Below are 57671 nucleotides of genomic sequence, written 5' to 3'. Positions count from 1 at the left end.
ATGGGCTAACTGGCGCATTACTTCAGCCGCTGCGGTGAGTTCATGTACCGTCTCACCTTTCATGCGCATCAAGGCTAAAAAAGTAGCGATTTGTAAATCATTGAATTGTCCAGTCATGCAGGCATGAATGACTTCCTGCATTTGCGCAGGACTTAAATCCTTTTTATCAATGAGATGTTCAAATAATTGTTTGGGTATCATAATTTAAGAAGTTCTCTAATAAGTGCAAACCATGTTGGCTTAATATGGCCTCTGGATGAAATTGTAGACCAAAAAGCGGGTATTGACGATGCGAAATTGCCATGATGGTTTTATCCGCCCAGGCATCTATTGAAAAGCAGTCAGGCAAAGTGGCTGCATCAACTGCTAATGAATGATAACGGGTTGCTTTGAAGTAATTAGGTATGTCTTTAAATATCCCCTGACGATGATGAAGAATATCTGATGTTTTGCCATGAATGATTTCGGGGGCGGGGATAATTGTACCGCCAAAAGCCTGAGCCAGACATTGATGCCCAAGGCAAATACCCAATACAGGTATCTCCTGATGAAACTCCTTAATTGCTGCCATGGAAATACCCGCTTTATCCGGAGCATTGGGTCCTGGGGATATGACCAGATATTGGGGGGAGAGTTTTCTTATCTGTTCCAAATCAATTTTGTCATGTTCATAGATAAGAACCTCTTGTTGCAGACATTGAAAATAGTGCACCAGATTGTAAGTAAAGGAATCGTAATTATCGATGAGTAAAAGCATGGCTATAAAGTAAACTCTTCCCCAAGATAAACCGCTCTGACTTGCTGGTTTGCCAGGATCAGTTCCGGAGTTCCTTCACAAAGTATTTTCCCCTGGCTGACAATATAGGCGCGTTCGCAAATGTCCAGGGTTTCCCTGACATTGTGATCGGTAATCAAGACACCAATGCCTTTATTACACAGATGCTGGATAATTTTTTTGATGTCTATAACAGAAATCGGATCCACACCGGCAAAGGGTTCATCAAGTAAAATGAAAGAGGGCTCTATAGCCAATGCCCGGGCTATTTCAACCCGGCGGCGTTCTCCACCTGATAAGGACATCCCCATGCTTTTTTCTATATGGCTAATGTGAAATTCCTGCAGCAGGAGATCCAGCTTTTCTTCCCGGGCTTGTTCATCCAAATCGGGCCTGAGTTGCAATATGGCCATGATGTTGTCAGCAACTGTCAGTTTACGGAATACAGAGGCTTCCTGAGGCAAATAACTGATCCCTAAACGTGCTCTTTGATGCATGGCATCCTGGGTGATGTCCTGCCCGTTCAGAATGATTTGCCCTTCATCACAAGACTGCAGGCCTACTATCATATAAAAGCAGGTGGTTTTACCCGCACCATTAGGGCCTAACAAACCGACACATTCACCCTGTTTCACATGGATGCTTACCCCATTAACTACCGTTCGGGTTTTGAATGACTTTTTTAAATTTACGGCTTCCAATCGACTCATGATGTTTTCTTTTCAGGATACAGAATTATAGTGGTTCTGCTTTTTCCGTTATTTTGGGTTACTACATGCTGCTTTAAGGTATCATAGATTATTTTAGGTGCTGACATGGAATTTGGCCCTTGCTCTATGCGCGCATTACCGCTTAATTCAATGATATGCTTCAATGGATAATACTTTATAGTATCCGCATATGCATGAAAAGCAGGCTTATTAGGTCCGGTTTCAGTCCAATAGTGGGCTTGTTTACCCTTAGTGCCATTGGCAATGGCCAGGGTCAACTGGTTTTTAGCATCCCCCTGAGTGATTGCCTTTGCTGCATGCAGGTTAGTTGTTCCCTGGGTAAATTCAACATTACCGGTATAAACACCCTTATGATTTTGCTGGCTTAAATCTGCAGAGTCGGAAACCACATGCATGATTTGTTCTTTATCAGTAGGCAGGGCGTAACCCATGACCCAGGCCATCATTAACAGCAGAGCAAGACAGAACTTAACCTTTAGCTGGGTCATAGCTTCCTCGGGCTCTATGGAGTAATTCGACTCGCTTTTCATCAAGATAGGCATTCATGCCGTGGGACTGGATTATATTTCCGGGTTGTTCGAAGGTAACGAACAGGTTAGTGGTTGCCTTTTTTTCCTTGGGAAAATAGGTGACTTCCTCTGTTTTTAAAGTGCTTTCCGAGGTTTTATCACCAGGTTTTTGATGAACTACCACTTGTTCCATAAAGGTAATGCGTTGACCGCCTTCGAATGATTTGGCTTTTACAGAGTTAATTTCCCAGGCTGGCTGATCTTCCTGTTTGATAACGATATGAGGATTTTGCAACAAATGAATGTCTTCCTTGGGAATGTGCTCCATCAGCGGCGTTGTCAGCAGGTTGACCAATACTCCATCGGTATTAAACTGGCGGACAGTAAGTCCGGTTATTGTGGTATCAACAGTTGATGACAGCGTGTCATTGTCCAGTTGTTCTACTTTTTCCATACCGGAAAAATACCACCCTGAGCCCGCCAGGATGATTAAAGTGAACAACAGTACAAGGGTTTGTTTCGCACTATTCATTGTTTCAGATAACCTTCCAGAGCTGCCTCTGCCTTATTTTGTGCATTAAGGATTAAATCACAGAGTTCACGGACAGCACCTCGGCCACCGGTTTTCTCTGTTTGCCAGTCAGCAAATTCTTTCACCTGAGGCACAGCATTACGCACGGCAACGCCTAATCCCACTTGTTGAATCAGGGGTAAATCAGGTAAATCATCACCAATATAGGCAAATTGATCATCCTGTAAATTCAGGGTTTTCTTAAGTTGCTGATAGGCGTCACGCTTATCAACCTGACCTTTAAAATAATGGACAACACCAAGCTGCTGCATGCGGTGATCTACAACAGCATTACGTGCTGTGGTGATTACGGCAACTTCAATATCGGCAGCCATCAGCAGCTTTAAACCCATGCCATCCTGCACATGAAATGACTTTAATTCATTGCCATGATTATCGATATGCAGCAGGCCGTCACTTAGAACTCCGTCAACATCACAAACAAGGCATTTTACTCTTTTCGCTTTTTCCAATAATTCGTTCATTTTATCCTCTGATTAAAAAACACCGGCTCGTAACAAATCATGTAAATGGAGCACTGCGTGAGGTCTGTTTTCTTCGGTTACTACTAATGAAGTGATGCTGTGCTTTTGCATGATTGCCAAAGCTTCTGCAGCAAGCATCCCTTTCTGGATGGTTCTGCAATTTCGCGTCATGACTTCAGTCAACTGGGTGGTATTGATGTCATACTCACGGGTTAAGGTACGGCGAATATCTCCATCCGTGTAGATGCCTACCAGGGTACCCTGATTATTCACTACACAGGTCATGCCCAGTTTTTTATCGGTTACTTCAATCAAGGCTTCACTGATGGTTGCTTTTTCATTAATTATCGGCAACTGTTCACCCGTGTGACATAACTCGTCAATGCGTAGTAACAGTCTTTTACCGAGGCTGCCGCCAGGATGGGACAGGGCAAAGTCTTCAGCGCTAAAGCCTCTTGCCTGCAACAGGGCAATGGCCAATGCATCCCCCATAACCAATGATACTGTTGTACTTGTAGTTGGCGCTAACCCGAGAGGGCAGGCTTCCTGTTTAATACTGACATCAAGATTCACATCTGCTGATTTGGCCAAAATGGATTCGGTATTACCTGTCAAGGTAATCAGCGGTACTTCAAGGCGTTTTAACAATGGCAACAAGGTAACAATTTCTGCAGTGTTCCCTGAATGCGAAATAGCAATTACTGTATCCTGGCGGGTGATCATACCCAGATCACCATGGCTTGCTTCACCTGGATGCATAAAAAAGGAGGGGCTTCCGGTGCTGGACAAAGTAGCCGCCAGTTTGTTTGCTATGTGGCCTGATTTCCCCATTCCTGTTACTACTATGCGTCCTTTACACGCGAGCAATAGTTCACAAGCCTTTTCAAAGCGCTCGTCAATACGTTGGGTTAGCTCGAAGACAGCTTGTGCTTCAGTTTCAATAACTGCCAGACCAAGTGTGCAAAAATTCATAGGCTATTTTGTCTGTTTTTTGTTTATTTTTCATTCTAACACAATGCTTTTCAATGATGTATCCCTATTTATTTTAATAATCCAACTTTTTTTGATTTAAACTTGCTTAAAAAGCAATTTTTTTTCCATAACCTGGTATATACTTCTAAGTTCAGACCAAAATTGGAAATGAAAAGCATGCCTGAAAATTGGGTTGAAATAAAAAATCTGACCTTTACACGGGATGAGCGCTGCATTTTTGATGGCATTGATATGGTTGTGAAACAAGGAAAAATCACTGCAATCATGGGACCCAGCGGCTCAGGTAAAACTACTTTGCTGCGTTTGATCGGTGCTCAATTGACGCCAGATCACGGGGCAGTCTATGTACAAGGAAAGAACATTCATCAATTATCACGCAAGGCTTTGTACGAAACACGGCGAAATATGGGTTTGCTTTTTCAAAGCAGCGCCTTATTTACCCATCTCTCAGTTTTTGAAAACGTGGCTTTTCCTCTGAGAGAACACACCAGACTGAACGCATCCATGTTGCGTGATATAGTCCTAATGAAACTTGAAGCAGTTGGCTTACGGGGTGCGGCCGACCTGATGCCTGCCCAGTTATCCGGGGGTATGGCCAGACGAGTGGCTTTGGCAAGAACCATAGCACTGGATCCGGAATTAATGATGTACGATGAGCCTTTTACAGGACAAGATCCAATTTCCATGGGGGTTTTGGTGCGTTTGATTCGCCGTTTGAATCAACTGTTACATACAACAACGATTATAGTATCTCACGATGTAGAGGAAACCTGCTCTATTGCGGACTATGTGTATCTGATTTCCGGTGGAACAATAATAGGCCAGGGTACTCCTGAAGAGTTAATCCATTCTTCAGAACCTCAGGTAAAACAATTTATGCATGGGGAAGCAGATGGGGCTGTGCCTTTTCATTATCCTGCCAGACCCTATACAGAGGAGTTATTAGATGCTTGATACTATCGCGCGTCTTGGTAATCGTGGTGTACATGTATTACAGAGCATAGGAAATTCCGGCTTATTTTTGTTTACCATGCTGTTTAGAAAGCCCAATATTGCTAAACTATGGCCATTATTACGCCACCAGATTTTTTTTATTGGTGTTTTATCTTGCCTAATCATTGTAGTATCTGCTTTATTTATAGGTATGGTTGTTGGATTGCAAGGATATAATACCTTGCAAAAATTTGGAGCAGCAAGCCAGCTTGGCCAGTTATTGGCATTAACTATTGCCAGAGAACTGGGGCCAGTGGTAAGTGCCTTGCTGTTTGCGGGACGTGCCGGTTCTGCACTGACAGCCGAAATTGGCCTGATGAAAGCAACAGAACAATTGTCCAGTATGGATATGATGGGGGTTGACCCCTTGGGCAGAGTGATTTATCCCCGTTTTATCGGCGGATTTATTGCCTTGCCAGTATTGGCTCTGATCTTTTCTGCGGTAGCAATCTACGGCGGATATTTTATTGGAGTGCATTGGTTAGGAGTAGATGCTGGAAGTTTTTGGTCCAACATGCAGGCAGCAGTAAATTTTCGCCTTGATGTATTCAGTGGAATTATCAAGAGTTTGGTTTTTGCTTTTGTAGTGACCTGGATTGCTGTATTCCAGGGATTTGAGTGTGTGCCAACAGCGGAGGGCATCAGCCAGGCGACGACTAAAACAGTAGTTTACTCATCGCTTGCAGTTCTGGGGCTTGATTTTTTGTTGACTGCAATGATGATTGGAGATTGGTAAATGAATAAGCAACGTTATGTAGACATAAGTGTAGGAATATTTATGTTGCTTGGCCTTTTGGCTTTATGTGTCATGGTAATGAAAGTCAGTGGGATTAACAGTTTTCTGTCTCATAAGGATTATCATGTGACAGCAAATTTTACTGACATAGGCGGATTAAAGGTGAGGGCTCCCGTCACAGTTGCCGGGGTACGTATTGGTGAGGTAAGCAAGATTGAATTACAACCAGGCGAACTGAATGCCCGTGTTACTATGACCTTGAGAAGCGATAAACGGATTCCTTATGAAGATTCTTCTGCACGAATTTTGACAGAAGGCTTGATTGGTTCCAATTATATTAGTATTGTTCCCGGTTTTGAAGATGAAGAGAGCAAGGATCATCCCTATTTACGTGATGGCGATGAAATTGCAAAGACTCAGGAAGCTATTATTCTTGAGAATCTTATAGGCCAATTATTATTTAATATTAAAAAATAGGTGAAATATGAGAGCATTAAAAAGCATTTTATTCGTTGCCTGTCTTGGAGTAACGCAAATTATATTTGCTCAATCATCACCCGTTCCCATGCTGGAAAATGCTGCAAATCAAATTATTGCCACCTTAAAGGCAAATAAAGCCAATTTGCAAAGTAATCCTGCCATTATTTATAAAGCAGTTGAATCGCATCTGTTGCCAAATGTGGACGTAGCTGGAATGTCACGTTCTGTTTTGGGACGTCAGGCATGGACTAAAGCCACACCAGCTGAGCGTGCCCAGTTTTCCCAGGCCTTTACCCGTCTGGTGATTCGCACTTACGCGAGTCCTCTGGCTCAATACTCAGATGAAACCGTGCAATTTTTACCCTTGCGTGGATCATTGAGCAGTCGTTTCATCCGTGTGAACAGTGTGATCGTTCGTACACAAGGACAAAATATTCCTCTGACGTACAGCCTCGTTGCCAAAAATGGACAATGGAAAATTTATGACATCAGCGTTGAAGGTGTCAGTTTACTGCAAAGTTTCAAATCGCAGTTCGCTCAGGCATTACAACATTCCAGCATCAATGATTTAATTGCTGAAATGCAAAAGAAACAAGTTAAAAAGGCTTCATAATTGTGGATAACATTAATTTCAAGCCTGATACAGAACTCACTTTTAAATCGGTGGTGTCTGTTCGCGCCAAGCTTTCTAAAGCTTTAACGAATAACACCAGCAATAAATTTTGCCTCGATTTAAGTGATGTAACTCATTGCGACAGTGCTGGTCTGGCACTGTTAATTGAAGCAAGAAAATTGTGTAAACAAAATAACAAGATTTTTGAGGTGATAGGGATGTCTCCTGAAACCCAATCCCTCGCGGAGTTTTGTGGAGTAAAGAATATATTAGAAACAGCATAAGATGTAATCACCCGATATCAAAGTTTTTGGAATGACTGTATCTCCCTCGTTTAAATTTTTTTTAGCAACTAGCGTAAAAAAATTGTATTTATTTCAATTAGTGAGCTAACTTTATGTTAAGTAATGAAGAAATTGCGCAAAGGCTTCGAGACATTGATGATGTGTTTCATGTCGAAGTTGATGGTGACGGTTATCAATACAAACTAATAATAGTAACCGACATCTTTATAAATAAATCGAAAGTAGCCAGGCAACAATGGGTCTATGCACAACTTAACGATTTAATTACCACCGGCAGGCTTCATGCTTTAAGTATGAAGACATGGACAAAAGAAGAATGGGGGAAGCAACATGGATAAATTATTGATAAATGGTGGTAAGGCATTGCATGGAGAAGTGGTCATATCGGGAGCAAAAAATGCAGCGTTACCGATTATGGCTGCAACCTTGCTCGCCAGCGATCATGTCACTGTTTCTAATGTGCCTCACCTCAAAGACATAACCACAATGATGGAATTATTAGGCCAGCTTGGCGCTCATTTGATTGTTGATGAAAAAATGAATGTCCAGGTTGATGCAAGTCAGGTGAATGAGTTTGTCGCACCTTATGATCTGGTTAAAACCATGCGTGCCTCAATTCTTGTGTTAGGGCCCATGCTGGCGCGATTTGGTAAAGCAGATGTTTCCCTTCCAGGCGGTTGCGCTATAGGCACCAGACCGGTTGATTTGCATTTAAAAGCCTTAAAAGCAATGGGTGCTGATATTACAGTTAAAAATGGCTATATCAATGCACGTTGCAAAAAAGGACGTTTGCAGGGACGCCGTTTGATGTTTGATACCGTGACAGTAACCGGTACAGAAAATATATTGATGGCTGCTGTTCTTGCAGAAGGTACTACGGTTATTAAAAATGCTGCACGTGAACCAGAGGTAGTTGATCTGGCTCATTTCCTGACTCAAATGGGAGCAAAAATTTCTGGAGCAGGTACTTCAACTATTGAAGTTGAAGGAGTGGAAGCACTGTCTGGAGGTACTTATTCAGTAATGTCTGACCGAATCGAGGCTGGAACTTATCTGGCAGCCGGAGCGCTGACTCGAGGCCATGTAACCGTTAAGAGAGTACGCCCTGATACTTTGTTATCTCAATTATGCAAATTTGAAGAAGCTGGCGCTGAATTAACCATAGGTGAAGATTGGGTGAGTCTGAATATGAATGGCAAGCGCCCTGAAGCGGTGAACATTGCTACGGCTCCTTATCCTGCTTTTGCTACTGACATGCAAGCCCAGTTTATGGCGATGAACTCTGTAGCTGAAGGCCAGTCTACTATAGTAGAAACCATTTTCGAAAACCGTTTTATGCACGTTCAGGAATTGCAGCGTATGGGTGCTCAGATTCAATTGAATGGCAATACTGCCATCATCAATGGAGTTGAAAAACTGACCGGTGCTCCTGTAATGGCGACTGATTTACGTGCATCAGCGAGCTTGATTTTAGCGGGATTGGTTGCTGATGGTGAGACCACTGTTGAGCGGATTTATCATGTTGACAGAGGTTATGAGCGTATCGAAGAAAAGTTATCCTTATTGGGTGCTGATATTAAGCGAGTTTCTGAAAGGTGATTACCCGTAATAAATTAGCCCTTTACCTGAATGAGTTTTTAAGTTGTAGCCAGTTTAATGACTATGCTCCGAATGGAATTCAGGTAGAAGGTAAAGAACAGATCAAGCGAATCTGTACCGCCGTTACGGCATCAGATGATGTCATCAGCAAAGCAATTGATTGGAAGGCCGATGCACTTTTAGTGCATCACGGCTATTTCTGGCGTGGTGAAGATCCTGTCATCACCGGGATTAAACGGCAAAGAATCAGTAAATTGCTTCATGCCGACCTTAATTTATTTGCCTATCATTTGCCTTTGGATTGTCATGTAGAATTGGGTAATAATGCCTGCATTGCCAAATTGTTATCTCTTGAATCCATCAAGATGCATAAAGCAGGCAATACCAACAACATCCTTTGGTCGGGCACTTTAGCCAAAGCTATTGATGCTGAGCAGTTTTCTGCTGTACTGGAACAAAAGCTTGGACGCAAACCCTTGCATATATCAGGTGGTGGCAAACTCATTCATTCAGTGGCTTTATGTACGGGTGCAGCCCAGGATTATATCGATAATGCCCATCAGCTAGGTGTTGATGCCTATCTAAGCGGCGAAGTCTCTGAGCGAACTTATTATCAAGCCAAAGAATCAGGCATCCATTATTATTCCTGTGGTCATCACGCAACAGAGCGATATGGAATTCAGTCTCTGGGAAATCATCTTGCCTCTGAATATGGCCTGGAACATCAATTTATCGACAGCGATAATCCAGTCTAGCACTGACTTGTAGCCTGGTCTGCTCGCAGCCGGGATCGAAGTGGCAATGAGCTTCAAGATAATTCCCAGAGTTTCGAGTCCTGTGCAAGAAACCCCTTAACCTCGCTTGTCTTTCAGGGAAACCTGCATCCATGCGGTCGGTGTGCGCGTCCCTGCGCACAACGCCCTGAAAGCCAAGCGAGGTCAAGGTGTTTCCGAGAGATTGTGCCAGAGTTGTAGCGATACGGCTACGAAAAATCTTTGTCATTCCCCGAACCCCGTCGTCCTGAGCGCGTCTTTTTGCGCGAAGGATCTCCAAATATTGGCACCATGCCGCTGGAATGAGATCCTTCGCGCAAAAAGACGCGCTCAGGACGACGTAGATCGGGATGTGTAGAAGAGACAGCGCCTGTAGCCCGTATTAGGCGCCAGCCGTAATACGGGAATGAGTTCATTGCTACTTCGATCCCGTATTACGGCTGGCGCCTAATACGGGCTACACTCCATACAATAAAAAAAATAACAACCCCGTTTTACCCCAAACTCTTGTGCCTGCACAGTATACTAAGCTAACATGTGAGAATAGTTGCTAACAGGTTGTTATAATGATCAATTTTCGCAAATTTATGGTATTTATATTTTTAATTTGCTCCTTTTTAGGTCATTCCTACGCTGCAGGTGTAAAAAACAAAGCATTTAGAACCATTTGGCACCCAACCTTTTTAGGAGAGCGTCTCGATTACTGTACGCTTGATGGTAAAGCCTGTGGTAAAGAGGTGGCAAAGCGCTATTGTCAAATGCTGGGTTATGATTATTCCACCCAGAATGTTATTGCTTATAATGTGGGTTTAACTAACTATTTAGCAAGCAGGGCTCAATGTAAAGGTTGGCGTTGCAATGGGTTTATGAGTATTAGCTGTGCCGTTGGCCTATCTCATAATCCACCAAAATCTTACCACTATCGGGAAAAAAGATTTGTTGTGCCCCGTTACAATGATTATCGCGTTGACTGGTGTTACAACAAAAATCAGGGTTGTGGACGCCGGGCAGCTAATTCTTTCTGCAGCCGTATGGGCTTCATGCAGGCAAAGCGTTTTGAAAGAGAAAACCATATCAGTGCAACCAAAGCGATAGGCAGTCAGGAATTATGCTTTGGAAATCAATGTAATGCGTTTAAATCGATAGTGTGTTACCGATAAATCTGATACTTTAATAGCATGTGGTTTTGCATAAAACATGGCAGATGCTAAAAGGTTTTTTGCGGATTTGTAGCCAGTATTAGCGATGCTCCGCCGTCCCGCGGCTTGACCGCGGGATCCAGAGATCTCACCTCGAGCCTAGATCCTGGATCCTGGGGGCAAGCCGCGGGACGGCGGAACCAGAATTTAATTTTTAGTAGGTTTTATGACAGATAAGTAAAGTTAATGCCATATATTTGACAGTTGTCTGGTGAGTGTCCGATACTTAAAAGTAAATAACTCAAGCTTAAGGATAGGTTTATGAGTGGCAATGACAAGATTTATATCATTGATGATAACGAAGATCGTTGTGCCAAGCTCCGTACTATATTTGATTTTATTGGCCAATCCACTGAAGTGACGAAATTTACGTCCTGGCAAATAATATCCGATCCTGACCCCAGCATAATCATTCTTGGTGCCGCTTCTTCATTCGAGCACACCATGGATGAACTTGATGCTTTAGTCAAGCAGTTTTCAAAAGTACCCGTTTTGGTTATTGGCGAACAGCTTAACTCAGCTCAATGTGCTGATCGCAATGTTGTTGCCTGTTTACCTTTCCCCTTTAGTTATGCCCAAATGCTTGAATCATTGCACCGTTGCCAGATTGCCAGAGAAGCCGTTAAATTTATTACAGCCAGCACTCATAAAACCCCTTTATTCCGCAGCCTGGTAGGAAATAGCGATGGAATACGCCAGGTTCGTAAACTCATAGAGCAAGTTGCCAATACTGAGGCGAGCGTTTTAATTTTAGGAGAGTCAGGAACCGGTAAAGAAGTGGTTGCACGTAACATACACTCACTATCATCCCGATCAAACAAACCTTTCATTCCTATTAATTGCGGCGCTATTCCTGGTGAGCTTTTGGAAAGTGAATTATTTGGCCATGAGAAAGGTGCATTCACAGGAGCTATTACTTCGCGGCAAGGTCGTTTTGAGTTAGCAAATGGTGGAACTTTATTCCTGGACGAAATAGGCGATATGCCACTGGCCATGCAGGTTAAACTATTACGCGTGTTACAGGAGCGTTGCTTTGAACGCGTAGGCTCTAATAAAAGCATTGAAGTGAATGTACGTATTATTGCGGCGACACACCGCAATCTTGAGATGGCTATTGAAGAAGGCAAATTCAGAGAAGATTTATTTTACAGACTTAATGTATTTCCTATAGAGATGCCGCCTTTACGAAACAGAAACGGCGATGTTTCCCTTTTATTTAACGAATTAATTTCGCGTATTGAAGGAGAGGGCAGACCCACTGTAAGGCTTATGGCGGATGCAATGGATGCCTTAAGTTGCTACAGCTGGCCAGGAAATGTCAGGGAACTGGCGAATCTGGTAGAGCGATTGTCTATCCTTTATCCCAATGGCATAGTATGTAAAACAGATTTACCACAGCGTTTTCAGGGCGAATACAAACCATCATATGTTGAGTTTTCACCCTCAGGAACTGAGCGTGAAACGTTAATGCAAATCATTAGTCAGGAGCAAATGCCTAATACCGATGGCATTGACTTAAAAGAGCATCTGGTAAAAACAGAATTGGCGTTAATCAGCCAGGCTCTTGATGAGTCGGACTGGGTTGTAGCCCATGCCGCCAGTTACCTCAACATGAGAAGAACGACCTTGGTTGAGAAAATGCGAAAATACGGGCTAACCCGCCCGGAACGAGCAGAACGTTAAGCAGTGAATTGATTTATAGCCCGGCCTGTTTGCAGCCGGGAATTGTGCCACTTCGATCCCGGCTGCAAGCAGACCGGGCTACGCACTAAATCATGCTCTGTGCCGCAACAAAAATTCCGCTTCCTGACGGTCGCGGCTCGGTTTCCGGTGCACGATGAAGTCAATACGAACACACGAAAACCGAGCCGCGACCGTCAGGAAGCGGAACAGTTATACTGGCAAGGACAGTGTTTCTGCTCTGAACCAATGGATCACTCGGACAATACGAGGGAGGTCGGAGTCAATTCCGGATGGTGTTCTCAGAGATGTGTAGACGACTCAGCGCTTGCAGCCGGGATCGAAATGGCAATGAATTCGTTCCCATATTACGGCTACGGTCAAAGTATAAGCCGATTATACTTCGTCTTTTTTACTCTCGGTTTCTGCAACATCCACAGGTTTAGCTTCTTCCTTTTTCACTTCTTCAGCAGGAGCTTCCTGAGTTTCATCCTCAGCCCTTTTTTTCTTGTAATCCTCAATGATCTCACCCACACTGTCTTTTAGCCCCTTAAATAATTTACTGGTCATAGAAGTCAATTCTTGAAAATCGGGTAATTTGGATTTGAAATCACTCATTTCGTTCATCCTTAAAAAAATTACATTTATTAATAATTATATACCTTTCCTGAGTTTTGTGTGAAATGTAACCCAGCTCCACGTTGTCCTGAGCGCAAAAAGACGTGCTCAGGACAACGTGGATCGAGATACAATCAAGCCCAAGGATGCATTAAACGCATGGCGGGTTTTAACAACTTGCTCACTAAGGATGATTTTGGCTGTATTGCTAATTTAAAGGCTTTGAATTTATCCATTTTTTCAATGAGATAATCATCACTTGTTAATAATTTATCAACAAGTTTCAGCTCATAAGCATCCTTTGCCAACCAGTGTTCACCAGTTGACACTTTATCTATATCCAATTGATTGCGATTGGCAAAAACATAATCTCTGAACACAATATGAATTTTTTCCAGATCTTCCTGGAATTTCTGTCTGCCTTTCTCCGTGTTTTCACCAAACAAAGTTAATGTCCGTTTGTATTCGCCAGCAGTTAACAATTCAACATCAATATTATTCTTTTTCAGCCAGCGATGAAAATTAGGAATTTGCGCGACCACACCTATAGAGCCGATTATGGCAAAAGGGGCTGCAATAATCTGATTGGCTACGCAGGCCATCAGATAGCCCCCACTTGCCGCTACTTTATCAATACAGACTGTTAAAGGGATATTTTTATCACGAATCCTTTGTAATTGTGAGGCAGCAAGGCCATAGCCATTTACAGCCCCACCAGGGCTATCCAGACGCACCATGATTTCGTCTTCAGGTTTCGCTATAGACAAGATAGAAGTAATTTCATCCCTCAATTGCTCAACCTGAGAGGCTTTAATATCCCCGTTAAAATCAATAACAAAAAGAGTAGGCTTTTTTTCCTTTTTCTCTTTTTTCTTTTTACTGGTTTTATTACCCAGAACTTCTTTATTCATGAATGAATGAATTTCTTCATATTGTTCATTGAGCGACGTAATTTCCATTTTAGGTTTGGGTTTTCGTCCTATTGCAAAAATACCGGCTAGAAGAACTAAAAATGCGACAACCAATGTTACGCATTTTAATAAAAACATACCGTATTCACTTAAAAATTCCATGGTTTACCTTTTAGAATAAATAAAAAAAGATTATCCCTCATCATTAGATGATTTCGCAAGAAATAGATTTTGTAGCCGGGATGGTGCCACTTCGATCCCGGCTGCAAGCAGACCGGGCTACGAGCCTGTGCCATTCCCTGAACCACGTCGTCCTGAGCGCGTCTTTTTGCGCGAAGGATCTCCTGAAAGCGGCATGGTGCCAATATTTGGAGATCCTTCGCGCAAAAAGACGCGCCCAGGACGACGTAAATCGGGTTACTACAACAAAACTTATTTGATATCTTTAATTTTTTGATAATCACAAAGCATTGTTTCCTGATTAAAACCAGAAAGAGAGCTATCGGTTTGATAATGATGACCTGAAACAATCAAACGCTGGCTTTCTAATGACATAGTTACTTTACTAAAAAAGACATTTAAACGTTCTTCAGGATTGGTAAACATAGTACTATTAATAAAAATTAAAGCCGTTTTATCATCACTCCAACGTACGGTTGTATTATTATGTTCGGAAACATTAGCGGCCATTCGTACTTCTGATTTAACTTCTCCTAAAACATAATGCTCTTCCATAAATCCATAAGAAATATCAAGTGTGTTATTGTGATGCTTAATCCTGAGATCAACTGCTGGCTTGTTGTCGCATTGGCCTGCCCAGACTCCGGAGAAATTAACTGGATCCATTTGAACAGGCAGGGGCTTTGATATGGATTGTTTTATTAACTCCGTATGAAACCAAGGGAGGGCAAAAGCATCATGAATAAAACCGGATAGAATTAATGCAACGGCGGCAGTATAACGTTTCATTGGGAACCTCCTTGTAAGTCCAATTCTGAATTCAGTCTAACTGAACTGCATTCAATGAAACAAGATCCGGAATTAATTTAAAATAGGCGCCTTGATGCAGCGATAGCGTAATCAAGGTTTTCCTATGGTCTTTAAGACTTACTGTATGAAAACATTGATTACGCTATCGCTCTGAGTGATCCTCTCATATTGAGTACCACTCAGACCTATGCAGGATCGCCTTCCCCTCTCCGGGGGAAGGTGCCCGACAGGGCGGATGGGGGGATCAAAAAAGGAGTTTCTATTAAATAGACCATTTTGTTTTAGACCTTTCTACCTTAAATAAGTTCTCTTTTTGATCCCCCCACCCGCCCTGTCGGGCACCCTCCCCCGGAGGTGGAGGGGCTACTTGCGCTGATCATCCTGCTTATTTGCATCTTTTTACAGGTTAAAATTATGAGAGGATCACTCAGCGCTATCGCTGCATCAAGGCTACAGTTTTTTATATATTTTAATCAATCTTCTTATCCATAACCTACGCTAATTTAGAAGAACCTATACGATGTTTCTTCTTCACATTCATTTTGCTCTTCTTCAATCACTGTATTGTCAGCTTTTAACGCTGCGTCTTCTACAAACTCATCAAGATCGAAGGGCTTATCAAATTTTTTTACCAGTTGTGGGGGAAACATATAAAAGTATTTTTCTTTATTAGATTCTGAAAATAATCTCTCATATCGTGGATCAACGAATGTACATCTCAATAGATCTTGAAATAGCACCAAGTGAGGTGTTGCTACAGGAGAGCCTGTTTTTGCATATATACCTGATAACGCCCTTTGGAATACTAATCTGTTCATTCTTGTATCTGGCAAAGACAATAAATCATTCAATAATTTTTCTAAGGCATCTGATGTAATTTTGTAGTACGTTAACAGTTCTTCACGGGTCATTTGTTTTTCCTTAAGCTAGTGTGGATAATAGAATCTTCCTGTGTTCAAATAACAGGCATAATTCTATTCTAATTGATTCGTTTAATTGTGGTCTTTTAGGGACAATTTATAGTTATTGAGGGACAATATTACTCTCGATCGTAAGAGAGTGATGCATGATTTATTTTCAATTCTCGTACATTTCCTGCCATTTTTTAATGGGCTCTAAATCAGCCATAAGAAAGTACTTGTTTTGTCTTATATTTCTGGTTAGTCTCGCTTTTTTAAGTTAAGTAACCATTCCTGAGTTTATGCTTGAAGTAATTAACCTTGATTTTGATTATCACGATCAACCTTTGTTAAACAATGTATCCTTTCATTTGCCAGCCGGTGGGCTATTGCATTTAAAAGGAGCTAATGGCGCTGGAAAAACGACTTTGTTGAAATTAATTGCGGGGTTACATCATCCTTCACAGGGGCAAATTAATTATCAGGGACAGCCAGTTCATCAGGATTTGTCAGCATATCAACGGCAATTATGTTTTGTCGGCCATAAAACAGGGATCAATCCGTATCTGACCATCAGGGAAAACTGCTTGTTTGATTTGCACTGCACTGAATCAAATGAAACCATTGAGGCACTTACGGCAGTTTTTAAACTGGAAACGCATCTGGATCAGCCTTGTGGTTTGCTCTCAGCAGGGCAAAGAAGACAGGTAGGGTTATTACGATTATGGATGTCTGATGCCAAATTATGGCTGTTAGATGAACCTTTAGTAGCGTTAGATAATAAAGCTCTTGAGGTGATTATGGACAAAATTGAGATGCACAGGTCACATGGCGGGGCTGTATTACTTACGTCACATCAGAGTTTACCCGGAAATACAGCATCTTATCAGGAGTATCGTTTGTGACCTCCAGTTTTGCTCTATTTATCAAACAGTTCAAACGTGAACTTTTAATTCAAATGCGCCAAATTCGTTACTTGGTCAATTCATGCCTGTTTTTTTTAATGTTGTTGTTCCTGTTTCCTCTGACCCTTAGGCCTGAGTTGGCATTAATGCGGACCATAGCTCCAGGATTAATCTGGATGGCAATTTTATTGTCCATGCTTTTATCATCAGAACGCTTGTTTCAACAAGATTATGAACAAGGTGTTACTGAACAATGGCTGGTTTCTGGCCAATCATTAAGTCTTATTGTGGGCGCCAAAATGATTGCCAACTGGTTTTTTAATGTAATTCCGTTTCTGGTTTTAGCGCCAATAATTGCCGTATTCTTTTCTTTTAGCCCCTGGGAAACCTGGATATTAGTGCTCAGCCTTCTGTGCGGCACTCCAGCCTTGCTGGCTTTATGCGCCTTGGCTTCGGCATTTGGTGTGGGGGTTAATCAGCGTGGTGCCTTGATGGCATTGATTTTATTACCTTTAACCTTGCCCTTGCTTATCTTTGGCAGTGGCACGCTGGCCATTGCAATGCAGGGCTTGCCAGTTAATGGTTATTTGGCTTTGTTACTGGCCATGTCCGTTTTGGCAATGGGATTCATTCCGTATGCTATAGCGGGAGTTGTTCGCATTAGTCATGTTGATTAGGGTGGGGTAGGTATCAAGTTCGGGTTTGTAGCCCGTTTACCATTCCCCGATCTACGTCGTCCTGAGCGCGTCTTTTTGCGCGAAGGATCTCCAAATATTGGCACTATGCTGCTTTCAGGAGATCCTTCGCGCAAAAAGACGCGCTCAGGACGACGTAGATCGGAGTAATACAACGATTTGTAGAAGAGACAGCTTCTACGACCCGCTCGAAATCTTGTGGATGCGACCCTTTGGCTTTATTTTACGAAAACCTTCAAGCATGTTAAAATTCCCCTCTTTTTCTGATTTGATTGTTTCCTATGTGGAAGTTTTTGTATCAACTGGCATCGCCCAGAACTTTTTATGCTCTGTCGGGTCGCATGATTCCATGGCTTATGGCCTTTGCTCTGCTGACTTTAGCGGTTGGAATTACCTGGGGTTTAGTTTTTGCACCACCAGATTACCAACAGGGTGATGCATATCGCATTATCTTTATTCATGTGCCCAGCGCCTTTTTATCAATGGCTCTTTATGGCTGGATGGGNTTTTTGGCTGTGTTGCTGCTGGTCTGGCGAATAAAAATTGCGGGTCTCTTGATTAACCTGGTTGCCCAATTAGGGGCTTGCATGGCTTTTCTGGCCTTACTGACAGGCAGCATCTGGGGTAAACCCATGTGGGGTGCCTGGTGGGTTTGGGATGCACGTCTGACTTCCGAGCTGGTCTTGCTGTTACTCTATGCAGCCATTCTGGCAACTTATCAAGCGGTAAAGAATAAAGAAGATGGTGATAAGATCATTGCTATTTTAACTCTGGTTGGCTTAATTGACTTACCCATTATTCATTATTCCGTGTACTGGTGGAATACTTTGCACCAGGGGAGTACCTTGTCCGTTTTTGCGAAACCTAAAATTGATGTCAGTATGCTTTATCCCTTGCTCCTGACTTTGTCAGGATTTGGTTTCTATTGCCTGTGGGTGATTTTGGCAAAAGCACGTAACGAAATATTAATACGTGAACGAAAACAAGCATGGGTTAAAGTCGCGTTTGAAGGAGAATTCAAATGAATCAATTTTGGGAATGGTTAGATATGGGGGGATACTCTCTGTACGTATGGCCAGCCTATGGTGCTGTCTGTGTGGTTTTGGTAATGAACCTCCTTGGTATTAAATGGCAAAAGACACGTACCCGCCAAAAACTGCAACGCTGGTTTAAGAGATAAATTATATGGTTCCTGCAAGAAAGCGTAAACTTTGGATGATCCTCTTTGTCATGAGCATTTTGTCTTTGGCAGTCGCTCTGGTTTTGTATGCTTTAAGACAAAACATTAGCCTGTTTTATACTCCAACTCAAGTTGCTGCTGGCGAAGCACCACTTAAGCATTCAATCCGTGTCGGTGGAATGGTTGAAAAAAACAGTATTGTCCGTGCCAGTGAAGGTTTGGAAGTACAATTTAAAATTACCGATTATGAAAAAACCATTACTGTAACTTATAAAGGAATATTGCCCGACTTGTTCAGAGAAGAGCAGGGGATAGTTGCTGAAGGAGAAGCCATTGATTCACAACACTTTAGAGCCACGCAAGTATTGGCGAAACATGATGCCAATTATATGCCCCCCGAAGTTAAAGCCGCACTGGCTAAAAAGGTGAATTCATGATTGCTGAACTAGGCCTGTTTTCTTTAATTCTGGCGCTCATTGTTTCCATAATGCTAGCTCTGATTCCTCTGGCAGGTTTGCAGTTAAAGCACATTGACTGGATGGATTCGGCTAAAACCTATGCAGCCTTGCAGTTTTTCTTTATTGCACTTTCCTATCTATGCCTGACTTTTTGCTTTTTGAGTGATGACTTTTCAGTAATTTACGTAGTAAGTAATTCGAGTATACAGTTACCCTGGTTTTATAAAATGTGCGCCGTCTGGGGCGGACATGAAGGTTCAATGCTGCTTTGGGTGGCCATTCTCAGCTTCTGGATGATTTTGGTAGGCTTTTTAAGTTCCAGTCTGGAAAAAGAAATGCGTACCCGGGTATTGGTAGTGTTAGGCTGGCTAAGTATAGGGTTCATACTGTTTCTACTCACTACATCGAATCCTTTCCTGCGTCAATTTGAAGTATTAAATACTCATGGCCGTGATTTGAATCCACTCTTACAAGATCCCGGCTTTTTATTTCATCCCCCTATGCTTTACATGGGCTATGTTGGCTTTTCTGTAGCCTTTGCTTTCGCAATCGCCGCATTATGGGCTGGTAAAGTAGAAGCCAGTTGGTCTAAATGGACCAGACCATGGACTTTAGCTGCCTGGTGCTGTTTAACCGCAGGAATTACCCTGGGAAGCTGGTGGGCATACAGGGAGTTAGGCTGGGGCGGCTGGTGGTTTTGGGATCCCGTAGAAAATGCGTCGTTTATGCCTTGGCTTGTTGGTACAGCACTTATTCATTCCCTTGCTGTTACTGAACAGCGCCAGCAATTTAAAGCCTGGACTATGTTACTTGCTATAGCTGCTTTTTCGTTAAGCCTTATCGGAACTTTTCTTGTTCGTTCCGGGGTTTTAACTTCAGTTCATGCTTTTGCTGTAGACCCGCAACGAGGGTTGTTTATTTTAGGATTCCTCCTGTTTGTGATTGGTGGTTCTCTCTTGTTGTTTTTATTCAGGGCGCAAACCCTGCAAACTGGAAGTAGCCCAAGTCCTGTTTCCAGAGAAAGCGCTTTACTGTTAAACAATGTCTTTTTAGTCGTCATCATGTTGACCGTGTTAATGGGAACAGTCTATCCCTTATTAGTTGAAGGTTTAGGCTTAGGCAAATTATCAGTTGGCGCCCCTTATTTTAATGCGGTATTTGTACCTTTAATGGTTCCAATGCTTATTCTCATGGGGATTGGCATTCATTTAAGATGGAATAGTGATCATTGGATATCGGTATTTAAAAAACTGAATTTGACTGCTCTGGCAAGCATCATACTGCCAGCAATTTTATTATGGGCAACCACTAATGAGTTTGATGTATCCGCCTTTGTTGGACTGGTGCTGGCTAGCTGGGTAATTTTAAGTACGCTAAGCGCTGTGTTTAAACGAATTTCAGAAAGGGGACTGATGGGTGTTGGGCAAACCTACTGGGGTATGGTTATCGCTCATTGCGGTGTTGCTGCCTCCGTAATTGGTATAGCCGTTTCCACCGCTTATGGCATACAGGATGATGTTCAGATGTTTCCAGGTAAAAAAGTGGATTTAGCCGGATATCAAATCGAATTTATCAGCCAATCTGCTTTGAAAGGCCCTAATTATAAAGGCACTCGAACTCGCTTTGAAATCAGCCATGATGGTAAAAGTAAAGTGATTTATCCTGAAAAGAGAGTATATAACATTGGTCAAATGGCCATGACTGAATCGGCAATTGATGTGACCCCGTTTCGTGATATTTATGTGGCTTTAGGTGAACCTTTATCCACTGATTCTTGGTCAGTCCGTGTGTATTTCAAGCCTTTTGTCCGCTGGATTTGGGCTGGCGGCTTCATGATACTGGCTGGTGGCTTTTTGGCTCTGACTGACAGGCGTTATTACCAGAAAAGGCGAGTAGTTGCTGTGCAGGCTAAGGAGTTAACTGCATGAAAAGAATAGGGTGGCGCATTATTCCGGTTGTTCTTTTTTTGTTGCTGAGTTTTTTTCTCTGGCGCGGCTTGTCTTTAGACCCACACCATTTGCCTTCGGTGCAGGTAGGTAAGCCTTTACCTGTTTTTGCCTTACCTGAATTGCAGAACCCTGACACACTGTTTGACTCAAGCACACTTCGTGGTCAGGTGGTATTACTTAACGTATGGGCGAGCTGGTGTCAGGCCTGTGTTGAAGAGCAGGTATTTATGCTGCAGCTGGCACGAGAAGGTGTACCTCTTTACGGTTTGAATTATAAAGATAAGGCCGATGATGCCTTGCAATGGTTGAATCAGTGGGGTAATCCTTACAAAATGGTGGTGCAGGATATTAATGGCAAAGCTGCAATTGATTTGGGTGTTTATGGTGCTCCGGAAACTTTTGTTATTGATAAAAAAGGGATAATTCAATATCGCCATGTGGGGGTTATGAATCAGAAAACCTGGTTAAACGATGTTTTGCCTTTGATGAAGAAACTGGAACAGGCCTCATGAGAATAGTTTATCTGCTTTTGTGTTTTTTGTTTGCATCGATGGGTCATACCAACAGTATTTATCCTTTAGATTCGGCCAAACAGGAAGCGCAGTTTAACCATTTATTAAAAGATTTACGCTGTCTCGTTTGTCAGAATCAGGATTTGGCGGATTCCAATGCCGAGTTGGCCAAAGACCTGCGTTTACAGGTTTATCAGTTAGTCAAAGAGGGTAAAAGTGATAGTGAAATTACAGGCTATCTGACTTCTCGTTATGGTGACTTTATTCTCTTTAAGCCTCCGGTTAAGGGCGCGACTTTATTGTTATGGTTTGGTCCTTTTCTGTTTTTATTGCTGGGATTTTTAATTTTCTGGCGTACCTGTTTTAAGCGGATTTCTCATGAATGAATGGTGGTTGATTGGTTTACTGATAGCCTTGGTTTTTATCGCGGGCATTTTTATTGTTTACCCTCTAAGATGCAATAGGGGCTTTAGTGTCCTGCTTATGCCACTTGTTATGGTATTGGCTTTTACCGGGTATTATTTCTGGGGTGGTTTTGCGCAATGGCAAGAATATCTGCACAAGAAGGAAACTCAGGCACTTGCGCAAGAGATGCTTAAATCCATAAAAAGCCCTCAGGAACTTATAGAAAAACTCAAGGCAAAATTGGACGATAGCCCTGGAAGTGCCAAAGGTTGGTATCTTTTGGGAAGGTTATATACCAGCCAAAGTGAAAACAAGCTTGCGGCGGAGGCCTTTGCCAAGGCTCATCATTTCAAGCCGGACGATGAGCAGTATGCGGTTAATTACGCTCACAGCTTGTGGTTGCTGAATAATCAGCAATTTAACCCAGAGATTTTGGCTATTTTCCAGACTTTGTTGAATAAGAATCCCAATCAACCTGATGCTTTAGCCATGCTTGCCATGAACGCATTCATGAGCCATGCTTATGAGGATGCAATAAGTTATTGGCAAAGGCTATTGAAAATGACCCCAGAGCAATCGGAGGAATCACTAGCCATACGTAAGGCTATTGCCAAAGCTCAGGAACAAATGAATTCAGGGAGTGAACATCATGAATGATAAGGTATATCAGATAATTGAATTGGTAGGGACTTCGCAAGAGGGTATAGAGCAGGCTATTGATAATGCAATAAGCCAGGCCTCCAAAACCCATGGCAAGCTGGACTGGTTTGAGGTATTGGAAACCCGTGGATTTATTGATGATAACAAAGTCAAATATTATCAGGTTCATGTGAAAATCGGGTGTAATAAGTAATTGATCATTTCGCGTTGACCTGAGGCTAAGAAATACCATCGGTGTGTAACCCGATCTCCGTCGTCCTGAGCGCGTCTTTTTGCGCGAAGGATCTCCAAATATTGGCACCATGCCGCTTTCAGGAGATCCTTCGCGCAAAAAGACGCGCTCAGGACGACGTAGATCGGGGAATGGCAAAGATGTGTAGAAGGAGCAGAAGTGGCACCATCCCGGCTGCGAGCAGACCGGGCTACGGCTTCCTGCCACCAGGTCCCTTAAAAATTCCTGCGATGTCTCATCGCTTTGAAACATAGGCATTTCCCATTATATAAAAGCGTAATAATTCATCAGCCCACTCTTTGGCATAATGAACCCCTATCCTTGGTTTTTCTATGATGGAAAAGGGTTGTTCGTCACACCCTTCGGCAATATAAAAGATATTCCCGGTTAAATCATGCTGGTTTAGTTGCTTGTCGATGTGCATGGCTTTGGATAAGAGTCCCGGGCCCTGGGTTCGTCCCTCAATATGCTGGACTGGTTCCAGCGCGCGGATTAAAACAGCAGAGCCTGTCCCCGCAGTTTCTGTGACTACATTAGTGCAATAATACATGCCGTAGATTAAATAAACATAAGCAAAACCTGCAGGGCCAAACATCACTTCAGTTCTTTTGGTTAAACCTTTGGACGAATGGCAAGCCAGATCATGTTGTCCGAGATAAGCTTCAACCTCTACAATTTTTCCTATACGTTCTGTAAGCCCATCATGATGAACCAGATATTTGCCTAACAAATCTTTAGCAACACAAATGGTGTCTCGCGCATAAAAAGAACGTAACAGTTTTTGCATTATTTACCCAAACCTCTGACTTGGTTTCAAAAGCAGTTTGCCCGAGATTATAGCTAAATTCAGCTTACAGTGGTATCTGGTAAAAGGCCCTGCAATATTTGATGCAGTGACAGCGTGCTACAGTCCCCTCGAGATCCAAAAATAGAATTGATCAAAATTAGATCAAGTGGTACAATCATATTTCCTTCCTACAGGAGACTAATATGTTTTTTGAACTCAATAAAGTTTTACTGTCAAATTCTGGTGCAAGTGGTAGTTTATTAGCAATCACTGAACGTTCTGAGGAGTCTGATCTCGAATTGAATGGTTTTTTTACCCCGTTCGAATCCTCAGCAGATTTTTTTCACAGAGCAATATGTGTTTTTACTGCACCATTGTGTTTAAGCATTCTCTTTGTGGAAAAATTAATAGCCTCAGTTGTATTTGGTGCATTTGTCGCGGCTAATTTGGTGCTATTGGAGCCTGAAGCTGCATTTGATTCTTTCTTATCCGCAGCAACGTGTGTGATGGAAAGTCCTTTAGTACTTCTTGTTGCTGCTGTGAGTCCTGTATTAAATGCTGTAGATCTTGCAGTCAGTACCGCATTTTCCTGTGTGTGAGTACATTGAAACCTTAATCTTAATAAGGGTGTAGCCTTGATTACGCTGTCGTGTCGCTGCATCAAGGCTACGGTTTTTATATTTTAGTACTCTTGGTTCTATTCAAGGCCATCAATTTCGACATATTCATTTAAGGTTTTGAGAAAATCATTGCCGTAGTGGGTCAGTTTGTGTTGGCCAACTCCTGATACGTCAAGCAACTCATCGATGGTTTTGGGTCTTTTTTGTGCCATTTCATGCAGGGTGGCATCACTGAAAATCATAAAGGGTGGTTTGTTTTCTTCATCAGCAAGCTTGCGCCTTAAAGTACGCAATACCTCAAATAAGGGACTGCTGACGGGTTTAATCGAGTTTCGTTCTTTGGTTTTCTTTTTTGTTCCTTTAAGGTCATTATTAGGAATAGTAAGCGATATTTTCTCTTCGCCTTTAAGCAGGGGAATAGCTTTCTGAGTTAATTTCAGGACATTGAAATGATTGATGTCCTGAAGGCAATAGTCCCTATGAATAAGTTGCCAGGCTAATTGCTTCCAATAGTTGGTGGATTTGTCTTTACCTATGCCAAAAGTACTTAAGGTATCATGTCCAAATTGTTTGATTTTATCTGTTTGAGCACCGCGCAACACATCAATAGTATGGGTCATACCAAAACTTTGTTTTAACCTGTAAATACAGGAAAGAAGTTTTTGCGCTTCTTCTGTTGCATCAGCCATTACTGGCGGGTTATCGCATACATCACAATATTTGCATTCGCTATCGCATGGTTCATCAAAATAGCGTAAGAGAATCTGGCGGCGGCAGTGGGTTGCCTCTGCAAAAGCCAGCATATGATTCAGTTTATTGGTTTCAACCCGCCTTTGTTCATCAAGGGGAGTATTAATAATCCAGGAACGCAGTCTGGCACTGTCTGCTGCATCATAAAGCAACAAGGCTCGAGCAGGCAAACCATCGCGTCCGGCACGGCCGGTTTCCTGGTAATACCCTTCAATATTTTTGGGTAAGTCATGATGAATCACAAAACGGACATTGGGTTTATCTATGCCCATACCAAAGGCAAGAGTAGCAACTACAATATCAATGCGATCGTGGCGAAACAGCGTTTGCACTTCACGCCGTTCACTATGGGCAAGCCCCGCATGATAAGCCCTGGCTTTAAAACCCAGTTCCTGCAATTTTTCCGCAAGGCGTTCCACGCTGTTACGCGTACCGCAATAAATAATTCCTGACTGTTGCTCTTCTGACTCTAAAAATTGATTTAACTGTTTGACTGCATTGGTTTTGGGAACAACCTTATAATGAATATTCGGCCGATTAAACGATGCAATATACCTTTTCGGACGATAATTCAGCTTTACAACAATATCTTCACGGGTTTGCTTGTCTGCGGTTGCCGTCAAGGCAATGATGGGAACTGCAGGAAAATGTTCTTTCAGTAATCCCAGAGCCGAATATTCCGGACGAAAATCATGTCCCCATTGAGAAATACAATGCGCTTCATCAATTGCAAACAAGGAAATCTCACATTCGCTCAATCGCTCTAAAAAAGAATGGCTGATGAGACGCTCCGGAGCAATGTACAATAAATCCAGTTCATTATTATGCAATTGGGCCAACACTCTACGCGCTTCTTCACTGGATAGAGATGAGTTATAGTATGCAGCACTTATGCCTTGTAATTTAAGGGCAGCGACCTGATCTTCCATCAGGGCAATCAGAGGCGATACAACAATGCCAACTCCTGACCTGACTATCGATGGAATTTGATAGCATAATGATTTACCCCCACCTGTTGGCATGAGGACGAGCACATCCATCCCGAAAATAACATCGTTTATTATGTCTTCCTGGGGCGAACGGAACGAATCAAAGCCAAAGTAGTTTTTTAAAACAGTCAGGGCATTTTTATTTATTATTGTAGGTTGCGCTAAAGTTTCCATGTGACTATTCTTATTATTATCTTTCACGGGCGCTGAAAATTCGCAATAATATCACCTTTTTAACTCAGCGTCATAAACAAACTTTCTAAGGACGGTCTATGGATTTTGAATTTTCTGATGAACATCTGGCTTTTCGCGAGATGGCGGCTGATTTTGCACGTGATAAATTGGCTCCTATGGCAGACAGTTGGGATGAGCACAGCCATTTTCCTGTTGATGTATTACGTGAAGCGGCACAATTAGGCATGGCCGGTATGGTTGCAAAAGAGGATATTGGTGGTGCGCAACTGACTCGCCTTGATGCGGCTTTGATATTTGAACAATTAGCCACGGGATGTATTCCTACCAGCGCTTATCTTTCTATCCATAACATGGTTACGGCACTTATTGACCGCTATGCCGATCAAAAACTGCGTGCTCACTGGGGGCCTAAATTAACCAGTATGGAACTTATTGCCAGTTATTGTCTGACGGAACCTGAAGCAGGCTCTGATGCCGCGTCATTAAAGACACGTGCCGTGAAAGATGGGGAACATTATGTTCTTAACGGCTGTAAAGCCTTCATCTCTGGGGGTAGTGTCAGCGATCTTTATTTATGTATGGTAAGAACAGGTGATGATACCCATCATGGGATTAGTTGTCTGTTAATAGAAAAAGACACCCCAGGATTAACTTTTGGCAAACTGGAAAAGAAAATGGGCTGGCGTAATCAGCCAACCTGTATGCTGTACTTCGAAAACTGCAGGGTGCCTGTAACGAACCTTGTGGGTGACGAAGGCATGGGTTTTAAAATTGCTTTGAATGCGTTGAACGGCGGACGGATTAACATTGCCTCATGTTCTCTGGGCGGGGCACTTGCATGTCTGCGTCTGACACAGGCTTATTTGAATGAACGTAAACAGTTCGGCAGGCCACTGAGTAAAATGCAGGCTTTACGCTTTTATTTTTCAGATATGCTGACGGATTATGAAGCTGCACGGCTCATGGTGTACAGAGCTGCTGCTGCAATGGATAAAGAGGATGTGGATGCTCCTATGTATTGTGCCATGGCCAAACGTCTGGCAACTGATGTAGCCTTTCGTATCAGTGATAAAGCCATGCAATTGCACGGAGGTTACGGGTATTTACGTGATTACCATATAGAGCGAATATTCAGAGATTTGCGCGTGCATCAAATTCTCGAAGGAACTAATGAAATCATGCGGGAAATTGTAGCCAAAGCCAGTTTGGATGAAGAGTTTTTTATCGATTAGGACAGGCTCGAAGGGCACGGCTTTTGTAGCCCGTATTAGCGGAGCGTAATACGGGATCGATGTGGTAATGAACCAATCTTTCCCGCATTACGCTGACGCTAATGCGGGCTACGAATCTGGATCCCGCGGACAAGGGGTAGGGGAACAGTTAAGCCGAATGGTACAGAATTATTTAACAGGAGTCATGAATGAATATAATAGAACAAGAATTGGATGCACATGGAATTTTAACCCTGACCTTAAACAGGCCTGAAAAACTTAATGCCTTAAGCACGGAAGTTCTTCATGCTTTGGAAGAGTTATTTCATTCTGCAAAAACCAATCCCAAAGTTAAAGCCTTGCTGATTACAGGCAATGGTAAAGCCTTTTGTGCAGGAGCTGATATTAATCGCCTTGCTGAGTGCACAGCCCAATCAGGTTATGAATTTGCCTGTCAGGGCCAGGAAGTATTCCGTCTGCTGGAAACTATGGGTAAACCTTCTCTTTCTGCCGTAAATGGTTTTGCCTTTGGCGGCGGATGTGAATTAGCTATTTCAACGACTTTAAGAATCGCCTCAAACAAAGCCATGTTTGGCCAGCCAGAAGTGAAATTGGGCGTTATTCCCGGTTATGGCGGTACGCAACGCCTGGCGCGCCTTGTGGGTAAAGGACGAGCTATGGATTTATGCCTGACCGGTCGTTTTATTGATGCTGCAACTGCTTTGAACTGGGGTTTGGTTTCTGAGGTAGTCGAGCCAGAGCAGTTAATAGAGCAGGGCAAAAATATATTAAAAGGCATACTGAGTATGGCACCTTTAGCGGTTGCCGGAGTGATGGAAGTTATTGATCATGGTTATGATTTATCCTTGACCGAAGCTCTGCATCTGGAAGCAATTCACTTTGCAAAAGTATGTGCTTCTGAAGACAAAAAGGAAGGGGTCTCTGCGTTTCTTAACAAACGGACAGCTGAATTTAAAGGGGTTTAAGTATGTTTGAGGACGTTCTTTTTTCTCAGGAAAATCAGTTGGGTGTTATTACTCTGAACAGGCCTGCCGCGCTTAATGCGCTTTCCTTGCCGATGATATTGGCAATGCAAAAGCAATTGGAGACCTGGAAAGGGGATAGCAGTATTCACGCGGTGGTTATCAAGGCAGTTCCTGGAAATGCATTTTGTGCTGGTGGTGATGTGCGTTGGTTGTATAATTCCGGACGCAGCAAAGAATCGGAACAAATGCAGTTTTTCTGGCATGAATACAGGCTTAACCATTTTATCCATCATTTAGGGAAGCCTTATATTGCGTTGATGGATGGCATTACCATGGGGGGCGGTGTTGGTGTTTCTCTGCATGGCAGCCATCCCATTGCCAGTGAGCGTTTTGTTTTTGCCATGCCTGAAACGGGAATTGGTTTTTTCCCTGATATAGGGGCCAGCCACCTTTTAACCCGTTGCCCTGGTGCCTTGGGTATTTATTTAGGGTTGACGGGTAATCGATTGGGACCTCAGGATGCAATGAAAGCTGGTTTGGTCAGGCATATAGTCTCTTCGGAAAGGATGGAGCAACTGTTTGATGCCTTGAAAAATGAAGATTTGTCTGAAGATGCTCATGCGCGAGTCGATCAATGCGTGCGCGCTTATGCCAGAGAACACAGTGACGCTGAAATCAGCCAGATTAAACCTTTAATTGATGTTTGTTTTGCCCAACCTACCATTGAAAAAATAAGGGCAGCCCTGCAAAAAGCGGAAGGAGTCTGGGCTACGGGGGTGGATAATACCTTGGGGCAAAAATCTCCCTTGAGTTTGAAAGTGACTTTGGCTCAATTACAAAAGGCAAAAGGCTTATCTTTAGCTGAATGTCTGAAAATGGATTTTGATTTGGTTGAACATTTTATGCATAGCAGTGATTTTTATGAAGGGGTACGATCGTTATTGATTGTTAAAGATAAAAATCCACAATGGAAACCACCAACTCTTGATTTGGTTACCGAAAGCATGGTGGTCAATTATTTTGAGCGGTCGCACACGGGCCTTGAATTGATTATTTGTTAAAAAGCAGGAGGTAAATACCTCCTGCTTTCTTTACGCCAGACAGCGATGGTTTTCATGTCTTTCACATACATGTGAAAAATAGTACTTCAGACCAGATACAAATATCTTTTCTCCATTGTCCATCAGGAAGATTCGTTCAGGTTGTAATTCAACATAATTTGAATCCTTCAGAGCGGCCTGATAAACGCTGCCGGCAAAACTGAATACCCATCTGTCTAAAAAAGGTAAGATTTTTTCCGGATCGTTAGAGAAGAAATTTTGGTAGATATCAGTAAACAGTTTATTACTCATTTCATAATTACTGCTGAAATAGAAGTTACTTCTGTCTTGCTGGTATTCAATAAATGGCGGAGTGTTTGGCTTTTTCTTCATTCCAGCTGCAATATTCAAGGCTATAACAACCCCTTTGGCCGATTCGATATTAAGTTTTGTACCTAAAAAGTCAGTGCCGTTGTTCTGGCTCAGATAATCTTTAAGATAATCAATTGCTTCATCGGTTTTAGGATCAAAATAGCTGTTAATAAAGAAAGAGGTGGCATAATTAGTGTCAGGATCGTAACCACAACTAATCAGGATATTGTATATAAATTTATCGGAAGTAATATGGCTGAATACGGTTTCCTCAATTTGTGCATTGACCTGTTCACAAGTGATCTCCTTACCTTTCAGTTCATTGGAAATACGGATAATTTGAGTGGGAAAATCAACAGTCCTTGTTAATGATTGCAGCTGATTCAATCCTTCTGATTCATTGCTGTATGTGTTCACAATGGTGTTTTTACTTACCGGATTTTGTAAAAACCTTAATTTATCGGTGGAGGGTTCGGTATGTCCGAAAGCGTATAAAGGGAACAAAACCAGAGGGACAACAAAATAGTTAAATCTCATGGCAAACTCCTTTTGTTTGTATAAATTAAATCCTTTAATTTATTGCACTGATAGAGTGGCTTCACTTCGAGTATACATGAATCAATTTAAATGGCTATAGAGGAGTAGTCCAATCTGCGTCGCGCTTAGGACGACGTAGATTGGGGAATCTAAATCATGCTCTGTGCCGCAACAAAAATTCCGCTTCCTGACGGTCGCGGCTCGGTTTCCGGTGCACGATGAAGTAAATGCGAAAGCACGAAAACCGAGCCGCGACCGTCAGGAAGCGGAACAGTTATATTGGCAGGAACACGAGTCGGAGTAAGGCGTAGCCCGGTTGCTCGCAACCGGGATCGGTCATGATGTTTCCCGGCTGCAAGCAGACCGGGCTACAGATCGAAGTGGAAGCGAAGTCCGGATCAATAAAGTATATTCAGGCTATGGCAAAGCGAAATTCCAACATAAACAATAATGGGCAGGCTTCTGACTAATTTCTTATTCATCATTATGTTCTCCTGAAAGGGCTAATGATTTCTTACATCAAGAATTGTGCCTGTTTTCCGCAGATCATCCCCGATCCCCGTCGTCCTGAGCGCGTCTTTTGGCGCGAAGGACCTCCAAGTATTGGCACCATGCCGTTTTCAGGAGATCCTTCGCGCCAAAAGACGCGCTCAGGACGACGGGGATCGGGGAACGGCGGCAAATGCGGAAATAAATTGCCGCTTATTGGACAGAAATTCGCTTTGTTTTCATGAATGGTTCACAAAAAATTGTTAGTTTCCCGCTTTTGCCTTAGAATTCACCCTAATTATTGAATTATAGTTAGAGAGCATTATGTCTGATTTTTATCAGGACTTTAATAAAAGACGTACTTTTGCGATTATTTCGCATCCTGACGCCGGTAAAACGACGGTCACAGAAAAATTACTGCTGTTCGGAGGTGCTATTCAGTTAGCGGGTACTGTAAAAGGCCGTAAGGCTGACAGGCATGCCACTTCAGACTGGATGGAAATGGAGAAGGAAAGGGGAATTTCCATTACAACCTCAGTAATGCAGTTTGTCCATAACAACCATGTCATGAACTTGCTCGATACACCGGGACACGAAGACTTCTCTGAAGATACGTATCGTACCTTAACCGCGGTAGACTCTGCCTTAATGGTTATAGATGTGGCTAAAGGGGTAGAGGACAGGACGGTTAAATTGATGGAAGTATGCCGTCTTCGTGATACGCCCATCATGACCTTTATTAACAAGCTTGACCGCGAGGGACGTGAACCTATAGATTTGCTGGATGAAGTAGAGTCAGTCCTGGGAATTCAATGTGCTCCAATTACCTGGCCTGTTGGCATGGGCAAGCGATTTAAAGGAATTTATCATCGTTATGAAGATGTAGTATACCTTTATCAACATGGTAAGAACGCACAAAAGCAGGAAGCGGTACAGATTAAAGGTCTTGATAATCCTCAACTCGATGAGTTATTGGGAGAAAGCGCCCAGGAACTGCGTGACGAAATTGAATTGGTGAAAGGGGCTTCACATGAATTCAACCTTGAAGATTACCTTGCCGGTAAAATGACTCCTGTCTATTTTGGTTCGGCGATAAACAATTTCGGTATTAAAGAGTTATTAGATGATTTCGTCCAATACGCCCCAGGTCCTCAGGCACGTGCAACCCAGGAGCGAATTGTAGAGCCAGGTGAGGAGGCATTTAGCGGTTTTGTCTTTAAAATTCAGGCTAATATGGATCCTAAACATCGCGACAGAATAGCATTCGTCCGTGTATGTTCTGGTGCTTATAAAAAGGGTATGAAACTGAGTCACTTGCGTATAGGTAAAGAAGTGCAAATTGCTAATGCCTTAACGTTCATGGCCGGTGATCGATCCCATACCGAAATTGCTTTATCAGGCGATATTATTGGTTTGCATAATCACGGAACGATAAGAATCGGCGATACCTTTACTCAGGGAGAACAACTCAAATTTACCGGAATTCCCAATTTTGCTCCAGAGCTATTTCGTCTGGTGCGTTTAAAAGATCCGTTGAAAAGTAAGGCCTTATTGAAGGGTTTAATTGAGCTTTCAGAAGAGGGGGCGACACAGGTATTCAGACCATTAAACAGCAATCAGCTGATTTTGGGGGCGGTGGGCATACTGCAGTTTGATGTGGTTGCTCATCGTTTGAAGCATGAGTATAAAGTAGATTGTATTTATGAATCAGTCAGTGTCACTTGCGCGCGCTGGGTTTATGCCGAAGACGATAAGGCAATGACTGAATTTCGTGACAGAGCTTACGATTATCTGGCTCTGGATGGCAGTGATACGCTTATGTATCTTGCTCCAACCCGAGTTAATTTAACTATGGCGGAAGAGCGCTACCCTAAAATCAAATTCAGGGCAACGCGAGAGCATTAAGGCTGAGTGAGGATTGTAGCCTGTATTAGCGAAGCGTAATACAGGATCAAAGCGGCACAATTCCCTGCTTCCGCCAATACGCACGGGCGTCCCCCTCTCAAGACGATGGGGAGGCCCCATATGGCCACCCTACCAAGTTGACATCGAGCTGGAATCATCCAAACCAATGAATGGTTTTTCTCCTTCGGCCCTTTGCAAAAAGCTCCTTATTTGCGCGTCTTCAAAATCCTCTATCATGCTCGTAAAATGAGTCAAAGGGAAAGCCTGTGATTTATTCAGTTCACGAATTAATTGCACCAAAAAGAGCCCTTCAGGGTTTTTAAAACAAGGTTGATCAAAATTATATCTATTTTTCCAATCCGGCTGATGGGTTATCTCGGGAATGGGTAATTTTCCACAAGCTAATTCATATAAGGTATTTGCCAAAGTCTGACGTTGCAGCCGATCAAGATGTACGTCCTTATCATCATAAACTGAGGATTGATAATATGCTGGTGTCATGCTTACCCTATTTCGTCTTATTTTATTATTTGGCGATAAAATAAGCCCTTTGATGTCATTAATCACTACATAGTCTTCATTTGCCAACATAGGTAACAGGATATTTTCTGGTTTCAAGTCTGTATACCAAATATTCTGCAGATTTATCTTTCTCAAGAATGCAATTATCTTTTGGGCATAAATGAGCACTAACTGATTTGTATCAATTGATTTTTTATCTTTCTGCTCACGAAGCTTTTTAAAATGATCTGCCAATGAGCCGCGCTCATAATACGGGCTAAACTCTAAATAAGTGACTTCCTGGCGATCATCTTCGACGGGGGTTAATAAATAGGGCATAGGTAATTCATCAACATTCTGTAATGAATCTCTAAGGCAACGTGGTGAAATACCGGCAGAGTCTTCCTGACTTCCGACTCGCAAAAAGCGCATGATAAAAAAGCGATCTTTATCCAGCTTCACCCTCACTACGGGATTATTACTCCCACCCAGATTAACGACCTCTATACCTTCATCGATTTCATGCAATTGTTGTTCAATTAAGGTTCTGAAGCTGTCCTTGCCTTCATATCGTCTGTATATAGCTATCATGTCAGCTTGTTCTGACAACTCATTGATTGACGTTATTATCGTTTTCTCTTTGATAGTTTGTTGAATGACCCGGTCTATCTGAAATAAAGGATGTGCAGCAAACCAATTCTTAATAGGTTGTTTCGCTGAACCACCACCCACTTTCTTGCGGTGAAAAGCCACCAGCTTTTGATATAAAGGGGTTAATTGTTCTGGTTGATTCAAAGCGCACTCATTCATCGCCTTTAATATTTTGTTTAACGATTTGATTTGCTGCTTTGTGGTACGACTATAACTTAGTCCTTTAGTAGGTAGTAAATTAAACATAGCTATCCAATCCTTGGTAAACTTAGTTTAATAATAGTACATTGAGCACAAAAATAAATAAATAATTTGTATCAGACAGGTGGAATAAAGATAATTGGTGATTTGCAGCGGCAAATCACCAGTCTAAAAAGGAGGGGGACTAGGTACTGCAAGTCGCTTTAATTGTGTGCTTGCCTTCGTTGGTAATTTCTACCTTTGCGCCTGATTCAGCACTTAATTTGATTACATCACCATTGTGAACGGTCAGTCGCAGACTGTCTCCTTTAGATAAAGGGATGTCATTAACTTTCCCTTTTTTAGCTTTTGCAATAGCAACAAGATCATTGCTGGCATCCTGGGTCGTAATTTTACAATTTGCACTTACTTCCCAGTACATATAATTAATAAATTCCTGAGGTTGATTAGGGGGTAAATCGTATTCAACAGTAACACCAGCTTTCAATACGTGGCTGGTTGCTGCATAAAGGCCTGTACTTAATGATGCAGTTGCGCAGAGCAGGGTAAGACCGATTTTTCGTAGCATAGATGTCTCTCCAGTGTGAAAAATTAACGGGCTAAGATACATTTATTTTGCTTCTTTGGCAAATTTAACGTCATTTACGCAGTGACTGTAAGAAAATCAGTCGAATTTCAAGTATAGTTCAAAAATAACTATGTACCTAGTTTTTGTTTAGTGGCGGAGTTTGTAGCCCGGTCTGCAAGCAACTGATCTTTGCTCTTCCCCGATCTACGTCGTCCTGAGCGCGTCTTTTTGCGCGAAGGATCTCCTGAAAGCGGCATGGTGCCAGTATTTGGAGATCCTTCGCGCAAAAAGACGCGCTCAGGACGACGTAGATCGGGGAAGGTAAACCACTACAGGCAAAGATGTGTAGATGAGTCAGCTAGTAGCCCGGTCTGCTTGCAGCCGGGATCGTGCCACCTCGATCCCGGCTGCAAGCAGACCGGTCTACGGTAATTACATTTCGTTCAGGGCTTTGGATATTGATTCTGTCATTACTTTTGCGTCTCCAAATAACATGTACGTGTTATCGTGGAAGAATAAACTGTTTTCAACACCGGCATAGCCTGGCGCCATACCTCGTTTAACAAATAAAACTGTTTTTGCTTTTTCTACTTCCAATACAGGCATACCATAAATAGGCGAGCTGGCATCTGTCTTTGCAGCAGGGTTGGTAATGTCATTGGCACCGATAACAAAGGCAACATCACAAGCCGCAAAATCACGGTTAATTTCACTCTGCTCAAATACACGATCATAGGGAATATTGGCTTCGGCAAGCAATACATTCATATGTCCGGGCATGCGTCCGGCCACTGGATGAATCGCAAAGCGTACCTTGATATTACGGGCTTCCAGTGCATCGACTAACTCTTTAACGGCATGTTGTGCATGGGCGACTGCCATTCCATAACCAGGTACTATAATAACGTCTTTGGCATTACTTAACAGAAAGGCTGCATCTTCTCCATTACCCTGTCTTACCGTTTTTGACTCATCGCCAGCATGGTGTTGCAACTCATTTCCTGCACTGCTGATGCCACCGAAAATAACATTGAAAATGGAGCGGTTCATACCAACGCACATGATATAACTTAAGATGGCGCCACTTGCACCCACTAAAGCCCCGGTGATAACCAGCAAGTCATTACTCAGGGTAAATCCTATACCTGCTGCGGCCCATCCTGAATAGGAGTTAAGCATGGAGATAACCACCGGCATATCCGCACCACCTATAGGGATGATAAGTAATACCCCAAGCAGGAATGCAAGTCCGGCCAAGGTGCCAAAGAGTATTAAACTTTGATTCATGACGAATAAAATGAATAAAACTACAATAGCCAGGCCAATAACCAAATTAACCATTCCCTGCCCAGGAAAGCGTACTGGCACGCCTGACATGATTCCCTGCAATTTTAGAAAGGCAATAACAGAACCAGAGAAGGTGATAGCACCAATGATTAAGCCCAGGCTCATTTCTATAAGACTGGCTTTAGCGATTGCCCCGGGATAACCAATATGAAATGATTCTGGCGACAGGAAGGCACAAAATGCTACCAAAACCGCTGCCATACCGACTAACGAATGGAATGCCGCTACCAACTGGGGTATGGCGGTCATATTAATCTTCAAGGCAATCAGGGTGCCGACAATCCCACCTGCTGCGATTAAACCCAGCAAAAGATAATGATGGAATATTCCGGGCATCATCAGCGTAGAGCCAATTGCCAGGGTCATACCTAAAATTCCCAGCACATTTCCCCTTCTGGATGTGGAGGGGCTGGCCAATCCTTTCAGTGCCAGAATAAAACATATTGCTGCTAATAAATAAAATAGTGGAACAATTGAGTTCATAGCTGATTCCATCCGTTAAATCACATTATTTTTTGTACATGCGAAGCATGCGTTGCGTCACCACAAATCCACCAAAAATATTAATTGACGTGATGAATATGGCCAATCCACCTAACCAGGTAATGGGGCCAACCAACGGACTGCCAGCGGCAATCAAGGCTCCTAAAACGATAATACTGGAGATGGCATTGGTGACTGACATTAATGGGGTATGCAGGGCGGGCGTTACTTTCCACACCACATAATAACCAACGAAACATGCCAGGACAAAAATGGTAAGAATGGTGATGTAGGGGTTGCCTGCCGCATTAATTTCATGCATTTTGTTTCTCCTTTGTAGCCTGGAAGGGTAAATAATTACCTGCATGGCATAAGACGGCCTGCTGAATGATTTCATCTTCAGGATTTAATTTCATTTCAGCAGGTTTGGGTGCCAGAAGGCTGATGAGATGCACCAGATTATTGGCATACAGATCGCTTGCGGTTGCCGGGACTAATCCTGCCATATTGCTTAAGCCAATTACTGTAATTTCGTCATGTTTTACTGTTTTATCCAGCACACTGATTTCACAGTTGCCGCCGCGGGATGTGGCCAAATCAACGATGACTGATCCGGGCTTCATTTCATCTACAGTTTTTTTATACAGCAGAATAGGGGCTTTACGGCCGGGTATTAAGGCGGTTGAAATGACAATGTCAGATATTCTAGCATAATGGTCTATGAGTTCGGCCTGGAGTTTTTTATATTCTTCACTGACTTCAGCTGCATATCCGCCTTTGGTCTCACCGTCTTGTTCCTGGCTTACCTGAATGAACTCTGCACCCAGGCTTTCAACCTGTTCTTTGGCTGCAAGCCTGACATCGAAAGCATAAACAACGCCTCCCAAGCGTTTCGCTGTAGCGATGGCCTGCAAACCAGCAACTCCAGCGCCGAGAACCAATATCTTGGCAGGTTGAATCATGCCAGCAGCGGTCATCATCATGGGAACTGCGCGATGGTAGTGGGTGACTGCTTCTAATACAGCCCTATAACCTGCCAGGTTTGCCTGAGAGGATAAACTGTCCATGCTTTGTGCACGGCTGATGCGTGGAACCAGATTCATTGAAAATAAGTTAATCCGATTTTTTTGACACCATTGAATCAGCTTGCTTTGGGGATCATTATCAATATGACCAATGATTAAAGAACCTTCCGCCAAACCCTCCACATCTTTGGGGGCGGGTTCATTGACGCAAAGAAGAATAGCAGTTTGCTTGAGAAGCGCTTTTTTATCATCACTTATTTGCGCACCAGCTTTTTGGTATTGCTCATCAGCAAAACCGGAACTAAGGCCTGCGTCCTTTTCTATAACAACGTCAAACCCCATTTTTATGTATTGTTTAGCAGAATTTGGAGTTATCGCTACTCGAGTTTCATACCCTTTTTCCAATAAGGCTGCAATTATCATGGTGAGTCCTTTTGACCAATGTAGAATCTATCCTATTGTAAATTAGAATAATTTGCTACAGGTTCAAAAGTCAAATGCATGCAAGAGGGTAATAAAAAGGGCGCATACAATGCGCCCCGTTTAATGAATTTGAAGGTATAGACAGCAAGATTGAATACAGTCCTGGTCACTAAAGTGGACTCCTCCGGAATGCTTTTGGCTTCTTAGTCGAGCTAAGCGTGCTCACCACATTCTCAATCTGGCTTCCTGGATTGTGATATTGGCTGAACAATGATTACCGTCTATGGTTCAATAATAGGCCACTATCTTTCTATATTCCACTGATAGGGCACGGTTTATTGCAAAGATATCGTTAAGTAATACCTCAAGCCTGTCTTTTAAACAGAGACATGCCAAAAGGCAGCGATACATTTCGTCTGGCCACATGTTTCGTTGCCGCACCTGTTTTTAAAAAAATCTGGGTAAAATAAATTTTACCTTTTTGATCACGGGCAATGCCTATGCCGGTAAGATTATAATTTCCATCAATATTTCTCTTGTGTCCTGGGCTGCGTAACCAGTTCCTTACTACATCCTGAGCATCTTTATAGTTATAAGCAACATTTTCAGCACCAGCATTTGAGTTTTTGATTTGCGCATGCAACCTGTCGATACGACTTTTGAAATACTTATGACCGAAAGGCATGGTATGGTTGGCCATATCAATAGAGTGATTTTTTGCTTCTCTCACAATGCGCTCATCCATTTTCAACGGAGCCAGGCCACGTTTTTGTCTGTATTCATTAATGTGCACCAGAATGGCATTTTGAATCGCCGTGTCACTACGTTTACTCACAGCTTGCTTTTGGGCATAAGCAGACTGGAAAAAAGTGATTAAAAAGAAAAGTAAAACAAATGCGTTTTTTATTTTATTAGAATACATCGCTACAGCCTCATGAGAGTTAGAAAACTTATTGGGCTGAATGGTTACTAAAAATCAGGCATTTGTCTATAGTTTGGAAGAAGTAAAAATAATCAACTGGATTTTAATGTATACATTTGGAAATAAAATAAATATAAATGTAGCTTGGTCTGCTTGCAGCCGGGATGTCGTTCCCCGATCTACGTCGTCCTGAGCGCGTCTTTTGGCGCGAAGGATCTCCAAATATTGGCACTATGCCGCTTTCAGGAGTTCCTTCGCGCCAAAAGACGCGCTCAGGACGACGTAGATCGGAGTAATGGCAAAAGAGACATCTGCTTGCAACTGGGCAACGTTCATTGGCTTAATTTTTTAATTGCATCCTGTAAGCCTTCTACCTCTCCTGAGTAATGGTAATAAATTCTGCTCTGGGAGCAATCGATAATAGATAAAGGTTCCTGTGGTTTATCACCAAATTGTTTGAATATCCAGAACAATCCTTCTGAATAGTCATTATCAATTTCGGTCAGTAAATCCAGCATTTTATCTTCTTCTATTTCAGAGTGAGTACAGACCATGTCAGAAGATGATTGGGTTATTCGGTACGCGTAATGTTTTTCTTTCATGATGATACTCCATTAACTTCATCACTGATGCGAGGGAATTGTCTAAATTATAGCAGATCTGTGGGGCGGTGAAATATTGATCCCGTATTACGGCTGGCGCCTAATACGGGCTACGGACTATGGGAAGAGAACGGATTGTAGCCCGTATTAGGCGCCAGCCGTAATACGGGAAAATCACATGGATATGATCAAAGATTAACTGAAAGCCCCAACAAGACCGCATGTAAAACAGGTATGTTAGAGATTCGTCCGGTTTTAGTATAAGTATCCAGTTTAAGATTAGGATCACTGCCATACACGCCTTGATACAGAAGATTCAAACTGGCTAGTGCGGTCACAGGGTAGCCCAATCCAGCCTGAATTTCACCCGCAAGTTGAGTCAGTTCATTTATTGGCTTATGCTCAATTTGCCAATATCGATAAGCGATACCACCCTTTAATTGAGCAAAGAAAGAACTGCCAAACAAAGGATCACTTTTAGCTGTAACTAATAAATCCAGCATTGGGCCAAGTGTTGTTTTTACCGGAAGCCATTCCAGCATTGCTAAAGTTTCATAGGGAATATCGAGTTTCATATGATTGCCATTTTGCAACCCTAACTCCAGCCCCCAGGCTAAATCTCCAGTAAGTAATAGTTCATTGCCTAATGCCAGGCGAGCCAAGGCTGTTTTACCGTCTTTGGAATGGACATTTTGATATTTGCCATTTCCTACACTTGCAGTAATAGACCATGGCTGATCCTGGGAGGTTAATTCAGGAGAGTAGCCGTCAGCACAGGCATTAAGTGATAATAAAATTCCTAAAGCAATTGATTTCATTTTCATTTGTCGTATCCCAAATTGAATGGGTTTATTCTGACATTGAATTGTGCTTCTGTTAAGACATATAAAGCAGATATTATGAGATATTTTGAGAAATTATTTTGGCGGAGAGAGAGGGATTCGAACCCTCGATACGTTTCCGTATACACACTTTCCAGGCGTGCGCCTTCAACCACTCGGCCACCTCTCCAAGCGGGCAAGAATATACTTGTCAGGGAATAAATGCAAGAACCAGATGCAGATATCAGGATGCAATAAGGTCTTAAGCATGTATTAATCATTTCGCATTGACTAAAAATTATTGATTTTGTGTTAATAATGATGTATTTTGTGCGCAATTTATCAGGATAGAGGTTTTCTGTATGTCATTTCAACATTCTATGCAAAAGGGTGTTTCTGATTTTAGTTACATCATTGGCCAGGGTTTAATTTATGGCGGAGGTGCAAGCCTTTTGGTTATGGCTGCGGTAGGCACAGTGGCTATTGACCTCGTGTTGCTGGCTTATGCAGATAAAACGCATAACGACTTTTTAACCGGATTTATTCTTGGATCCATGTTTTTCGGCCCTCAGGTTGATCCATTACCCTTGTTGATTGCCTCTCCCATCACTTCCCTGATTGCTGTAGGTTTATCAGTAGCTTTGGGTGTGCCTATGATTGGCGCTGCAATCCTGGCTGGCTGGGCATTTGCTGCGACATTACTGGCAGTAGGCTTTGGTCTGGTTGCATTATCTGAAGCAATTGAGCCTGAACCAGAAGAATCTTATATTTTTGCGCCTTGCTAAGAGCAGTGCCCGTATTAGCGCATAGGCTCTCTCCGATCCACGTCGTCCTGAGCGCGTCTTTTTGCGCGAAGGATCTCCTGAAAGCGGTATGGTGCCAATATTTGGAGATCCTTCGCGCAAAAAGACGCGCTCAGGACGACGGGCTTCTAACATAGAATGGGAATAGGCGGAATGGGGGTGAGCGTTTTATGTGCATTTTGAGCAATCATTGATTATACTTAAGTTAATCTGGAATAATCCTCATAGGTTGCATCATGATACGTCGTACTTTGGCAGCTTCTTTGATGGTTGTATTGAGCAGTCCTGTCTGGTCATTTGAGTGTTTTCTTACCTTGGTAAAAGACAGTTGCTGGACCAACTATAACGTATCTGTGGATGTCGTTGATGCGTCAACGTTACAAAAACTCTTTACAGTGACCGCACCTGCCGGACAATCATGGGCAAGGGAGAAATTTGCCTGTACGCCACAGCAGACGCTACAATATATTGCAAGTTTTAATCCCATTTTTTGGCAAAATGACGAAGGTAAAACATACCCTGGTGTCAGAAGCTGGACTCTTCCCGCTAAAGTTAATCCTAGTGATTTGGCCTGGACTATCCCTGTATGCTATTCAGAGGAATTTTCTCAAGTACCTTTGCCGCCAGAAGCCAAAGGTAATTGTACCTGTGATTTTGACAGTATTCCTGCTCCTAAACCGAACTAGAATTTTAAATCAACGGGCGAAATGCACAAAGATACCAGTTAACTCGTGGTGTTAGCTTGGATCTTTGTGTATTATTCCTAGCTTAATTATTGATGGAGCAGGTAATTGATTACTCTAAGAAATAAAATCGGCCAAATGCTGGTCATGGGATTTAGTGGCACGGAGATTAATGACAATAGTCCGGTTGCCCAATGGTTATCCAATGATGGTTTAGGTGGTGTTTTATTATTCGATAAGGATTTATCTACTAATCTTTATGGCAAAAATTTAAAAAGTCAGGCGCAAATCAAACATTTAATATATCAGCTTCAGGATTATGCATCACGAGTTCCTTTTTATAATGAAGAACAGCCACTGTTAACTGCTCTCGATTATGAGGGGGGTGTTGTAGACAGATTGACCCATATTGATGGCTGCATGTCTACTATGAGACCTGCCGAGCTTGCCAAATTATCTTTATCCGAGTTTAACGAAGAGGCAGGGCAAATGGCTATGACTCTAAGTTCTTTAGGTTTTAATCTTAATTTTGCCCCGGTAGTTGATTTGAATTTAAATGATCACGAGGGGATTATCGGCAAGTTAGGCCGCAGCTTTTCTGCCGATCCTGAATTGGTTGTTCGGGTTGCCAGACAGTTTGTTGAAGTGTTTAACCGTCATGGGATCGCATGTTGTTATAAGCACTTTCCTGGACATGGCAGTGCGGTAGGAGATACTCATGAAGGTTTTGTTGATGTGACCGAAAGCTTCCATTTCGATGAGTTAGCGCCTTACCAGGCTTTGCTGGGAGATGTCTATAAACCGGTAATGGTCATGACGGCACATGTGGTAAACAAACATTTGGATAGCAAAGGCTTGCCCGCTACACTGTCTTATGAAATTCTCACCGGCTTATTACGCGAAACTGTAGGCTATGATGGTGTTATTATCAGTGATGATTTACAAATGCAGGCCATAGCTAATCATTACTCTTTGGAAGAGGCTTTGTGCCTGACCATTAATGCCGGTTCTGACATGATAATATTCGGTAATCAGTTAGGTAGTATTTCTGCGCCAGAAGTTATTGATCATATAGAACAGCTGGTATTGCATAAAAAAATTGATATCAATCGTATTGATGATGCTTATAGACGAATCGCTCGGTTTAAGCAACAGATTAAACGTATTGAATTAGTTAGTAGTTAGTATAGGACTCACTGCCATTAAGGTAAGGAGTTCCGCCGTCCCGCGGCTTGTCCGCGGGATCCAGGAATCTCACTTCGAACTTAGATCTCTGGATACCGCGGACAAGCCGCGGTACGGTGGAGTATCGCTTAACTTAATGGCAGTGAATATAGGACTGTAGCCCGGTCTGCTTGCAGCCGGGATGTTGTCCCCAGATCTACGTCGTCCTGAGCGCGTCTTTTTGCGCGAAGGATCTCCAGATACTGGCACCATGCCACTTCCAGGAGATCCTTCGCGCAAAAAGACGCGCTCAGGACGACGTGGATCGGGGAATGGCATTGGCTCCTGCGTCCTCGGTTTGTCCCGGCTGCAAGCAGACCGGGCTACGGTCCTGGGATTTAATTATGATAAATCTATTGACGAAATTTATTAATGTGTTAAAATATTTCGAAATGTTTAAAAATTAATCAATTGTGACGGTGTTTATGATAATCAAATTGCTGCATTTTACCCACCCATTCTCAAGTTCTGATATCAAGTCAGTATGTTGTTGCTGTTAAATCCGTAACTCTTTATTTTTATTCCCTATTTTAAGGATTTAAACATGTGTGCAGCACACCAGCAAAAAACAAAATTTATTTTCAGTACCCCGGTAATTTATGCGTTAATGATAGGTCTTGGTATTGCCAGCGGAATGTCCGACATTGCCTTTTTGAAAAGTCTTGGCTTGCTGATATCTGATTTATTTATCAAAATTTTCAAATGCATCAGTTTACCTATTATTTCTTTGTCCATTATTGTTACTCTGGCCAACTACAAAACTGACGGAGTAATGAAGCGTATCTGGCAAAGAACAATTAAATATACCTTTCTGACTACTATTGTGGCCGCCTTAATCAGCTGCGTGCTGTATATTTTGATTAATCCAAGTACTGTACAGGTTAATCTGGATGCACATGCATCCAATGCAGCAACTAATCTGGGCTATTTGGGTTATCTTGCCAATATTATACCCACTAATATCTTATCACCTTTCCTTGAACAACAAGTGATGGGCGTATTGGTATTAAGTATTGTCATAGGATTTGCTGTTCGCCAAATACCTGAAGACGAATCACGTGAAACCATTACCCGCTTTTTCCGTGGGGCTCACGGCATGTTTTTAGTCATGACTCGCTGGATTATTACTTTAATTCCTTTAGGCTTGTTTGGTTTTATAACTTCGACAGTAGTTCAGTTACGTTCTGGTATGGATATTAAAGGAATAGGCGAGTATTTACTGATTATCGTTATGGCCAATTTGATTCAGGGCTTTGTGATTTTGCCTCTGTGGTTGAAAATGAATGGCATCAACCCCTTTGCTACCATGCGCAAAATGATACCTGCTTTATCTGTCGCGTTTTTCTCCAAGTCTTCGGTAGGAACTTTACCGGTTACTATGAATACGGTAGAGAATAATCTGCAGGTTAAACCACAGATTAGCCGTTTCGTTTTGCCCTTATGCACCAGTATTAACATGAATGGCTGTGCGGCTTTTATCTTTGCCACGGTGATTTATTTAATGCAAAACCATGGTATGCCAGTGTCTTATTCCATGATGGGTGTCTGGGTTGTAGTTGCGACTATTGCTGCAATTGGTAATGCGGGCGTTCCCATGGGATGCTTCTTCCTGAGCGTCAGCCTGTTATCCAGTATGAATGTTCCAATTACCTTAATGGGAGTTATCTTACCCTTTTATGGATTAATTGACATGTTGGAAACAGCCTTAAACGTCTGGTCAGATGCCTGTGTTACTAAAGTGGTGAATGATAAGGCTATCGCAGATGAAACTGTTAGTGCACAGCTTCCAAAAGCATCTCTGACAGAATTGGAATTGGGATAAATTCCCGGTTGCAAGCAACCGGGCTACACCAGGACAAAGGTGCCTGGTAGTTTTTTCATTCCCCGAGCTACGTCGTCCTGAGCGCGTCTTTTTGCGCGAAGGATCTCCAAATATTGGCACCATGCCGCGCTCAGGACGTCGTGGATCGTAAGGTCTACTAACCTAATAATAATTTCTCGCACAGCGAAAAATATATCGCTTCCAATAATTCTAAATCACGCAAAGAGACACATTCATTAACCTGATGGATGGTGGCATTGCATGGTCCCAATTCAACTACTTCAACTCCATATGGAGCGATAAAGCGGCCATCAGATGTACCTCCACTGGTAGACAACTCTGCGATTAACCCTGTCTGTTCGAATATTGCTGCTTTTGTACTTTCAACCAGCCGTCCCTTATCCGTCAAAAAAGGCTCGCCATTTAATCGCCATTCAATAGTAGGGTGTAAATCATAGTGATTAAACGTATTGATCACGGCCTCTTTCAACGTCGATTCTGTTTGTTCCGTGGAATATCTGAAATTGAGATGCAATTCGAGTTCACCAGGAATTATATTGCTGGCATGCCCACCTGAATGAAGATAAGTGATTTGCATTGATGTGGGAGGGAAATACGCATTACCTTGATCCCACTCTCTAGCGGTTAACTGTGCAAGGGCAGGGCTAATCCTGTGGATGGGATTTTCTGCCAAATGCGGGTAAGCGACATGCCCTTGTTTGCCATGCAAGCTGATTTTGGCACTTAACGAACCACGGCGGCCAATTTTAATCACATCACCAACCTGATGGGTACTTGATGGCTCGCCAACCACACAATAATCAATGGCAATACCCTGTTGTTCCAATTGCTGCATTACATAAGGGGTTCCGAAGTCGAAATCATTGCCTTCTTCACCGCTGGTAATCAGAAATCCTAAACGTCCTTCAAAAGAAGGATAAGTTTTTATAAAGCGTTCAGCCATGATCAGCATGGAAGCAAGACTGCCTTTCATATCTGCAGTTCCACGCCCATAAAGCATGCCTTCCCGTTCCTCCATAGTGAAAGGGGGGCTAAGCCATTTGCCTGTATCACCAACAGGAACAACATCAGTGTGACCTGCAAATACCAATAGAGGGCCAACGGTTCCATAAATGGCAAAAAAATTGAATACCGGGCCTTGATCCAGTCTTTGACAGCGAAACCCTGATTGTTCCAGAAATTCAATCATGTATTCCTGACAGCCAGCATCATTGGGAGTAATAGAAGGCAGGCTGACCAGTTTGGCTAATAGTTCTTTCAAGTCGGTTTGGGCATTCATCTTAATTGGCTCGTAACAGTTCATTAATGCTTACTTTGGCACGTGTCTTTTCATCGACCTGTTTTACTATTACGGCGCAATATAAACTATGACTGCCATCTTCACTGGGAAGATTACCGGCTACCACTACAGAGCCTTCAGGAATTCGTCCATAGGTTATGGTGCCTGTCATTCTGTTATATATTTTGGTACTTTGACCTAAAAAGACTCCCATGGAAATTACGGAGTTTTTCTCAACTATAACCCCTTCAACAACTTCGGAGCGGGCACCAATAAAGCAGTTGTCTTCAATAATGGTTGGGTTAGCCTGTAACGGTTCCAAAACACCACCAATACCGGCTCCACCCGAGAGGTGAACGTTTTTACCAATCTGGGCACAAGAACCAACGGTTGCCCAGGTATCCACCATAACCCCTTCGTCAATATAGGCACCCACATTGACATAAGAGGGCATCAGAATGGTATTTTTGGCAATATAGGCGCCTCGCCGCACCATGGCATGTGGCACAACCCTTACGCCAGATTGCTGGAATTGCTCATTGGTATATCCAGAATACTTCAGGGGAACTTTGTCATAAAACTGACAAAAACCCGAATCGATTACTTGATTAGGGAAGAGCTTGAAGGACAAGAGTACCGCTTTTTTTATCCATTGATGTACTACCCAATCTCCGTCAATTTTTTCCGCAACCCGATATTGACCGTTATCCAGACAAGAGAGCACTTCATTTACTGCTGCAATCAATTCAGGAGCTGCGCTATCAGGCGACAGGGAGTGGCGCTGTTCAAAAGCCTGTTCAATAATGGTTTGTAATGAGTTCATGTAATTCCCCTGAATTATCCTCGTAATGAAGCGATTAAATTATCTTTTTCTGCCCATTGCTGGTTTAGCCATTCTTTAAAATCATTTTGCATCTGATTGTCATTCATCAGTTTTCCATCAGTGAAGCGAGTTGGGATAGGTATATTGCGGATGTTAATTTTCACCGATTTTACTCTCTTGCTGAGAAAATCCCAAAGTGAATGATTCTTTTCTCCATAAACAATAGTAACGTCCAGCAGACTGCTGATTTGTTCGCCCATAGAATTGATAACAAAGCTGATTCCACCTGCTTTAGGTTTTAGCAAATGGGTGTAAGGCGATTGTTGCAGTTCCTTTTTGGATGCAGTAAAGCGCGTACCTTCGACAAAATTCATAATAGAGGCAGGGGTGCGTTTAAAATTTTCTATGGCTTTATGAGTTGCAATTAAATCTTTGCCTTTTTTATGCGGTTTTCTTTTCAGGTATTCTTTACTGTACCGCTTCATAAAGGGGCATCCCATAGCCCACCAGGAAAAGCCGAGCAAGGGAACCCATTTTAACTGGTCTTTAATGAAAAATTTCAACACTGGAATTTTTCTGTTAAACAGGCGCTGGAGAATGACTATATCCAGCCAGCTTTGATGATTGGCGACAACTAAATACCAGTTACTGGATTTTAAACTCTCCAGCCCTGTAATAGTCCAATGTACCTTTTGTACCTTATCCATATAAAAATTATTGATGCCACACCATAGGGTCGCAATGGCATCAACCGTGCGAGTGCATACATCCTGCCAAGGTTTAACCGGAATCAGTTTGAATAAACCCACAAAAAGAATGGGGATAAAACACAAGGTAGTGGTTACAATAAGGATTAGGGTGGCAGCAATTGCATGCAATTGCCCCGTGGATTTTTTAGTTGTCTGCATCGACATAGTACTCCTGATTTCAACTTAAAGCATGTGCCAGATCAGCACGCAAATCATCGATATGCTCTATACCTACTGATAGACGGATAAAGCCATCTTCTATTCCCAAGGCTCTGCGCTTTTCGGCAGGAATTGAAGCATGAGTCATGATTGCAGGGTGCTCAATCAGGCTTTCAACTCCACCAAGGCTTTCTGCCAGGGTAAACAATTCACAGCGAGCGAGGAAACGCCTGGCATCATCAAGGCCGCCATGAATAACCATAGATATCATACCACCAAATTCGTGCATTTGTTCTTTGGCCAAAGCATATTGGGGATGACTTTCCAATCCGGGATATATGACTTTTTTAACTTGTGGTTGCATGCTGAGCCAATGGGCTAATTCTTTGGCATTTTCACAATGTCTTTGCATGCGAATGGACAGGGTTTTTAAACTGCGTAAAACAAGAAAACTGTCGAAGGGACCAGCTACTCCGCCACACGAATTTTGCAGATAGCCTACACGCTCTGCCAAATCAGCATTATCACCAACAACGACTACACCACTGACTACATCAGAATGGCCATTAAGGTATTTGGTTGCTGAATGGAGCACTATATCAAAACCACATTCAATAGGGCGCTGTATCCAGGGAGTTGCAAAGGTATTATCTGCGACAGTAATCAGGTTATGCTTTTTGGCTATAGCTGCAATTTTACGTAAATCTGCCAGTTTCAACATGGGGTTTGATGGCGTTTCCAACCATAATAAACGAGTTTCAGGGCGGATAGCTGCTTCAATTGTGGCAGGATCTGACATGTCTATAAATGAGAAAGAAAGTTTTGATGTGCGCGTTTTTACTTTATCAAATAGTCGGAATGTGCCTCCGTACAGATCATCCATGGCAATAACATGATCTCCTGCATCAAGCAGATCAATAACAGTATTAATGGCTGCCATCCCTGAGGCAAAAGCAAAGCCATGCTTTCCCGACTCCAGACTGGCAATACATGCTTCATAAGCACTGCGTGTCGGATTTTGGGTACGTGAATATTCATAGCCTGAATGTTCGCCTGGAGCACTTTGTTTGTAAGTTGATGTGGCATAAATAGGAGTCATTACTGCTCCCGTACTGGGACATGGTTCCTGCCCGGCATGAATGGCGCGAGTGTCAAAGTGGCTTTTTTTCATTTTTTATTCCTTTTAAAAATTCTAAAATTGAAGTATTTGATTAGATGAACATTTTGATTTAAATTTGTACTTTCGGCGTATTCTTTGCTAAAGTAATAATAGACATTGCCGATGTAATTTGTGATGGATATTCTAGAGAGGGATGCATGCGTAGGCAAGAAATCAATTATGAAAAAGTTGCCTCTGCCGCAGAAATAGTTAAAAGGAGGGGCAAGGAACCTTCTGTCACCGATATCTGCGAGGAATTGGGCGTTGTTGGAAGTCACCCCGAAATGTCCGGACTTTTGGAGCAATGGTATCACAATCAACCTGAATTCAGACGTTTGGATAATTCCCCATTGACTGAAAATATTTCCATCAAAGCGGACAAGATTCTTGAAAAAAATGTTGAGCTTGAAAAATCTTTGTCGCTTCTTCGTGCAACCCTTGAATCCACCGCAGATGGCATTATGATTGTGAATGGACATGGCGGCCTGGTTGACTGGAATCAAAAATTCATTGAAATGTGGCGTATTCCTTCTTACATGGTGGAGTCCGGCAATGAATACATGTGTTTTGAATACATCATGGAACAAGTTCTTGATCCTCAAACCTTAATTGCTGATGTGACCTATCTTTATGAGAATCCGGAATGGCAGGGCGAACTCCCTGAACTTTATTTTAAAGATGGCAGAATATATGAACGGTTTACCCAACCTCAACGAGTTGGCAATCAAATTGTTGGAAGAGTGTACAGTTTTAGAAATGTGACGCAAAAGCGTATGGCGCAGGACGAATTGCGCATTCGCGAGCGGGCTATAGAAGCAAGCACACACGGTATTGCCATTATTGATATATCCACGAATGAACATACGGTAATTTATGTTAATAAGGCCTTTGAACGTACTACAGGATATTCAGAGCAGCAGGCATTAGGTAAAAATTTAATTACTTTACAAGGCTCCAGTGCTGAGGAAGTGAATAATAAAAGAATTGAGCTTGCCATACGCGAATTACGTGAAGAAACGGTAGAAATGGAAAGTACTCGCCGAAATGGTGAGGTATTCTGGTGTGAAATCAGTGTGGCTCCAGTTAAAGATTCTTTTGGAAATGTGAAACATTATGTATGTATACTTAATGATATTACCTTGCGCCGGGATATGGAAAATCAACTCCTGATGCAGGCGACTTATGACTCATTAACGAATTTACCCAATCGTGTTTTGTTAATAGATCGTGTGGAACAAGCGGTTCTCCAGGCTAAAAAGAAAAATACCATGCTGGCATTTTTGTTTTTAGATTTAGACCGATTTAAAATGACTAATGATACATTAGGTCATAATATGGGTGATAAATTATTGCAATCAATAGCCAACAGGCTCCTGATTGCCACTGATGATTTTGATACAGTTGCCCGCTTAGGTGGCGATGAATTTATCATTCTCTTGACAGACCTTGAAAATCAGCAAGAGGCAGAAACCATAGCACAGAATATTTTACATGCTATTGAAAAACCGATACAAATAGAACAGCATAGTTTGAAAATTACGGCGAGTCTTGGAATCAGTTACTACCCTCGCGATGGTGTCGATTATGAGTCTTTAATGAAAAGTGCCGATTTATCTATGTATCATGCAAAAGATAACGGAAGGAATACATACAGGGTTTATGAACCTGAAATGAACAGGCGAGTAATTAATCATATGCAACTAGATAACGCTTTACGAGATGCCTTAAAAAACCATGAGCTCTTTTTGGTCTATCAGCCATTAATTGATTTGAAGCAATCAAGAGTTATTGGTTTTGAAGCTTTAATGCGTTGGCATTCAAAAACTCTTGGGCTAGTGAGCCCGGTTGATTTCATTCCCATGGCTGAAGAAAATGGCCTGATCCTTGAGATGGGCGAGTGGGCAATGCATGAGGCTTGCCAGCAAATGAAAACCTGGCAAAAAATGGGACTTAAAAATTTAAGTGTCGCTGTTAATATTTCAGGACGCCAATTCCGGCAAAATAATTTGCTCGAAATGATTGCGCGAGTATTAAAAAATACCGGTTTACAGGCAAAATATCTGGAGTTGGAATTAACTGAAAGCCTGTTGATAGAAGACATAGATCATGTTGTTGAAACCATGTATGCCCTGAAAGATATGGGCACAAAACTGGTGATTGATGATTTTGGAACAGGCTACTCCAGCCTTTCCTATTTAAAACAATTCCCCGTGGATAAATTGAAAATTGATCGTTCATTTATCAGCGAAATGGCAACGAATCCCAATGATGCTGCTATAGCTAAGGCAATTATCGATTTAGGACATAGCCTGAACATACAAGTTTTGGCTGAAGGCATAGAAAACGAATTCCAAAGAGATTTTGTCGTTTCTCATGGCTGTGATTTTGCCCAAGGGTATTTATATAGGGCACCTGATCTTCCCGATAAAATTTTTGAATTTTTAGGCTCTCTGTCCCAGTTCAAAATTAAAAGCGCTTAAGTAAAACTCGTTTACTCTCCGCGATTTTCTCATTCAGAAGTTACTTGTCAAAAAAAATATACAAATCATTCTTTAAAACGCTCCAGCACATGTCATCGGGCTCTATCGTTCAGATCCACGTCGTTCTGAGCGTGGTATGGTGCCAGTATTTGGAGATCCTTCGCGCAAAAAGACGCGCTCAGGACGACGTAGATCGGGCTACCCCCGCTGCATCAAGGCTACAGTTTTTTATATATTTAAATCAATCGTTTATTCTGCATGCTTATATCAATCTTCTTTTTCAGTTATCATAACAAGCTCCCCAAAGCAGGATAAAACCCCTAGTGAGGTGGCACTATGATTGTTGAACTATTATCAAGAGCGCAGTTTGGATTCAGTATTGGATTCCACATTTTATTTCCTACGTTAAATCTGGGATTGGCCATTTTTCTGGTCATCATGGAGGCGACCTGGCTTAAAACCAAAAATCCTGTTTATATGAGTATTTGTAAATTCTGGACTAAAATTTTTGCCCTGACTTTTGGTATGGGTGTTGTGTCAGGAATAGTGCTTGCCTACCAGATAGGAACCAATTTTGGCCCCTTTATCTCCCAGTTTGGTAACGTTCTGGGTGCTTTATTTGCCTATGAAACCTTAACCGCCTTTTTCCTGGAAGCAGGATTTCTGGGGGTAATGCTTTTTGGCTGGAAGCGCGTACCGCCGAGTCTGCATTTTATTGCGACTTTGCTTGTTGCGGTAGGTACTACTATTTCCGCTTTTTGGATTATGTCGGCAAACTCATGGATGCAAACTCCTTCCGGTTATGAAGTGAATGCAGGAAAATATATAGTCGGCAGTTGGTGGGATGTGGTGTTTAATCCCTCGTTTATCCCACGTTTTATCCATATGGTACTTGCCTCTTATACAACAACCTGTTTTGTGGTAGCTGCGGTTGCCTCCTATCATTTGATAAAACAGAAACATGTTGAAGTTGCCCGAACCTGTTTGTCTTTTGCCATGTGGGCGGCTGTGGTTATTGTTCCCACCCAGATTTTTGTTGGTGATGTCGTTGGCCTGAAAGTGGAAGAATTCCAGCCTTTAAAAACTGCTGCAATAGAGGCAGTATGGGAAACCCAAAAAGGAGCGCCACTGGTGCTTTTCGCCATTCCTTCACAAAAAGAACAAAGAAATCTGTATGCTATCGAAATTCCCAGATTAGCCAGCCTGTTGAATACTCATGAGTGGGATGGCGAGTTAATTGGCCTTAATACCGTAAGTCCTGAAGATCAACCTGATGTAGCCAGTGTCTTTTTTACCTTCCGTATTATGGTAGGAATAGGCCTTCTTATGCTGCTCACTGCAATTAGTGCTTTATTTTTACGAGGAAGGAACAAGTTATACGAAGCAAACTGGTTTCATCGCTGGTGTCTTTGGATTGCCCCACTTGGTTTCGTAGCCAGTATCGCTGGGTGGTTAACTGCTGAAATAGGCAGACAACCCTGGGTTGTATACAATTTGTTGCGAACCAAAGATGCGGTATCAGCTATAGGAATGGAAGAAGTGATTATTTCATTCATTCTGTTGATTTTGGCTTATTTCATTGTATTCGGTTTTTATCTGGTCTATCTATTTAAGACTATTAAAATTGGTCCCGAAGCTATTGACGATGAGTCTGAGCATCATGCCTTCCAGTACATGACCAACCAAAAAGGAGGGAATTAACCATGTTACCTTTTATCTTTGCAGGGATTCTTGCCTTCATTATTATTATGTATGTGATTCTGGATGGTTTTGATCTGGGAATCGGTATTTTATTTCCATTCACTCATAGTGAAAAAGAACGTGATCAAATGATGAATTCTGTAGCACCAGTCTGGGACGGTAACGAAACCTGGTTGGTATTTGGAGGTGCCATGCTCTACGGTGCTTTTCCCCAGGTTTATGGTTTTTTATTACCTATTTTATACATGCCCATTATGTTGATGCTGATCGCCTTGATTTTCCGTGGCGTCAGTTTTGAGTTTCGTTTCAAAGCCGACAGCACCAAGCCTTTGTGGAATTGGGTTTTTGCCCTAAGCTCCATAGCGGCTACCTTTTTCCAGGGGGTGGTGTTGGGTTGTTTTGTCCAGGGGTTCCAGATTGATGAAGCGGCAATGACTATTAATAATCCCGATTGGTTAACGCCGTTCAGTTTATTAACCGGTGTTGCCTTGATTTGCGGCTATGCTTTATTAGGCGCAACCTGGATGATCATAAAATGTGAAAACAGATTACAGCAAAAAATGGTGCATTATGCTAAGGGCTTGTTAGTGTTGCTGAGTTTCTTTCTGGTGTTTGTGAGTATCTGGACTCCTTTGCATAATACAGAAATATTTTATCGCTGGTATAGTTTTCCTGATATTCTTTATCTGGCTCCCTTACCTTTAATTACGGCGCTGATGATTTATCTGACCTGGAATAGTTTGGGGAAAGGGCACGAACAAAAGCCCTTCATTTTCAGCATCATTATATTTTTATGTTCTTATGCGGGCATCGCTATAAGTGTCTATCCTTATCTGATTCCTCATCAGGTAACCATATGGGAAGCGGCAGCCCCTGATTCCACATTACGCTTTATCCTGGTGGGGGTGGCTATTATGTTACCTATCCTGTTTGTTTATACCTTATACGCTTATCACGTCTTTCGTGGGAAAACACAAGACGGTTACCACTAATTCTTTCTATGGTGCAAGATAGGTACAATTCTTGCACAACTCCATTTGATATAGATAAATACTGTGTTGCCTGGGCTTTTGTCCAGGCAAGTGCTTATAGCGTCCGGATTTTCTGTGGCGCTGTTTGCTGTATTTGCGTGGGAGAGACACAAATACAGCAAACAGTACCACAGATCTGTGAGTCGTATTAGCAGACTGTTCCGCTTCCTCACGGTCGCGGCTTGGTTTTTATTAGATAGCTGGGGAGCGTTGCCTGCGAATGGCACAATGCCGTAACCCGGCCTGCTTGCAGCCAGGATCGTGCCACTTCGATCCCGGTTGCAAGCAGACCGGGCTACCAACTCGCAAAAAGCTTGTGAGCACAGCAGATCCGTGACCCGTATTAGCGGACTGTTCCGCTCCCTCAGGGGCGCGGCTCGAACGCAGGAGACGGATAAATGATAGCAGGATAAAGGTCTTTTACAACCTTTGGCCTAACTGGTTCAACTTAGCGTCTTTGGAGGATCTGTAAAATAGTATGTTATTAACTCAAAACTTATTTTATTAAGGAGTTAAATGGACGTAATATGAACATTAAATGATCTTTATGACAAAAAATTGGCGAAATTCGCTTATTTAAAAATATCTCATTGATTTTATGGGAATTTCGCAGTCAAAATTTTGTCGTAAAAACTGGTTTCAGGGACATTTTTTTGTCGCTTCCTGAGATTTAATAGCGGGAATTAATAAAAAAAGCAAATAAAATAGGTGTTTATATGTGCAAATAGGTTAAAAAGTTGGCATGGCGGCTGCAACATTAAATTTGTCGAAACAGAATACATTTGGAGTCAGTCATGAAAACAGTACAATTATATATAGATTCTAAACAAAATGAATTTATGAATCATCCTTTCTTTAATTTACTGGAAGGCCTGAATACCCTTGAAGAAATCAGTTACTTTGTTCCAGAGTTAACATTTTGGGCTATGACTTTTCAAGACATACTCCGCATTAATGAAGAGAGAGTAACCGACCCCTACCTGAAAAAAGTAGCACGCCATCACCGCATGGAAGATGCCGGTCACGAAAAATGGTTTTTGAGTGACAAAAAGTACATGAGCGAAATCTCAGGAGATGAATCATGTGCACGAGACGATGTTGCCTGGCTTTACAGCAAAGATTCTCAGCTGGTTAGAGATGCTGCCTATGCCATCATGTCAGAGATTTACAAGTTGGATGAAGAAATTTTGAATGTTGCTTTACTCTTGACTCTGGAATCTTCCGGACATGTATTTTTCGAAAAAGTAGTACAACAGGTTAAAAAGACAGGTCAAGATAAGAATCTGAAATATTTTTCAAGCTCACATCTTGAAGTAGAAATGGCACATGCCTTATTTGAAGAAGAAATGGAAAGGAAAATATTTGAAAGAAAGTTATCAATCAGCTCACGCCGCAAAGCCTTGCAAATGATAGACCGCTGCTACGATGCCTTTAACAAAATGTTCGATGGATTAATTCTTGCATGCAACAAGAGAACCGAACAAGCGAAAGAAAGGAATGTGGAACATGTCATTAAACCAGTGGAATACCAACCAAATCAAACTTTGTGAGAAGGAAACAGGACAAGCGTTGCTCAGCGATGAGCAAACGCTTGTTTCTTTTAGTGAAGATTTTGGAAAATTGATTCAATCACTTCCATCTGCAGTATGTATCCCTAAAGATATAAAAGCACTTCAATCTCTTATTTCATTTGCCAATCAGCATAAATTGCCAATTACGATTCGTGGCAATGGCTTGAGCCAGTGCGGACAGTCTTTGTCAGTGCCAGGCGGCCTGACTCTTTCCATGCAGCATTTTATTAAGCCTGTTACGCTTAATGGGGATTCCATATGGGTTGAAGCGAATGCCAGTTGGTCGAGCTTGTTGGAAGTCAGTCTTAAACAGCATAAAGCTCCCTTTGTCTTACCCTATAACTGTAATTTATCAGTGGCAGGTGTTTTGTCGGCTGGTGGCGTTGGTGCTTCTTCTTTTAAATACGGGGCGGTCAATGCCCATGTTACAGCGCTGGAAGTCATTGATGGAACGGGAGTAAAGCAGACCATTGATAACAGTTCGCCATTATTCCATGCCTGCCTTTCAGGTCAGGGGCGTTTTGCGGTAATTACCAAAGCGTGTATTCAGCTAAAACCAGTGAAAGCTCATGTTAAAACCTTTTGCCTGGTTTATAACGATCAGGCGCAGTGGTTTGCGGATATAGAAAAAGCAAAAGACAGAGCAGATTATATGGAACTGTTTTGTTCGCCATCAATCCAGGGGGCAAAATTAAAAGAGGGCAGGCGGGTTCCTATGGCGCAATGGCTGTATGCCTTACATCTTTCTGTGGAATATGAAAATGAGCCTCCTGAGCAGGAAGCAATAATCGGTGACCTGAAACCTTGGGATCTTATCAACATTCAGGAAGAGACCATTTCTTCTTATCTCTTACGTCATAATTCACGCTTTGAGGTGATGAAAATGTTAGGGCAGTGGGATTTACTCCATCCCTGGTATGAGTGTTTCGTTCCCACCTCTGTCTTGAAGGAGCATTTGTCTGAGCTATTGCAGGAATTGCCAGTCCATTATGCTAATCTTGTTCATGTGGTACCTATGGCAAAAATGAAAGCAGGCTTTTTGATGCTCCCTGAAGATGATTCGGTCTGTTCTTTTATGATTTTGAATCCCGGTGTGCCGGCGCCTTTGAAAGAAAGTTGCTTACAGGCTATTCGTAATTTGGACGAGCATTTAATTCAATTAGGCGGAAAACGCTATTTGTCTGGATTTTTAGGCACTGATTTGACCAAAGATTATTGGAAAAAGCACTTTGGTGAAGAGCATGCACTCTGGATAAATCTGAAAAAGCAATTTGACCCTGCGGGTATATTTACCTCGGTATTGCATCAGGCTTGAGGTCACTGCCATTAAGTTAAGCGATACTCCGCCGTACCGCGGCTTGTCCGCGGTATCCAGAGATCTAGGTTCGGAGTGAGACTCCTGGATCCCGCGGACAAGCCGCGGGACGGCGGAGCTCTGTGCACCTCCCGGAGAGGAACACTGATTCCTCAGCACATCTCCGAGAGCTCGGTGTATCGGTGCAGGAAATAAAGTACGTACCAGTATAACTGTTCCGCTTCCTGACGGTCGCGGCTCGGTTTTCGTGTGTTTGTATTGACTTCATCGTGCACCAGAAAACCGAGCCGCGACTGTAAAGGAGCGGAATTTTTGTTAGGGCACTGGTCTGGTATAGCTCGATCTATGTATCGGTGCAGAAAATAAAGTACGTACAGGTATAACTGTTCCGCTTCCTGACGGTCGCGGCTCGGTTTTCGTGCGTTTGTATTTACTTTATCGTGCACCAGAAAACCGAGCCGCGACTGTAAAGGAGCGGAATTTTTGTTAGGGCACTGGTATGGTATAGCTCGATCTATGTATCGGTGCAGAAAATAAAGTACGTGCCAGTATAACTGTTCCGCTTCCTGA

General features: G+C 42.5%; 60 protein-coding genes and 1 tRNA gene (1 of these 61 running past the window's edge). 34 read left to right on the top strand and 27 right to left on the bottom strand.

Going from position 1 to position 57671, the window contains the following annotated elements:
- The 7 genes in view from trpD to B094_RS0109245 are tightly spaced (at most 12 nt apart) and all read right to left on the bottom strand, a layout consistent with a single transcriptional unit that may run on beyond the window.
- On the bottom strand, nt 1–201 hold the 5' portion of the coding sequence (gene trpD / locus B094_RS0109275; protein WP_018577532.1) for an anthranilate phosphoribosyltransferase. 834 nt of this gene lie to the left of the window's left edge; the window shows 201 of its 1035 coding nt (coding positions 1–201); the start codon lies at nt 199–201; its stop codon lies beyond the left edge, outside the window.
- Complete coding sequence (locus tag B094_RS0109270; RefSeq protein ID WP_018577531.1) at nt 179–757, bottom strand: anthranilate synthase component II; 579 nt, start codon at nt 755–757, stop codon at nt 179–181. Before B094_RS0109270 ends, trpD begins: the two co-directional genes overlap by 23 nt.
- Before the next feature lie 2 nt (nt 758–759).
- Nucleotides 760–1485 carry an LPS export ABC transporter ATP-binding protein gene (lptB, locus tag B094_RS0109265; RefSeq protein ID WP_018577530.1) on the bottom strand — a complete coding sequence of 242 codons (726 nt, stop codon included), beginning with the start codon at nt 1483–1485 and terminating at the stop codon, nt 760–762.
- Nucleotides 1482–1994 carry a lipopolysaccharide transport periplasmic protein LptA gene (lptA, locus tag B094_RS0109260; protein ID WP_018577529.1) on the bottom strand — a complete coding sequence of 171 codons (513 nt, stop codon included), beginning with the start codon at nt 1992–1994 and terminating at the stop codon, nt 1482–1484. The genes lptB and lptA overlap by 4 nt, the downstream gene beginning before the upstream one ends.
- Nucleotides 1975–2547, bottom strand: a complete 573-nt coding sequence (gene lptC / locus B094_RS0109255; protein WP_018577528.1) for an LPS export ABC transporter periplasmic protein LptC — start codon at nt 2545–2547, stop codon at nt 1975–1977. The genes lptA and lptC overlap by 20 nt, the downstream gene beginning before the upstream one ends.
- Nucleotides 2544–3071 carry a 3-deoxy-manno-octulosonate-8-phosphatase KdsC gene (kdsC, locus tag B094_RS0109250; RefSeq protein ID WP_018577527.1) on the bottom strand — a complete coding sequence of 176 codons (528 nt, stop codon included), beginning with the start codon at nt 3069–3071 and terminating at the stop codon, nt 2544–2546. The genes lptC and kdsC overlap by 4 nt, the downstream gene beginning before the upstream one ends.
- 12 nt (nt 3072–3083) lie before the next feature.
- A complete protein-coding gene (locus B094_RS0109245) occupies nt 3084–4043 on the bottom strand; it encodes a KpsF/GutQ family sugar-phosphate isomerase (RefSeq protein WP_018577526.1) in 960 nt (319 codons plus the stop codon).
- Nucleotides 4044–4220: 177 nt separating this feature from the next.
- Between B094_RS0109245 and B094_RS0109235 the strand changes: the two genes are divergently transcribed.
- The 10 genes from B094_RS0109235 (at nt 4221) to B094_RS0109190 (ending at nt 12445) form a co-directional block, all read left to right on the top strand.
- A complete protein-coding gene (locus B094_RS0109235) occupies nt 4221–5018 on the top strand; it encodes an ABC transporter ATP-binding protein (protein ID WP_018577524.1) in 798 nt (265 codons plus the stop codon).
- Entirely contained in the window at nt 5011–5793 is a 783-nt protein-coding gene (mlaE, locus tag B094_RS0109230; protein WP_018577523.1) for a lipid asymmetry maintenance ABC transporter permease subunit MlaE, read from the top strand. The genes B094_RS0109235 and mlaE overlap by 8 nt, the downstream gene beginning before the upstream one ends.
- On the top strand, nt 5794–6270 hold the full coding sequence (mlaD, locus tag B094_RS0109225) for an outer membrane lipid asymmetry maintenance protein MlaD (RefSeq protein ID WP_018577522.1): 477 nt from the start codon (nt 5794–5796) through the stop codon (nt 6268–6270).
- 7 nt (nt 6271–6277) lie between these two features.
- Complete coding sequence (locus tag B094_RS0109220; RefSeq protein ID WP_018577521.1) at nt 6278–6886, top strand: MlaC/ttg2D family ABC transporter substrate-binding protein; 609 nt, start codon at nt 6278–6280, stop codon at nt 6884–6886.
- Nucleotides 6887–6888: 2 nt separating this feature from the next.
- Nucleotides 6889–7170 carry an STAS domain-containing protein gene (locus B094_RS0109215; protein ID WP_018577520.1) on the top strand — a complete coding sequence of 94 codons (282 nt, stop codon included), beginning with the start codon at nt 6889–6891 and terminating at the stop codon, nt 7168–7170.
- A gap of 113 nt (nt 7171–7283) precedes the next feature.
- Nucleotides 7284–7529 (top strand): BolA family protein, encoded by a 246-nt coding sequence (locus B094_RS0109210; RefSeq protein WP_018577519.1) that lies wholly within the window; start codon nt 7284–7286, stop codon nt 7527–7529.
- The gene (gene murA, locus B094_RS0109205; protein ID WP_018577518.1) at nt 7522–8790 is read left to right on the top strand and encodes a UDP-N-acetylglucosamine 1-carboxyvinyltransferase; all 1269 of its coding nucleotides are present in this window, start codon (nt 7522–7524) and stop codon (nt 8788–8790) included. Before B094_RS0109210 ends, murA begins: the two co-directional genes overlap by 8 nt.
- Complete coding sequence (locus B094_RS0109200) at nt 8787–9545, top strand: Nif3-like dinuclear metal center hexameric protein (RefSeq protein WP_018577517.1); 759 nt, start codon at nt 8787–8789, stop codon at nt 9543–9545. The genes murA and B094_RS0109200 overlap by 4 nt, the downstream gene beginning before the upstream one ends.
- Nucleotides 9546–10129: 584 nt before the next feature.
- On the top strand, nt 10130–10723 hold the full coding sequence (locus B094_RS0109195) for a hypothetical protein (protein WP_018577516.1): 594 nt from the start codon (nt 10130–10132) through the stop codon (nt 10721–10723).
- Nucleotides 10724–11023: 300 nt separating this feature from the next.
- Complete coding sequence (locus tag B094_RS0109190) at nt 11024–12445, top strand: sigma-54 dependent transcriptional regulator (RefSeq protein WP_018577515.1); 1422 nt, start codon at nt 11024–11026, stop codon at nt 12443–12445.
- A gap of 393 nt (nt 12446–12838) precedes the next feature.
- On the opposite strand, the gene B094_RS0109185 is transcribed toward B094_RS0109190, so the two are convergent.
- The 4 genes from B094_RS0109185 to B094_RS0109165 form a co-directional block, all read right to left on the bottom strand.
- Nucleotides 12839–13060, bottom strand: coding sequence for a hypothetical protein (locus B094_RS0109185; RefSeq protein WP_018577514.1), 222 nt, complete (start codon nt 13058–13060; stop codon nt 12839–12841).
- Nucleotides 13061–13194: 134 nt separating this feature from the next.
- Nucleotides 13195–14133 (bottom strand): protease SohB, encoded by a 939-nt coding sequence (gene sohB, locus B094_RS0109180; RefSeq protein WP_018577513.1) that lies wholly within the window; start codon nt 14131–14133, stop codon nt 13195–13197.
- 270 nt (nt 14134–14403) lie between these two features.
- Nucleotides 14404–14940: a hypothetical protein gene (locus B094_RS0109170; protein WP_018577511.1), complete on the bottom strand. Its 537-nt coding sequence runs from the start codon at nt 14938–14940 to the stop codon at nt 14404–14406.
- 524 nt (nt 14941–15464) lie between these two features.
- Complete coding sequence (locus tag B094_RS0109165; RefSeq protein WP_018577510.1) at nt 15465–15872, bottom strand: hypothetical protein; 408 nt, start codon at nt 15870–15872, stop codon at nt 15465–15467.
- A 290-nt stretch (nt 15873–16162) separates the two neighbouring features.
- On the opposite strand from B094_RS0109165, the gene ccmA reads away from it, so the two are divergent.
- The 10 genes from ccmA to B094_RS0109115 all read left to right on the top strand — a co-directional run bounded on the left by ccmA (nt 16163) and on the right by B094_RS0109115 (nt 22817).
- On the top strand, nt 16163–16765 hold the full coding sequence (gene ccmA, locus B094_RS0109160; RefSeq protein ID WP_018577509.1) for a cytochrome c biogenesis heme-transporting ATPase CcmA: 603 nt from the start codon (nt 16163–16165) through the stop codon (nt 16763–16765).
- Nucleotides 16762–17442 (top strand): heme exporter protein CcmB, encoded by a 681-nt coding sequence (gene ccmB, locus B094_RS0109155; RefSeq protein ID WP_018577508.1) that lies wholly within the window; start codon nt 16762–16764, stop codon nt 17440–17442. Before ccmA ends, ccmB begins: the two co-directional genes overlap by 4 nt.
- A gap of 299 nt (nt 17443–17741) precedes the next feature.
- Nucleotides 17742–18485: a heme ABC transporter permease CcmC gene (ccmC, locus tag B094_RS0109150; RefSeq protein WP_018577507.1), complete on the top strand. Its 744-nt coding sequence runs from the start codon at nt 17742–17744 to the stop codon at nt 18483–18485.
- Entirely contained in the window at nt 18482–18640 is a 159-nt protein-coding gene (gene ccmD / locus B094_RS0109145; RefSeq protein WP_018577506.1) for a heme exporter protein CcmD, read from the top strand. Before ccmC ends, ccmD begins: the two co-directional genes overlap by 4 nt.
- Nucleotides 18641–18645: 5 nt before the next feature.
- The gene (gene ccmE, locus B094_RS0109140) at nt 18646–19077 is read left to right on the top strand and encodes a cytochrome c maturation protein CcmE (RefSeq protein WP_018577505.1); all 432 of its coding nucleotides are present in this window, start codon (nt 18646–18648) and stop codon (nt 19075–19077) included.
- Entirely contained in the window at nt 19074–21026 is a 1953-nt protein-coding gene (locus B094_RS0109135) for a heme lyase CcmF/NrfE family subunit (protein WP_018577504.1), read from the top strand. Before ccmE ends, B094_RS0109135 begins: the two co-directional genes overlap by 4 nt.
- Complete coding sequence (locus B094_RS0109130; RefSeq protein ID WP_018577503.1) at nt 21023–21559, top strand: DsbE family thiol:disulfide interchange protein; 537 nt, start codon at nt 21023–21025, stop codon at nt 21557–21559. The genes B094_RS0109135 and B094_RS0109130 overlap by 4 nt, the downstream gene beginning before the upstream one ends.
- Nucleotides 21556–21945 (top strand): cytochrome c-type biogenesis protein, encoded by a 390-nt coding sequence (locus tag B094_RS0109125; RefSeq protein ID WP_018577502.1) that lies wholly within the window; start codon nt 21556–21558, stop codon nt 21943–21945. Before B094_RS0109130 ends, B094_RS0109125 begins: the two co-directional genes overlap by 4 nt.
- Nucleotides 21938–22621, top strand: a complete 684-nt coding sequence (locus B094_RS0109120; protein ID WP_018577501.1) for a tetratricopeptide repeat protein — start codon at nt 21938–21940, stop codon at nt 22619–22621. The genes B094_RS0109125 and B094_RS0109120 overlap by 8 nt, the downstream gene beginning before the upstream one ends.
- Nucleotides 22614–22817: a dodecin gene (locus B094_RS0109115; protein ID WP_018577500.1), complete on the top strand. Its 204-nt coding sequence runs from the start codon at nt 22614–22616 to the stop codon at nt 22815–22817. Before B094_RS0109120 ends, B094_RS0109115 begins: the two co-directional genes overlap by 8 nt.
- A 274-nt stretch (nt 22818–23091) precedes the next feature.
- On the opposite strand, the gene B094_RS0109110 is transcribed toward B094_RS0109115, so the two are convergent.
- Entirely contained in the window at nt 23092–23643 is a 552-nt protein-coding gene (locus B094_RS0109110) for a DNA-3-methyladenine glycosylase (protein ID WP_018577499.1), read from the bottom strand.
- 203 nt (nt 23644–23846) lie between these two features.
- On the opposite strand from B094_RS0109110, the gene B094_RS0109105 reads away from it, so the two are divergent.
- Nucleotides 23847–24242 carry a hypothetical protein gene (locus B094_RS0109105; RefSeq protein ID WP_018577498.1) on the top strand — a complete coding sequence of 132 codons (396 nt, stop codon included), beginning with the start codon at nt 23847–23849 and terminating at the stop codon, nt 24240–24242.
- 98 nt (nt 24243–24340) lie between these two features.
- Here B094_RS0109105 and recQ read toward each other — a convergent pair whose 3' ends face one another.
- On the bottom strand, nt 24341–26176 hold the full coding sequence (recQ, locus tag B094_RS0109100; RefSeq protein WP_018577497.1) for a DNA helicase RecQ: 1836 nt from the start codon (nt 26174–26176) through the stop codon (nt 24341–24343).
- A 98-nt stretch (nt 26177–26274) separates the two neighbouring features.
- Between recQ and B094_RS0109095 the strand changes: the two genes are divergently transcribed.
- The 3 genes from B094_RS0109095 to B094_RS0109085 all read left to right on the top strand — a co-directional run bounded on the left by B094_RS0109095 (nt 26275) and on the right by B094_RS0109085 (nt 29455).
- Nucleotides 26275–27429 (top strand): acyl-CoA dehydrogenase family protein, encoded by a 1155-nt coding sequence (locus tag B094_RS0109095; protein WP_018577496.1) that lies wholly within the window; start codon nt 26275–26277, stop codon nt 27427–27429.
- A gap of 188 nt (nt 27430–27617) precedes the next feature.
- Nucleotides 27618–28394, top strand: a complete 777-nt coding sequence (locus tag B094_RS0109090) for an enoyl-CoA hydratase/isomerase family protein (protein WP_018577495.1) — start codon at nt 27618–27620, stop codon at nt 28392–28394.
- A 2-nt stretch (nt 28395–28396) separates the two neighbouring features.
- Entirely contained in the window at nt 28397–29455 is a 1059-nt protein-coding gene (locus B094_RS0109085; protein ID WP_018577494.1) for an enoyl-CoA hydratase/isomerase family protein, read from the top strand.
- A gap of 30 nt (nt 29456–29485) precedes the next feature.
- Here B094_RS0109085 and B094_RS0109080 read toward each other — a convergent pair whose 3' ends face one another.
- Complete coding sequence (locus tag B094_RS0109080) at nt 29486–30343, bottom strand: Lpg0189 family type II secretion system effector (RefSeq protein WP_018577493.1); 858 nt, start codon at nt 30341–30343, stop codon at nt 29486–29488.
- Nucleotides 30344–31156: 813 nt separating this feature from the next.
- Between B094_RS0109080 and B094_RS0109070 the strand changes: the two genes are divergently transcribed.
- Nucleotides 31157–32737, top strand: coding sequence for a peptide chain release factor 3 (locus tag B094_RS0109070; RefSeq protein WP_018577491.1), 1581 nt, complete (start codon nt 31157–31159; stop codon nt 32735–32737).
- 129 nt (nt 32738–32866) lie between these two features.
- Here the strand turns inward: B094_RS0109070 and B094_RS0109065 are convergent, their stop codons facing one another.
- The 9 genes from B094_RS0109065 to B094_RS0109015 form a co-directional block, all read right to left on the bottom strand.
- On the bottom strand, nt 32867–34135 hold the full coding sequence (locus tag B094_RS0109065) for a protein kinase family protein (RefSeq protein WP_018577490.1): 1269 nt from the start codon (nt 34133–34135) through the stop codon (nt 32867–32869).
- A 139-nt stretch (nt 34136–34274) separates the two neighbouring features.
- Nucleotides 34275–34658, bottom strand: a complete 384-nt coding sequence (locus tag B094_RS0109060; protein ID WP_018577489.1) for a hypothetical protein — start codon at nt 34656–34658, stop codon at nt 34275–34277.
- Nucleotides 34659–35090: 432 nt separating this feature from the next.
- Nucleotides 35091–36488, bottom strand: coding sequence for an NAD(P)(+) transhydrogenase (Re/Si-specific) subunit beta (locus tag B094_RS0109055; protein WP_018577488.1), 1398 nt, complete (start codon nt 36486–36488; stop codon nt 35091–35093).
- A gap of 25 nt (nt 36489–36513) precedes the next feature.
- Complete coding sequence (locus tag B094_RS0109050) at nt 36514–36810, bottom strand: proton-translocating transhydrogenase family protein (RefSeq protein ID WP_018577487.1); 297 nt, start codon at nt 36808–36810, stop codon at nt 36514–36516.
- Nucleotides 36803–37936: a Re/Si-specific NAD(P)(+) transhydrogenase subunit alpha gene (locus B094_RS0109045; RefSeq protein ID WP_018577486.1), complete on the bottom strand. Its 1134-nt coding sequence runs from the start codon at nt 37934–37936 to the stop codon at nt 36803–36805. Before B094_RS0109045 ends, B094_RS0109050 begins: the two co-directional genes overlap by 8 nt.
- Nucleotides 37937–38300: 364 nt before the next feature.
- The gene (locus B094_RS0109035; RefSeq protein ID WP_018577484.1) at nt 38301–38858 is read right to left on the bottom strand and encodes a CAP domain-containing protein; all 558 of its coding nucleotides are present in this window, start codon (nt 38856–38858) and stop codon (nt 38301–38303) included.
- Between the two features lie 332 nt (nt 38859–39190).
- On the bottom strand, nt 39191–39460 hold the full coding sequence (locus B094_RS0109025) for a hypothetical protein (protein ID WP_018577482.1): 270 nt from the start codon (nt 39458–39460) through the stop codon (nt 39191–39193).
- 188 nt (nt 39461–39648) lie between these two features.
- Nucleotides 39649–40278: a hypothetical protein gene (locus tag B094_RS0109020; RefSeq protein WP_040524144.1), complete on the bottom strand. Its 630-nt coding sequence runs from the start codon at nt 40276–40278 to the stop codon at nt 39649–39651.
- 105 nt (nt 40279–40383) lie between these two features.
- Nucleotides 40384–40471, bottom strand: a tRNA-Ser gene (locus B094_RS0109015).
- A 172-nt stretch (nt 40472–40643) separates the two neighbouring features.
- On the opposite strand from B094_RS0109015, the gene B094_RS0109010 reads away from it, so the two are divergent.
- From B094_RS0109010 to B094_RS0108990, 4 genes are all read left to right on the top strand, one after another.
- Nucleotides 40644–41066 carry a hypothetical protein gene (locus B094_RS0109010; protein WP_018577480.1) on the top strand — a complete coding sequence of 141 codons (423 nt, stop codon included), beginning with the start codon at nt 40644–40646 and terminating at the stop codon, nt 41064–41066.
- A 254-nt stretch (nt 41067–41320) separates the two neighbouring features.
- A complete protein-coding gene (locus B094_RS0109005; protein WP_018577479.1) occupies nt 41321–41770 on the top strand; it encodes a hypothetical protein in 450 nt (149 codons plus the stop codon).
- A gap of 105 nt (nt 41771–41875) precedes the next feature.
- Entirely contained in the window at nt 41876–42952 is a 1077-nt protein-coding gene (locus tag B094_RS0109000) for a glycoside hydrolase family 3 protein (RefSeq protein ID WP_018577478.1), read from the top strand.
- A gap of 583 nt (nt 42953–43535) precedes the next feature.
- Nucleotides 43536–44813, top strand: a complete 1278-nt coding sequence (locus tag B094_RS0108990; protein WP_018577476.1) for a dicarboxylate/amino acid:cation symporter — start codon at nt 43536–43538, stop codon at nt 44811–44813.
- A gap of 157 nt (nt 44814–44970) precedes the next feature.
- Here B094_RS0108990 and dapE read toward each other — a convergent pair whose 3' ends face one another.
- From dapE to B094_RS0108970, 4 genes are read right to left on the bottom strand one after another with little or no spacing between them, the layout of a single operon-like run.
- On the bottom strand, nt 44971–46113 hold the full coding sequence (gene dapE / locus B094_RS0108985; RefSeq protein WP_018577475.1) for a succinyl-diaminopimelate desuccinylase: 1143 nt from the start codon (nt 46111–46113) through the stop codon (nt 44971–44973).
- 1 nt (nt 46114) lies between these two features.
- The gene (dapD, locus tag B094_RS0108980; protein WP_018577474.1) at nt 46115–46936 is read right to left on the bottom strand and encodes a 2,3,4,5-tetrahydropyridine-2,6-dicarboxylate N-succinyltransferase; all 822 of its coding nucleotides are present in this window, start codon (nt 46934–46936) and stop codon (nt 46115–46117) included.
- Between the two features lie 14 nt (nt 46937–46950).
- Nucleotides 46951–47850 carry a 1-acylglycerol-3-phosphate O-acyltransferase, YihG family gene (locus B094_RS0108975; protein ID WP_237762256.1) on the bottom strand — a complete coding sequence of 300 codons (900 nt, stop codon included), beginning with the start codon at nt 47848–47850 and terminating at the stop codon, nt 46951–46953.
- A gap of 13 nt (nt 47851–47863) precedes the next feature.
- Entirely contained in the window at nt 47864–49015 is a 1152-nt protein-coding gene (locus B094_RS0108970) for a trans-sulfuration enzyme family protein (protein ID WP_018577472.1), read from the bottom strand.
- Between the two features lie 146 nt (nt 49016–49161).
- On the opposite strand from B094_RS0108970, the gene B094_RS0108965 reads away from it, so the two are divergent.
- From B094_RS0108965 to B094_RS0108945, 5 genes are all read left to right on the top strand, one after another.
- Nucleotides 49162–51483, top strand: coding sequence for a bifunctional diguanylate cyclase/phosphodiesterase (locus tag B094_RS0108965; protein WP_018577471.1), 2322 nt, complete (start codon nt 49162–49164; stop codon nt 51481–51483).
- 336 nt (nt 51484–51819) lie between these two features.
- Nucleotides 51820–53184, top strand: coding sequence for a cytochrome ubiquinol oxidase subunit I (locus B094_RS0108960; RefSeq protein WP_018577470.1), 1365 nt, complete (start codon nt 51820–51822; stop codon nt 53182–53184).
- Nucleotides 53185–53186: 2 nt separating this feature from the next.
- Entirely contained in the window at nt 53187–54176 is a 990-nt protein-coding gene (cydB, locus tag B094_RS0108955; protein WP_018577469.1) for a cytochrome d ubiquinol oxidase subunit II, read from the top strand.
- Nucleotides 54177–55009: 833 nt separating this feature from the next.
- Nucleotides 55010–55765 (top strand): hypothetical protein, encoded by a 756-nt coding sequence (locus B094_RS17455; protein ID WP_018577468.1) that lies wholly within the window; start codon nt 55010–55012, stop codon nt 55763–55765.
- Nucleotides 55722–57101, top strand: coding sequence for an FAD-binding oxidoreductase (locus B094_RS0108945; protein ID WP_018577467.1), 1380 nt, complete (start codon nt 55722–55724; stop codon nt 57099–57101). Before B094_RS17455 ends, B094_RS0108945 begins: the two co-directional genes overlap by 44 nt.
- Nucleotides 57102–57671 lie beyond the last annotated feature (570 nt).

This window comes from Legionella shakespearei DSM 23087, assembly GCF_000373765.1.
GTDB classification, from domain to species: Bacteria; Pseudomonadota; Gammaproteobacteria; order Legionellales; family Legionellaceae; genus Legionella; species Legionella shakespearei.
The sequence above is the reverse complement of the archived record's forward strand: the minus strand, read 5'-3'. Positions and strand labels throughout refer to the sequence as shown.

Bases quoted from the DNA above. Each gene is read 5' to 3' on its own strand.
- B094_RS0109270 (WP_018577531.1), bottom strand. From the start codon at position 757: ATGCTTTTACTCATCGATAATTACGATTCCTTTACTTACAATCTGGTG.
- lptB (WP_018577530.1), bottom strand. From the start codon at position 1,485: ATGAGTCGATTGGAAGCCGTAAATTTAAAAAAGTCATTCAAAACCCGA.
- lptA (WP_018577529.1), bottom strand. From the start codon at position 1,994: ATGACCCAGCTAAAGGTTAAGTTCTGTCTTGCTCTGCTGTTAATGATG.
- lptC (WP_018577528.1), bottom strand. From the start codon at position 2,547: ATGAATAGTGCGAAACAAACCCTTGTACTGTTGTTCACTTTAATCATC.
- kdsC (WP_018577527.1), bottom strand. From the start codon at position 3,071: ATGAACGAATTATTGGAAAAAGCGAAAAGAGTAAAATGCCTTGTTTGT.
- B094_RS0109245 (WP_018577526.1), bottom strand. From the start codon at position 4,043: ATGAATTTTTGCACACTTGGTCTGGCAGTTATTGAAACTGAAGCACAA.
- B094_RS0109235 (WP_018577524.1), top strand. From the start codon at position 4,221: ATGCCTGAAAATTGGGTTGAAATAAAAAATCTGACCTTTACACGGGAT.
- mlaE (WP_018577523.1), top strand. From the start codon at position 5,011: ATGCTTGATACTATCGCGCGTCTTGGTAATCGTGGTGTACATGTATTA.
- mlaD (WP_018577522.1), top strand. From the start codon at position 5,794: ATGAATAAGCAACGTTATGTAGACATAAGTGTAGGAATATTTATGTTG.
- B094_RS0109220 (WP_018577521.1), top strand. From the start codon at position 6,278: ATGAGAGCATTAAAAAGCATTTTATTCGTTGCCTGTCTTGGAGTAACG.
- B094_RS0109210 (WP_018577519.1), top strand. From the start codon at position 7,284: ATGTTAAGTAATGAAGAAATTGCGCAAAGGCTTCGAGACATTGATGAT.
- murA (WP_018577518.1), top strand. From the start codon at position 7,522: ATGGATAAATTATTGATAAATGGTGGTAAGGCATTGCATGGAGAAGTG.
- B094_RS0109195 (WP_018577516.1), top strand. From the start codon at position 10,130: ATGATCAATTTTCGCAAATTTATGGTATTTATATTTTTAATTTGCTCC.
- B094_RS0109190 (WP_018577515.1), top strand. From the start codon at position 11,024: ATGAGTGGCAATGACAAGATTTATATCATTGATGATAACGAAGATCGT.
- B094_RS0109185 (WP_018577514.1), bottom strand. From the start codon at position 13,060: ATGAGTGATTTCAAATCCAAATTACCCGATTTTCAAGAATTGACTTCT.
- sohB (WP_018577513.1), bottom strand. From the start codon at position 14,133: ATGGAATTTTTAAGTGAATACGGTATGTTTTTATTAAAATGCGTAACA.
- B094_RS0109170 (WP_018577511.1), bottom strand. From the start codon at position 14,940: ATGAAACGTTATACTGCCGCCGTTGCATTAATTCTATCCGGTTTTATT.
- B094_RS0109165 (WP_018577510.1), bottom strand. From the start codon at position 15,872: ATGACCCGTGAAGAACTGTTAACGTACTACAAAATTACATCAGATGCC.
- ccmA (WP_018577509.1), top strand. From the start codon at position 16,163: ATGCTTGAAGTAATTAACCTTGATTTTGATTATCACGATCAACCTTTG.
- ccmD (WP_018577506.1), top strand. From the start codon at position 18,482: ATGAATCAATTTTGGGAATGGTTAGATATGGGGGGATACTCTCTGTAC.
- ccmE (WP_018577505.1), top strand. From the start codon at position 18,646: ATGGTTCCTGCAAGAAAGCGTAAACTTTGGATGATCCTCTTTGTCATG.
- B094_RS0109135 (WP_018577504.1), top strand. From the start codon at position 19,074: ATGATTGCTGAACTAGGCCTGTTTTCTTTAATTCTGGCGCTCATTGTT.
- B094_RS0109130 (WP_018577503.1), top strand. From the start codon at position 21,023: ATGAAAAGAATAGGGTGGCGCATTATTCCGGTTGTTCTTTTTTTGTTG.
- B094_RS0109125 (WP_018577502.1), top strand. From the start codon at position 21,556: ATGAGAATAGTTTATCTGCTTTTGTGTTTTTTGTTTGCATCGATGGGT.
- B094_RS0109120 (WP_018577501.1), top strand. From the start codon at position 21,938: ATGAATGAATGGTGGTTGATTGGTTTACTGATAGCCTTGGTTTTTATC.
- B094_RS0109115 (WP_018577500.1), top strand. From the start codon at position 22,614: ATGAATGATAAGGTATATCAGATAATTGAATTGGTAGGGACTTCGCAA.
- B094_RS0109110 (WP_018577499.1), bottom strand. From the start codon at position 23,643: ATGCAAAAACTGTTACGTTCTTTTTATGCGCGAGACACCATTTGTGTT.
- B094_RS0109105 (WP_018577498.1), top strand. From the start codon at position 23,847: ATGTTTTTTGAACTCAATAAAGTTTTACTGTCAAATTCTGGTGCAAGT.
- recQ (WP_018577497.1), bottom strand. From the start codon at position 26,176: ATGGAAACTTTAGCGCAACCTACAATAATAAATAAAAATGCCCTGACT.
- B094_RS0109095 (WP_018577496.1), top strand. From the start codon at position 26,275: ATGGATTTTGAATTTTCTGATGAACATCTGGCTTTTCGCGAGATGGCG.
- B094_RS0109090 (WP_018577495.1), top strand. From the start codon at position 27,618: ATGAATATAATAGAACAAGAATTGGATGCACATGGAATTTTAACCCTG.
- B094_RS0109085 (WP_018577494.1), top strand. From the start codon at position 28,397: ATGTTTGAGGACGTTCTTTTTTCTCAGGAAAATCAGTTGGGTGTTATT.
- B094_RS0109080 (WP_018577493.1), bottom strand. From the start codon at position 30,343: ATGAGATTTAACTATTTTGTTGTCCCTCTGGTTTTGTTCCCTTTATAC.
- B094_RS0109070 (WP_018577491.1), top strand. From the start codon at position 31,157: ATGTCTGATTTTTATCAGGACTTTAATAAAAGACGTACTTTTGCGATT.
- B094_RS0109065 (WP_018577490.1), bottom strand. From the start codon at position 34,135: ATGTTTAATTTACTACCTACTAAAGGACTAAGTTATAGTCGTACCACA.
- B094_RS0109060 (WP_018577489.1), bottom strand. From the start codon at position 34,658: ATGCTACGAAAAATCGGTCTTACCCTGCTCTGCGCAACTGCATCATTA.
- B094_RS0109055 (WP_018577488.1), bottom strand. From the start codon at position 36,488: ATGAACTCAATTGTTCCACTATTTTATTTATTAGCAGCAATATGTTTT.
- B094_RS0109050 (WP_018577487.1), bottom strand. From the start codon at position 36,810: ATGCATGAAATTAATGCGGCAGGCAACCCCTACATCACCATTCTTACC.
- B094_RS0109045 (WP_018577486.1), bottom strand. From the start codon at position 37,936: ATGATAATTGCAGCCTTATTGGAAAAAGGGTATGAAACTCGAGTAGCG.
- B094_RS0109035 (WP_018577484.1), bottom strand. From the start codon at position 38,858: ATGTATTCTAATAAAATAAAAAACGCATTTGTTTTACTTTTCTTTTTA.
- B094_RS0109025 (WP_018577482.1), bottom strand. From the start codon at position 39,460: ATGAAAGAAAAACATTACGCGTACCGAATAACCCAATCATCTTCTGAC.
- B094_RS0109020 (WP_040524144.1), bottom strand. From the start codon at position 40,278: ATGAAATCAATTGCTTTAGGAATTTTATTATCACTTAATGCCTGTGCT.
- B094_RS0109010 (WP_018577480.1), top strand. From the start codon at position 40,644: ATGTCATTTCAACATTCTATGCAAAAGGGTGTTTCTGATTTTAGTTAC.
- B094_RS0109005 (WP_018577479.1), top strand. From the start codon at position 41,321: ATGATACGTCGTACTTTGGCAGCTTCTTTGATGGTTGTATTGAGCAGT.
- B094_RS0108990 (WP_018577476.1), top strand. From the start codon at position 43,536: ATGTGTGCAGCACACCAGCAAAAAACAAAATTTATTTTCAGTACCCCG.
- dapE (WP_018577475.1), bottom strand. From the start codon at position 46,113: ATGAATGCCCAAACCGACTTGAAAGAACTATTAGCCAAACTGGTCAGC.
- dapD (WP_018577474.1), bottom strand. From the start codon at position 46,936: ATGAACTCATTACAAACCATTATTGAACAGGCTTTTGAACAGCGCCAC.
- B094_RS0108975 (WP_237762256.1), bottom strand. From the start codon at position 47,850: ATGTCGATGCAGACAACTAAAAAATCCACGGGGCAATTGCATGCAATT.
- B094_RS0108970 (WP_018577472.1), bottom strand. From the start codon at position 49,015: ATGAAAAAAAGCCACTTTGACACTCGCGCCATTCATGCCGGGCAGGAA.
- B094_RS0108965 (WP_018577471.1), top strand. From the start codon at position 49,162: ATGCGTAGGCAAGAAATCAATTATGAAAAAGTTGCCTCTGCCGCAGAA.
- B094_RS0108960 (WP_018577470.1), top strand. From the start codon at position 51,820: ATGATTGTTGAACTATTATCAAGAGCGCAGTTTGGATTCAGTATTGGA.
- cydB (WP_018577469.1), top strand. From the start codon at position 53,187: ATGTTACCTTTTATCTTTGCAGGGATTCTTGCCTTCATTATTATTATG.
- B094_RS17455 (WP_018577468.1), top strand. From the start codon at position 55,010: ATGAAAACAGTACAATTATATATAGATTCTAAACAAAATGAATTTATG.
- B094_RS0108945 (WP_018577467.1), top strand. From the start codon at position 55,722: ATGTCATTAAACCAGTGGAATACCAACCAAATCAAACTTTGTGAGAAG.